We start from the raw sequence: 55055 nt of genomic DNA on the forward strand, positions 1-55055 counted from the left end.
GCCGGCATCTCCGATCGCGCGGGTCACAGCAGCGCGGCTGGCCTCATCGAGCGTTACGCCGGACAGCGCGGGCAGCGCGGTGCCGCTCATGGGCACCACCAAGGTGCCCTGCGCACTGGCCTGCGTTGCGAAGCGGAAGGGGCGCGGCTCGCTGTTCGGCACGGTGCTCGGCGGCACGGCGGTCCCGACCACGGCTTGCGCGGCAAGCGGCGCGGAAGCGAAGGCGGCCAATGAAAGGGCAAGAGAAGCGACGACTGGACGCACGAGTGGATGTCTCCTCTGAAGGCAGGATCGGATCTTTGCGCCCGAAGGCGTGTCCTTGGAGCCAGACTAGGCCGGAAAATGATCCTGTCCAGACAGCAGACGCATTGCACGGCCGCGCCACGCGGCTATGGTCCCGCCATCCTGAGGCGCCGCCGTGGCACGGCCGGCCGCCCGCCCTGCTCCTGGAGTTCCGCATGGCTCTGATTTTCCCAAAGCGCTCCCTCTCCTTCTTCTCTGGCGTCTGCAGCGCGGCGCTCGTCCTGTCGCTGAGCACTGCGACCCCGGCCTGGGCGCAGAGCAGTCCCGCAGCCGCCGCAGTGAAACCCGCGCCGCTGACCGACCTCGTCCGGCAAGTCGACATTCCCTATGAGATGTTCACGCTGAAGAATGGCCTGCGCGTGATCGTCCATACAGATCGGAAAGCGCCGGTGGTCGGCGTCACCGTCTATTATCGCGTGGGCTCCAAGAACGAGCCCGAAGGCAAGACCGGCTTTGCCCATCTCTTCGAACATCTGATGTTCGGGGGATCGGAGAATGTGCCGACGCCCGACGAAACGCTGATGGGCGCGGGCGCGAGCGGGCTGAACGGCTCCACCTGGTTCGACCGCACCAATTATGTCGAGACGATGCCGACCGGCGCGCTCGACCTCGCCCTGTTCGCCGAGGCGGACCGCATGGGCCATCTGCTGGGCGCGGTCACGCAGGCCAAGCTCGACGCGCAGCGCGCCGTGGTCCAGAACGAGAAGCGCCAAGGCGACAACCAGCCTTATGGCCTCGTCGAATATGCCCAGCTCGCCGCCCTGCTGCCGAAGGGGCATCCTTATGCCCACTCCACCATCGGCTCGATGGCAGATCTGGACAGTGCCAGCCTGGAAGACGTGAAGACCTGGTTCCGGGACAATTACGGACCGAACAACGCGATTCTCGTGCTCGCTGGCGATATCGACCTGCAGACGGCGCGGGAGAAGGCGGAGAAATATTTCGGCGCCATTCCCGCCGGTCCGGTCGTGAAGCCGGTCGTCTCCCCGGTGCCGACCCTGCCGGCGCGCATCGATCAGGTCATGAAGGACCGCGTCGCGACCACCCGGCTCCACCGCATGTGGGTGACGCCGGGGCGCAACGACAAGGATTCCTCGCTGCTCGCAGTGGGCGCGGCCGTGCTCGGCGGGCTCTCCAGCTCGCGGCTCGACAACGAGCTGGTGCGCAAGGAACAGGTCGCGGTCGGCGTGACGGCAAGCCTGCAGCAATTCGAGCAGATCGGCTTCGTCGAAGTGACGGCTGACGTGAAGCCGGGCGTCGACCCCGGGCTGGTCTCACGCCGGCTGGACGAGATCATCGCCGATTATGTGAAGACGGGCCCGTCTGCCGATGAAGTGACGCGCGTCGCGACCCGGCAGGTTTCAGCGGAAATCGCAGCGCTGGAAGTGGTGGGCGGCTTTGGGGGCAAGGCGACGACCCTTGCCGAAGGGCTGCTCTACGCGGGGGATCCGGGCCAGTACAAGAAGGACCTCGCCGCCATCGCCTCCGCCACGCCCAAGGGCGTGACCGCGGCGATGCAGCGCTGGCTGACGCGCCCGGTCTACGCGCTCAAGGTCGAACCTGGCGAGCGCGAGGACTATGAGGAGGCCGCCGTGAGCGCGCCGGGCGACGCGGCTGCGCAGGAAGCGGCGCCTGCCGCCGCGCCGAAGCTGGCACTGCCGGACGTGAAATCGAGCCCGGCGCTCGATTTCCCTGATGTCGAGACCGCGACGCTCGCCAATGGCATCAAAGTCCACCTCGCCCGCCGCGCGACGGTGCCTGCCGTGCGGATCGCCGTCAGCTTCGACGCCGGCATCGCGAGCGACCGCAAGGACCGGCTGGGCCTGAGCGCGCTGATGCTGAGCCTGCTCGACGAAGGCACGACCACACGCTCGACGATCCAGATCGCCGAGGAGCAGGAACGGCTGGGCGCCAGCATCTCGACCGGCCAGAGCATGGACCGCACGTCCGTCTCGCTCTTCGCGCTCAAGGCCAATCTCGCGCCCTCGCTTGACCTGCTGGACGACGTGGTGCGCAATCCCGCCTTCGCTCCGGGTGAGGTCGAACGCCTGCGCGCGACTCAGCTTGCCGGCATCGCCGCGGAAAAGACGCAACCCCAGGGACTGGCGAGCCGCGCCATCTTCCCGCTGCTTTATGGCAACCAGCATCCCTATGGCAGCTCGGCCAGCGGCCGTGGTGACGAAGCCAGCGTGAAGGCCATCACTCGCGAGGACCTCCTGCGCTATCACAGCTCCTGGATGGTACCCAGCAAGGCCGAGATCTTCGTGGCGGGCGACATCACCATGGCGGAGATCAAGCCTCTGCTTGATGCCCGGTTCGGGCACTGGCCGCAGAACCGCATGGCCTCGCCCACCAAGGACTTCGCCGTGACGATTCCGGACCCCAAGCCCGGCGTCTATCTGATCGACCGGCCGCAATCGCCCCAGTCGATGATCCTGGGCGGCGTGGTCACGACCGCGAAGGGCAGCGACGACCTGCTGGCCTTCAGCACGGCCAATGTCATCCTGGGCGATGATTTCCTGTCGCGGCTCAATACCGACATCCGCGAAGTGAAGGGCTGGTCCTACGGCGTGCGCGCCTATCTCACGCCGCGCGTGGAGCGCAGCCCCTATATCGTCGCGGCGCCGGTACAGGCGGACAAGACGGGGCCTGCCATCGCCGCCATGCGGGACGATATCGCGCAGTTCGTGGGCTCCAAGGGCGTGACGCCGCAGGAGTTCCGCCGCGTCATCAGCGGGGAGATCGCCAAGCTGCCGGCGCGCTTCGAGACCACGGGCGCGGTGCTTGGCCAGATGCAGGCGGACGCGCTGTTCGGCCGGCCGTTCACTTATGTGGAGACGCTGGGCCAGCGTTATGCCGCGCTGACGCCGGATGAGCTGGACAAGGCAGCCCGCACCCTGATCGATCCCGCCCGGCTGAGCTGGGTCGTGGTCGGTGACAAGGCGAAGATCAGGGACCAGCTCGATGCGCTCGGCATGCCCGTGACGGAGATTGACTCGGACTCGCCGGCCGCTCAATAGCCCGGCCATGCTATGAAGGAGACAGCCATGACCAAGGTCGACGGCGCCTATGACTGCATCACGAAGACGCCGATGGGCGAGCAGCCCAGTGTTTTCACGATCGTGACGGACGGGGCCAGGTTCAACGGCACGAACGCCGGGCCGCTCGGTTCGCTCGACGTGAAGGACGGCAAGGTGGACGGCAATCGCCTGAGCTGGACGATGGAAATGACCATGCCCATGCCGATGACGCTGAAATGCGAGGCGGTGGTGAACGAGGGCACGATCACCGGCACCATCGACGCCGGCGCCTTCGGCACGCTCACCATGTCTGGCACGCGGCGCGGCTGAACCGGAACGGGGGCCTCCTGCCCCCCTTCTGCACGGCGCAGGATGCCCGATGGCAATCATCGGGCAGTCGGGAACGGACATGCGGAATGAACGGCATTATGTCGTTGGCGCCATCACGGCGTTCCTGAACCGCACCGGCAGCGGTCAGGACTGGGACGACTTCACCGCATCGCCGCTTCGCGATGTCGAGCTGGACCGCATTCGGCAATGCGCCGGCGCCATCGACCTGCCGCTCGATGCCGAGGGCGAAGCGGCCTTGCGAGCCCTGCTCCAGCAAGCCGACCTCGTCAGCGTCTATGATGGTCCGGTTCCGTGGCGCCTGTCGGTCGGGGCTTTCGCGGGCTCTTGCTGGGCGCCATCCTTTGGTGGTTCCACCATCTTCCCGGCGCGGGGCTCTTTCACGATCTCCATCTGCTGGTGGTTCCGGCGGCACTGGGTGCTTTCCTCGTGGCCTTGCGCAACAGCCGGATGAAGGTCGGGGCGCATGACCCGCGGATCGTCGCCCAGAACAGGCGCGGGCGGGTCTGACGGGCCCGGGCACTGCGGGCGCAACGGCCGGCCTTGCTGACGGCGCCCCACGACACCTGCACGACGCCCTGCTTCGCGCCTCAGAGCATCCCTCGCCTCCTCGGGGCGGAAGCGGGCACGAAAAAGGGCGGTCGCAGTGACGACCGCCCTTTCCATGTGATCGATGTCTGCTTCAGTCGACCGTGACGGTGACCGCGCGGCGATTCTGGGCCCAGCTGGCTTCGTCCGATCCCAGCGCCACCGGGCGCTCCTTGCCATAGCTGATGGTCGTAATGCGGCCGGCGTCGATGCCCAGGGCCGCCAGATAATTCTTGGCGGCATTGGCGCGACGCTCGCCCAGAGCGAGGTTATATTCGCGCGTACCGCGCTCGTCGCAATGGCCTTCCACCGTGATGCGCTTATTGGGATAACGCATCAGCCATTCGGCCTGGCTGCGCAGCACGGCGCGATCTTCGTCATCGATGTCGCTCTTGTCGGTATCGAAGAGGATAGTGTCCGACGTGACGCTCGCGATGAAATCCGCCTGGCTGCCAGCGACGGGGCCGGACGGCGGCGGCGGCGGGGTCGGCGTGGTCGGAGCCGTATCGGCCGGCGGCGGCGGGATTTCCTCGGGTGCTTTCTTCGAGCAGGCCGACAGTGCCAGCGCGGCACTGGAAACAAGTAGCATCACAGATGTCGTACGCATGGGTCTTCTCCTATTGTCCTCGCTCAAAGGGTAACCGTTCATCGCATGCTCGGGGCGTTTTGCCGACAAGTCAACCATCAAACGTCATGAATTCGTTCAAAAATCTCATTGCAGCAGCGGACCCCAGGCCGGGTCGGAGCCATCCACCGGCGTCTGGATCTGCCGCAGGTTCACGCCGGTCAGGTCCACTTGCCAGATCGACGAGCGGCCACCACGCCCCTGGCTGGTCCGGAAGAACTGCAGCACCCGGCCGTTGGGGGACCAGGTCGGCGCCTCGTCCTGCCAGCCATTGGTCAACAGGCGCTCGTTGCCGCCGCCCGGGCTCATCACGCCGATGCGGAAATTGCCCGCGATCTTGGTGAAGGCAATCAGGTCGCCGCGCGGGCTCCACTCGGGCGTGGCATAGCGCCCGCCGCCGAAGCTGATACGGCGCTGGTCCGAACCATCGGCATTCATCACATAGATCTGCTGCCCGCCCGAACGATCGCTCTCGAATACGATGCGCGCGCCGTCCGGCGAGAAGGAGCCGCCGACATTGATGCCCGGCGTGTTGGTCAGCCGGACCGGCCGCCCGCCATTCACCCCGATCTTGTAGATGTCGGTATTGCCGCCGCTCGCCATAGAATAGAGCAGCGTGCGGCCATCCGGCGACCAGCGTGGGGCGAAAACTGCGTTGTTCGTTTCGAGGATGGCGCGCTGGCGGCCCTGATCCACATCGTAGATGTAGATGCGCACCGTCTTCCCGACATAGCTCACATAAGCGATCGACTTGTAGTCGGGCGACCAGCGCGGCGTGAGCGCGAGGCTCTGGCCATTGGTGATGAAGCGGTGGTTCGCGCCGTCGCTGTCCATGATCGCGAGACGCTTGACCCTGTTATCCTTGGGGCCGGTCTCCGCGATATAGGCGATGCGGCTGTCGAAGAAGGGGCTCTCGCCCGTGAGGCGGGAGTAGATGAGATCCGCGCAGCGGTGCGCGGCTCGGCGCCAGTCGCGCGGCGCGACGACATAGCCCTGCCGCGTCAGTTCGCTCTTGAGCGCGACGTCGAAAAGATAGCAGCCCACGGTGATTTGCGAGTCTCCGCCGGCCGACCGCACGAAACCCTGCACCAGCGCCTCCGCGTTCATGGCGGACCAACGCTCGAACTCGGGATTGGTGACAGCCGCAATCGAAGGGCGCGGCATGCCATCCGGCCCGAGCGGCGTGAACAGGCCGCTGTTGCGCAGGTCATTGGCAATGACTTCGGCGATTTTCTGCCCGAGCAGTTCGGTCGAACCGGCCGGCGTCTCGACATTCTGCTGCGCCGGCATGGGCGGAATCGCGATGCGCAGATCATTCTCGATCTGGCCGGTCACGTCCACGCTGAGCTGCGCGGCGGCAGGCGCAGTGACGAGAACGGTGGCGAAAAGACACATGGCGCCGCGCAGGCGCGGAAGAATGGACAAGGTCATTGGGACAGTCTCGCGTCAAATCTGAGGGGCTGGAGCCATTTCCATTGGTCGTAATATTCCGGCGGCAGGTTACGGAACGGCGAGGCGCGCGTCACGGCCTGGATGGCGCGTTCTGCATGCAGGTCCGCCTGGGCGCGATTGCTCGCGGTGATGCCTTGCTGGCCCACCACTTCGATCCGCCCGACGATCGCGCCGTTCCGGTCTAGATGGACGCTGAGCAGCGTCACGAGCCGATCGGCATCGGCACCGGAAGGCGGGCGCCAATGAGGCTTGATCTGCCGGTTGATCTCCGCATTGAGCGCGCGCGCTGCCACGGCGCCCATCGGCGCGGCCGATCCGCTGGTGGCGGGCGCATTCCGGGATGGCGGCGCGTCGCTCTCCAGCCCCTTGAGAAAATCGCTGCCAAGGCGGGAGGCGCGCTGGGGCCGGGGCTTTTCCTGCGGCTTGGCCTCCGTCTTCGCAGGCGCGGACTTCTCGGGCTCCTTCGGCGTGGCCTTGGGCGGTGTCGGCCGGGGCGTCTCGCGCGGCTTGGGCGGTGCGGGCTGTGTGGCGCGGGGCCGCTCCGGGGCGGCGGGCTGCGGCGGGGGCGCGAGGGGCGCCGGCGCGGCTTCCACGGGCTCCGGCGGCGCCGGGTCGGGCTCCGTCTCGCCCACCTCGGGCGCAACGGCGCTGGTCGCGGTTTCCGCCGCAGGCTCGGTGGTCCGGCTTTCGAGAGCTATGCTGTCCGCGAGCGAGACGTCGATCGTCGCGGGCGGCGGGGGCAGAGTCACGCTGGTCGTGAGCAGGCCGAGCGACAGCGCACCGAACAGCAGGACATGGCCTGCCGTCGACACCCCCAGTCCGAGACGTTCGCTCCGGTCCATCATGAACGGCCTATTGATCGCCAGATGAACGCGTGCTGGACGAATCCGATCCAGTTGTGCCAGCCGTCGTGACGAGCGACACGCGGTCCAACCCCGCCCGGTTCAGTTCGCCCATCACACGCATCACCGTGCCATAATCCAGTCCGGCATCAGCGCGCAGGAACAGCTGGTCGGTGGGCGAGAGCGTCTCGCGCAGAGCGGCCAGGCGCTGCGGCAGCGCCTGTTCCGGCACCGGCTCGTCGTTCAGGAACAGCGCGCCGTCCCGGTCGATGGACAGAACGCTCGGCCGCTGATCCTGATCGAGCGCGCGGGCGCGGGATTCGGGCAGGCGGATGGGAACGCCGGTGACCAGCAGGGGCGCTGTGACCATGAAGATGATGAGCAGCACCAGCATGACGTCCACCAGCGGCGTCACGTTGATCTCCGCCATGGGAGCCCGGCGCCCGCCGCCGCGCCGGCCGGGAGGAAGGCTCATCGCCATCAGGCTTCAAGCTCCCGGCTGAACGTGGTGTAGAGGCCGTCCGAAAAGCGCTGGAGCCGCGCCTCGAGCCGGTTCACGCCATGGCTGAGCCGGTTGTAGGCGATGACGGCCGGAATGGCCGCGAAGAGGCCGATCGCGGTCGCGAACAGCGCTTCCGCGATGCCCGGCGCCACTACGGCGAGGCTGGTGTTCTGCTCGCCCGCGATCGCTGTGAAGCTGCGCATGATGCCCCAGACGGTGCCGAAGAGGCCAACGAAGGGCGCCACGGAGCCGACGGTCGCCAGGATGTTCAGCCGGTCCGAAATCCGGTCGATAGTGCCGGCAAGGGCCGATCCCATCGCCGTCGCCAGCCGATCCCGCGTGCCTTCCGCCTGCATGCCCCGCAGGGCAGTGGAGCGCCGCCACTCCCCGATCGCGGCGGACAGCAACTGCGCGCTCGGCAGATCCTCCTTGCCCCGCTCCTTCACGAAGGCGTCCATGTCCTTGGCCTGCCAGAACGCGCGCTCATACTCCTCGCAGCCCTTGCGCAGGGTCTTCAGGCGGCCCGAGAAGCTGACGATGATGCTCCAGGTCCACACGCTCGCCGCCAGCAGGCCGAGCATGACGATCTTCACGACGATGTCCGCTTCCATGAACAGGGTGAGCGGCGACAGGGTGATCGGACCGGTCGAGGCCGGCGGCAGCGCAGCGGCAAGGAAAGGCGGCAGGGTCATGAGCGAATCAATCTCTCCGGGCTTGTCTGATGCTCTTGTCGAGCGGGGATAGCGGATGAGGCCGAGTGCAAGCGACCGGCCTGGAGGCACGAGTCGCTTGGGCAGCACAAGGTGAACCGCAGATGAATCTCATGCCGCGCGCAGGCGGTTGAACCGCTCTATCCAGTCGGCCGGCTGACGACGCGGGCGCCCCGTGGGATCGACGAAGGCCACGGTCACGTCCGCCTGTGCCAGCAAAACGTCGCCCCGCCACACGGTCTGGGCGATCACGCATCGCGCGCCGCCCACATCCTCGAGGCGACTGCGCACGAGCAGGTCATCGTCCAGCCGGGCGGGCGCACGATAGCGAAGGTCCGCACGCGATACGGCATAATGGCCCAGCCCCTGCTCCACGGCGGCGCGCTGGTCGATCCCCGCCACGCGCAGCATGTCCGAGCGCGCGCGCTCCATGTAGCGCAGGAAATTGGCATGGTAGACGACGCCCGACAGGTCGGTATCCTCATAATAGACGCGCAGCGGGAACAGGTGCTCCGCGCCCTCGAAAAAGCCCGAGGCGGGCAGAGGTTCCGGCTTGGTCGGCATGAAGCGACCATAAGGGAGCGGATTCGCCTGGGGAAGGGAAAATGCCCCCGCGCTCCGCTCGCGCCGGTCCTTTTCCGGGCGACCTTCCCGGCGCCCGCTCCAGCGGCACCTTCGGCGCTGGCACGCCCGCTTCCAAAAGACGCGCGATGGCACCGAAAAGGCCTTGATCTCGGGACCGGCGCGATGAAGGAATCATCGCGGGTCATGACGGGGTGGGGATCGCATGAAGACATATCTGGCCGGCTGGGGCGCCGTTCTTGCACCGCTGCTTCTCATCGGTTCGGTCATGCCGGTCGTGGCGAAAGCCCCCGTGGATCGCAGCAGGCTCGATGACCTGATTGCGCGCTCTGATGCCGCCGACCCCGATTCCGATCCGGAAGCTTACCGCGCGCTGGGCGCGGCGGCGCTTGCCGAAGCGAAGCGCCTCTACCCCGCCGGTCATCCCGAAGTCGCGGCACGGGAGCTCTCTGTAGCGCAGAGCATGGCGGCCCGCGGTGAAATGGCCGACGCGCTGGCGATGCTGGAGCGGATCATCCCCGTGCTGGCGGGCGCCGTCTCCGATTCGGCCTACCGGGCCTCCTGGCGCAACGCGCTGGGGACGCGGGGCTATATCCTGAACTTCCAGGGCGATCATGCCGGCGCCTTGGTCATCACCGAGCAGGTCGTCGCCGATTTCGCGGCCGATCCGGCGGCCGGACTGTCCAAGGACCGGGCGACAGCGCTCAGCAACCTTGCCGCCTCCTATCTCGAGCACGGTCGGCTGGAGGACGCGCTCGCCCGCAATGCCGAGGCCATCGACATCGCGCTGAAGCTGCCGCAAGTGCCGGTCGACGTCGGCATCTGGTATGGCAATCGCGTCGTCTACCTCTACACGGCCGGCCGCACCGAGGACGCGATCACCACGGCGCAGACGGCGATCGCCCGCCTCGGCCCGGCCATCGGCCCCGAGCATGCGATGATGGCCAATCTCCATGCCAATCTCGGCGCCATCATGCTGCGGGTGAACCGGCCCCGCGACGCCATGCCCATGATCCGGCGCGCTTACGAGCTGCTCGAGAAGGCCGCCGGCGCGCCGACGCAGACCAGCGCGACGATGCGCGTGCAGTTCGCGCAGGCCCTCGTCCGGGCGGGGCAGTTCGAGGATGCCGTCGCCTTCCTGGAGGTGGCGACGCCGATCATCGACGTGCAACTGGGCAACCAGAGCGACCGGGCCCTCAATGCGCGCGACACGCTGCTCGTGGCGCTGATCGGCGTGGGCGATGGCGCGCAAGCGCAGGCGCTGGCGCAGCAGCTGGTGGCGGTGCGGGACGAGCGGTTGCCGGCGGGACATCGCGACCGGGCCAATGCCCGGGACAATCTGACGAAGGCGGCGTTCGCCAATGCCGACTGGCCCACCGCCGCGCGCGCGGCGGAGGAAGCGGTGAGCCTTCGCGCGGCAATGCTCCCGGCCAGCCATCCCGACCTGTTGCTCGCCCGGGCCATGATGCTGCGCGTGCAGGACCGTGCCAACACGCGCGATGTCGCCGCGCTGCTCGCGGAGGCGCGGAGCCTGTTCGAAGCGCTGGTGCTCAATGCCAATCTGCTGCGCGGCTCGGCGCAGGCAGAGCGGCAGCGTCCCGCTTATGGGTGGCTGGCCGAGCTGTTCGCGCGGCGCGGCGCGGTCGAGGAGGCTTTCCAGGCGCAGCAATGGGCAGCGCGCACTGCGCTCGACGACGTGCTGGCCATCGCCGCGCTGGAGCGTGCTACCGCGACCGGCCCGGACCTCGCCGCGCTGATCGGTGAGCGGCGCCAGCTCCTCGCGGCACGGCAGGGGCTGGAAGCCCAGCTGGACGCCAATCTCGGCAAGCCGGACGCGACATTCGATCTGGCGGGCCTCTCGACGGCGCTGGAAGCGAACCTTGCCGAGATCGCGCGGCTCGATGCATCGCTGGACGCTGAAGAGCGGGCGCGCCTGTTCTTCCGCCCTTCCACGCTGGCGGAGGTCCGGGCCGCAAGCGATCCGCGCACCCTCACGCTCATGATCACCGCGCTGGACCAGAGGCATCTGGTGACGGCCATCGATGGCCGCAGGGTGCGGCAATATGAAATCGACGCCGCCGCCCCCATAGACGCGCTGGTCGCGCGGCTGCGCTCGGCGCTCGACATGGGCGAGGCGTCGCCATTCGACAGGGACGCGGCGGCGCATCTCCATGCGCTGCTCTTCCCGCGCGACATCGCCGCGATGATGCGGCCCGCCCGGCGGCTCGCGATCATCGCCAATGGCGCGCTGGGCGCTCTCCCCCTCGGCCTCCTCGTACCGGACATCCGGTCGCGCGACTATCTGGCGGACCGCCATGTGATCAGCCGCCTCGTCCGCGCGCCCCGCACCAGCCAGTCGACGCAGGAGGCGGCGATATCGGGCGCGGCGCTGATCGCGCTCGGTGGCGTGGAAGGGCGGCAGGCCGGCGCGCGAATGGCCATGCGCTCGGCCGGGACAGCGCAAGCGATCAATGCCCTGGCCGATCTGCCCGAGGCCCGCCGGGAGCTCGCCGCGCTGGCGCAAGCGCTTGGCGCGCAAGCGCCACAGATCTTCACCGGGGCGGCGGCGACCAAGGCGCGGCTGCGCGCTCTGGATGTCCCGCCCGACGCCATCCTCGCCTTCGCGACGCATGGCCTCGTGGCCGGCGACCTGGACGGGCTGGCCGAGCCTGCCTTGCTGCTGACGCCGGAAGGCGAGGACGACGGACTGCTCAAGCCCAGCGAGATCGGCCGGCTTGACCTGCCGGCCGCGCTCGTCATCCTCTCGGCTTGTAACACCGCCGGCGCGGCTTCGGGCGATCGGCCGCAGCTGTCCGGCCTCGTGCAGGGCTTCTTCCTGGCCGGGGCCCGGCGCGTGATGGCGAGCCACTGGCTGGTGCGCGACGACATGGCCCGCCGGCTCTCGGTCGGCACGGTCCGCGCCATCCGCGAGGGCATGGACCCGGCGACCGCGCTCGGCAGGGCCATCCGCACGGTCCGCACCGGCAAGGACGGCGAAGCCGCAGTGGACCATCCGGCACTCTGGGCGCCGTTCGAACTTTTCTCTGGTTGAGGGCTCCGCGCGCGCGGAGCGGATGGTTCGGAAAGCCGGCAACCGGGGACAGGCCGGTCGCCGAGAGGCCTACTTCTTCTTGCCGAAGTCGATCGTCACCACGTTCGAGCCCTCATCGCCATCGATCGCGGGCTCGTCATTCTCCGCCGCGTCATGGGGATCGGGCTCGTCGCCGCTGTCCTGCACCTGGAACTCCAGGCTGAAGTTCACCGCAGGGTCCACGAAGAAACGCAGCGCGGCAAAGGGGATCACCAGATGCGCCGGCACCTGATTGAAGGTCAAGCTCACCTCGAACGTGTCCGCCCCGACCTTCAGGTCCCAGAACTTGTGCTGGAGCACGATGGTCATCTCGTCGGGAAAGCGCTCGACCAGCCGCTGCGGAATGCTGACGCCGGGTGCCTGCGTCTTGAATGTGATGTAGAAATGATGGTTGCCGGGCAGCGCCCCGGTCCGCTCGATATCCTTGAGCACGCGCCCCGGTATGGCGCGAAGGGCTTCCTGGACGATCTCGTCATAGGGAATCAAGCTGTCAGGCGTCTCGTCCGTCATGGCCACAGTCCTAGCGCAGAGGACGGGGTGGTCAAGCGGGGAGCGGCGCCGGGCGTTCATGTCGCGGCGCTCCGGCCATGGGAGAAGCACGTTGCGCCCCCGCGCGAGCGCGCTATAGGCCGCAGCCATGCGCACGGCAGAAGTCAGCAGGAAGACCGCGGAAACGTCCATCGACGTGCGGGTCAATCTCGACGGGACGGGCAACTACGCCATCTCGACCGGTATCGGTTTCCTCGATCACATGCTCGAGCAGCTTTCGCGCCACTCGCTGATCGATCTGGACGTGAAGACGGTCGGCGACCTGCATGTCGACCAGCATCACACCACGGAAGATACCGGCATTGCGGTCGGCGAGGCGATTGCCAAGGCGCTGGGCGACAAGCGCGGCATCCGCCGTTATGGCGAAGCGCATTCGCCCATGGACGAGACGTTGACGCGCGTCGCGCTGGACATCAGCGGCCGGCCCTGGCTGGTCTGGAAAGTGCAGATCGGCATGCAGCGCCTCGGCGAATGGGATACCGAGCTGATCGAGCACTGGTTCCAGAGCTTCACCCAGAGCGCCGGCATCACGCTTCATGTCGAGACGCTGTACGGCTCCAACAACCATCACATCGTCGAAAGCTGCTTCAAGGGGCTGGCACGGGCGCTGCGCAGCGCGGTGGAGATCGACCCGCGCAAGAGCGATGCGATCCCCTCCACTAAGGGCGTGCTGTAGGGCGCCATGACCGTCGCCCTCATCGATTATGGCGCCGGCAACCTGCACTCGGTGCACAATGCCCTGAGGGCGGCCGGCGCGCATGGCGTGGTCATCACGGCCGATGCCGAGGTCGTTCGCCGCGCGGATCGTGTCGTGCTGCCGGGTGTCGGCGCGTTTCGCGCCTGCATCGAGCCGCTGCGGGCCATACCGGGCATGATCGACGCCATGCGGGAAGCAGTGTTCGATGGCGGACGGCCGTTCCTGGGCATCTGCGTGGGCATGCAATTGCTCGCCGATGCGGGCGAGGAATTCGGCCGTCACGCCGGTCTCGGCTGGATTCCCGGAACGGTGCGGCTGATCGAGCCGACAGTCCCCGGCATCAAGGTGCCGCATATGGGCTGGAACGATGTGACGCCGGCGGCGGCGCATCCCTTGCTCGTTCCCGGCGAGGCCTATTTCCTGCACAGCTATCATTTCGCGGTGGCTGATCCTGCGCATGTCATGGCCGTCACGGACCATGGCGGGGCGCTGGTGGCGGCCGTCGGCCGGGACAATATCCTCGGCGTGCAGTTTCATCCCGAGAAGAGCCAGGCTTACGGTCTCGCGACGCTCGCACGCTTTCTGGAGTGGAAGCCATGAGCGCTGCCGGCGGCGTCCCGCCCTTCATCGTCTTTCCCGCAATCGACCTCAAGGGCGGGCAGGTCGTGCGACTGGCGGAAGGCGACATGGACCGCGCCACTGTCTATGGCGATGATCCGGCCCATCAGGCGCGGCTGTTCGCCGAGCAGGGCTCCGATTTCCTCCACGTGGTGGATCTCGATGGCTCCTTTGCCGGCCGTGCCGTCAATGGCGCGGCGATCGCTTCGATTGTCGCGGCCTTTCCCGGGCATGTCCAGCTTGGCGGCGGCATCCGGGACGCGCAGGCGGTCCAGGGCTGGTTCGAGGTCGGCGTGTCGCGCGTGGTCATCGGCACGGCAGCGCTCAAGAACCCCCAATTCGTGAAGGACATGGCGGCCGCTTATCCGGGCGGCATCGTGGTCGCCGTGGATGCGCGCGACGGCATGATCGCCACGGACGGCTGGGCCGAAAAGTCGGACATGCCGGTCGTCGATCTGGCGCGCCGGTTCGAGGATGCCGGTGTGGCATCGCTGCTCTTCACGGACGTGGGACGCGACGGGCTGCTCAAGGGCGTCAATATCGAGGCGACCGTCGATCTTGCCCGGGCGGTGGACATTCCGGTCATCGCCAGCGGCGGCGTGGCCGGCATTTCGGACATCCGCATCCTCAGCCTCCATGCGGGAGACGGGATCGAAGGCGTCGTGACCGGGCGCGCGCTTTATGACGGCCGGCTCGACCTGCGGACGGCGATCGAAGTGGCCTGCGCGGTATGACCGTCCGCACTCGGATCATTCCCTGCCTCGACGTTGCCAACGGCCGGGTGGTGAAGGGCGTCAATTTCGTCGACCTGCGGGACGCCGGCGATCCGGTGGAGCAAGCGCGAGTCTACGACGCGGCCGGCGCAGACGAACTGTGCTTCCTCGATATCACGGCCAGTCACGAGGATCGTGGCACGCTGCTCGATATCGTCGCGCGGACGGCCGAAGTCTGCTTCATGCCGCTCACTGTCGGCGGGGGCGTGCGCTCCGCGGCCGATGCGCGCGCCCTGCTGCTTGCCGGTGCGGACAAGGTAGCGGTGAACAGCGCCGCCGTCGCGCGCCCGGAGCTCGTGGGCGAGATCGCCGACAGGTTCGGCAGCCAGTGCGTCGTGGCCTCGGTCGATGCGCGGCGCAGCGGCCCGGGACGATGGGAGATCTTCACCCATGGCGGCCGCCGCGCGACAGGCATCGACGCGATTGCCCATGCGCTGCGCCTGGCAGCGCTGGGAGCAGGCGAGCTGCTCGTCACCTCCATGGACAGCGATGGGACGCGGCAAGGCTATGACATTGAGCTGATCCGCACGATCGCCGATGCTGCACCGGTGCCGGTGGTGGCGAGCGGCGGCGTGGGCACCTTGGATCATCTGGTCGAGGGCGTGAAATCGGGCCATGCGAGCGCGGTTCTGGCGGCATCCATCTTTCACTTCGGGCAGCATAGCGTTAAAGAGGCACGGTTCGCGCTTGCGGCCGCCGGGGTTCCCGTCCGCAGTGCATGAGTGCCTGAGGGTCGCATTCCTTATCGTGACGAACGCCGGCTCGAGCCGGGCGCGATGACAGTGATTGTCCTTGTGGGGGGACGGATATGAAGCTTGGCATGGGCTTGCGCATGCTGCTGGCGGCTGTGCTTATCGGCGGAGCGATGCTCGGCATCGCTGCGATCTTCTATGCGCCCCCAAATGACGCGGCACCAGGTTCCCGAACGCCTGACTGGGCGCTCCTCGCTGCGGCAGGAGCGGCTTTCCTCATCGGCAGGCTGGTCATCCGGAGCGGTCCGAGGCCCCGCCCGAAGCAGCGCCGCTGAACACCGCCGAGCCAGCGACAGGCGGCAGCATCCACTCGCCTGCGTCGCACCGGAAACCCCATTCCCAAACGCTGGTCCCGTCGCGCACGCCGCGCAAAATCCATTGACGGCGGACGCCGCAGCGGCAAGGACGTCGCCCCATGGAGACATTGGCTCGCCTCGAGAAACGGATTCAGGACAGGCGCGGCGCCGACCCCGCGACTTCTTATGTCGCGAAGCTCTTCCGGGCCGGCCGGCCCAAGATCGCGCAGAAGCTGGGGGAGGAAGCGGTCGAGACCGTGATCGCCGCTCTCGGGAGCGATCCGGATGCGCTGACCGGCGAGGCTGCGGACCTGATGTTCCATCTCATCGTCCTGCTGTCCGATTGCGGCGTCAGCCTGGCGGATGTCTGCGCCGAGCTGGACCGGCGGGAAGGCGTCTCCGGCATCGTCGAGAAATCGTCCCGCCCGAAGGAGTAGAGCCGTGCCCATCGATCCCACGCTGCCCTATGACGAGGGAAATATCTTCGCGCGGATCCTGCGGGGGGAAATCCCGAACAAGACGGTCTACGAGGATGAGCATGTCCTCGCCTTCCACGACATATCGCCCAAGGCGCCGACCCATGTCCTGGTCATCCCCAAGGGCGCCTATGTAAGCTGGGATGATTTTTCCAGCCGCGCCAGCGATGCGGAAATCGGCGCTTATGTCCGCGCCATCGGGCTGATCGCGCGCGAGGCGGGGCTGGTCGAGCCGGGCTATCGGCTGCTCGCCAATGTCGGCGAGGACGGCGGGCAGGAAGTGCCCCACCTCCATGTTCACATCTTCGGCGGAAAGCCGCTGGGGCCGATGCTGGCCCGCTGACCCTCGGCCGGACGCATCGGCGGGTTTCGCGCCACCGCGCCGGACTGCTTCGCACTTGCACCCAATGATTTAGTCTCTAGTCTGCCTCCCCATTCAGGGGGACAGCGGCACATCGACCGCTGCACATCGAAAGAGACAAGCGCATGATTTTTGGCCGCATCAAGCCGCTGGACGCCATTCTCGCTACTGCCGAAAAGAAATCGCTGCACCGCTCGCTGGGGGCTTTCCAGCTCACCATGCTGGGCATTGGCGCGGTCATCGGCACCGGCATTTTCGTTCTGACCGCCGAGGCCGCCCAGAAGGCGGGCCCGGGCATGATGATCAGCTTCATCATCGCCGGCTTCGTCTGCGCCGTCGCGGCGCTCTGCTATGCGGAAATGGCCTCGATGGTGCCGGTGTCCGGCTCGGCCTACACTTACAGCTATGCCGTCATGGGCGAGATCATCGCATGGATGGTCGGCTGGGCACTCATCCTCGAATATGCCGTGGCGGCGGGCGCCGTGTCGGTCGGCTGGTCCGGCTATGTCATCGGCCTGATCGAGCACGCCTTTTCCATAGACATACCTGACCTGCTGGTGCTGGGCCCGTTCGATGGCGGCCTCATCAACCTGCCGGCGATGCTCATCGCGGGACTGGTGACTTGGCTGCTGGTCATCGGCACCAAGGAAAGCGCGACCGTCAATGCCGTTCTCGTCGCCATCAAGGTGACGGCGCTCACCTTGTTCATCATCCTGGCGATCCCGGTCATGAACAGCGAGCAGTTCTCGCCATTCGCGCCGACCGGCTTCCTGGGCATCTCGATGGCGGCGGCATCGATCTTCTTCGCTTATGTGGGCTTCGACGCGGTGTCGACGGCGGCTGAGGAGACGAGGAACCCGCAGCGCAACATGCCCATCGGCCTGATCGGCAGCCTTCTCTTCTGCACCGTCTTCTACCTGCTGGTGGCGGCGGGCGTCATCGGTGCGCCGGGCCTCTCGAGCCAGCCGGTGCGTGACGCGGCGGGCCTCGTGCTCGAGCCCGGCAGCCGCGAACTCGCCACGCAGTGCGCGGCGCGCGCAGCGGAAGGCTTCAAGGACGTGGTCTGCTCCAAGGAAGCGCTGGCCTTCACGCTGCGCGAGATCGGCTGGCCGCAAATCGGCAACCTGCTCGGCCTCGCCGCCGGGCTCGCCCTGCCCTCCGTCATCCTCATGATGATGTTCGGCCAGACCCGCATCTTCTTCGTCATGAGCCGCGACGGGCTGCTGCCCCCGGCCTTCTCGAAGATCCATCCGCGCTTCAACACGCCGCACGTCATCACGATCATCACCGGCGTCTTCGTGGCGCTGTTCGCGGCCTTCTTCCCGGTCGGCCAGCTCGCCAACATCTCCAACTCCGGCACGCTGTTCGCCTTCGCCGCCGTGTCCATCGCAGTCCTTGCTCTGCGCCGGACGGACCCCACGCGCCACCGGCCGTTCCGTACGCCCGCCGTCTATCTCACGGCGCCGATCGCGATTGCCGGCTGTGCCTATCTGTTCGTCAGCCTCGATCACAAGAGCATCATTCTCTTCCTGATCTGGGCAGCCATCGGCCTGGCCGTCTATTTCGGCTACAGCCGCAAGCGCAGCCATGTCGGCCTTGGCCATGTCGAAGTGCATGAGGACGATCCGGACGCGCCGCCGCAGCCGGTGCCGCCCGTCAACTGATCCGCTCGCGAACGGGACAAAGGAAAAGGGCCGCCCGGGATCACCGAGCGGCCCTTTCCTGTTTCATCCGTGGGGCAGTGAGCGCCCCGGCGCGTTCTCAGGCGCTACCCCAGACTTCCTCGGCCACTTCGACCACCAGCTCCATCTTCGCCTTCTGCTGCTCGACCTCGATGTCGTTGCCGTGCACCGTCGAGGCGAAACCGCACTGGGGCGACAGAGCGAGCTGATCGAGCGGCGCGAACTTCGCGGCCTCCTCGATGCGCCGCTTGATGTCGTCCTTGGTCTCCAGCTCGCCGAGCTTGGTGGTAACGAGGCCCAGCACCACGATCTTGCCCTTGGGGAGAAAGCGCAGCGGCGCGAAATCGCCTGAACGGGCGTCATCATATTCGAGCAGGAAGCTGTCGATCGCCAGCTCGTTGAACATGATCTCGGCGACCGGCTCATAGCCGCCCTCGGCCGCCCAGCTCGAGCGGAAATTGCCCCGGCACAGATGCACGGCAGTGAACATGTCGTCCGGCGCCGTCGCGATCGCATCGTTGATCATCTTGGCATAATGGCGCGGCAGATCATCGGGATCGAGGCCCCGCTTGCGGGCATTCTCGCGCTGCGTGTCGTCGCACAGATAAGCGAGGTTGGTGTCATCGAGCTGCAGATAGCGGCAGCCGGCATCGGCGAGATCGGCGACTTCCTCCTGATAGGCGGCCGCGACGTCAGCGAAGAACTCGGTCATGTCGGGATAGGCCGCCTCGCTGATCCCTTCGCGCCCGGCGCGGAAATGGAGCATCGTGGGGGAGGGAATCGTGACCTTCGGCGTCTCGCGCGTGACGCTCGCCAGGAACTCGTAGTCCGCGCGCTGGATCGGCTTTGCATGGCCGATCTTACCGGTCACCACCATCTTGGGCGGGGCGAAATGCACATCCTTGCCGATGGCATTGTGGAACGCCACTTCCATGCCGCCCTGCTCCTCGATGCCGGCGAGTTGGAGCAGGAAATCGGTGTGAAAGAACTTGCGGCGATACTCGCCGTCCGTGATGGCCTTGAGGCCGACGCCTTCCTGAAAGGCGACCACGCCACGGATCGCTTCGTCCTCGACCGCGCGCAGCGCCGCCGCGTCGATCTTACCCTGGGCGAAGTCGTCCCGGGCGTCGAGCAACGCCTTGGGGCGCAGGAAGCTGCCGACATGATCGGCGCGAAACGGTGGTTTAGACGGCATGATCTTCTCCTTCGGGTGCGGCGCGGGGGCGACCCGTCCGCTCAATCTGGCAGAAACAGCATATAAAGCATTCTTTATATATAGGAAGCTTTATGTCGCGAAAGGCCGCCAATTCCATTCGTTCGCAGAACACGGCCCGGAGGGCGCGAGCCGCCAACCTGCACCCCGCAGGAATGCGCGCGTTGTCTCTGGCGATGAAAATCCGGCTCCGGTCGGCCTCGAGCCGTCTGGAATTCAGGCGCCCAGAAGATGCAGGGCGATCTCGCGATGGTGCGGCCTGCGGCGATGTTCCATGAGGTAGATGCCCTGCCATGTGCCGAGCGCCAGCGCGCCGCCGATCAGCGGGATCGAGAGCGTGACACCCGTCACCATGGTCCGGATGTGCGCGGGCATGTCGTCCGGCCCCTCATCGTCATGAGCGTAGGGATGATCTTCCGGCGCGGCCCGGTCCAGCCAGTCGAGCAGGTCGCGGCGGACGGCCGGCGCGGCATTCTCCTGGATGGTCAGCGAAGCGGAGGTATGGCGGCAGAGCAGCGTCAGCAGCCCTTCGCTCATGCCTTGCCCCGTCACCCATGAAGCGATCTCGTCCGTAATCTCGACCAGCGCCCGACCGGGCGTGCGCACGCGGATGATGCGGCTTGCCTGCCGCAGCTCAGCCATGCAGGGAACGGCGGCTCAGGCGCATCCCTCGACCCACTGGACCTGTTCCCAGTTGCCGAAACGGTAGCTCTGCACGGTCTTGCCGTTCGTCTCCACGATCAGGCCGCGCGGCGCGCCTGCCTCATGCACCACCAGATAATGACCTTCCGGCCCGGTATAGGGATGCGGCTGGACCACGGCGCGGCCGCCAAGCCGCCGCAGCGCCTCGGCCTCGCTCTGTCCGACGCGGAGGCCGCCCAGGGTCGGATGTGTAGGCGTCGCGACATCGATCCGCGTCACGACCGGCCCGTCGAGCATGAGGAACACGTCCGGCAAGGACGTGATGCGCGCATAGGAGCAGGTCGAGCCGGGCAGCGGCTCGTCGGTCCGGATCGCGACGCCCGCACTGCGCAGATCGGCCGCGCGCGCGCCGATGCGCACGGGGCCGAGCCGGTCGAAGGGATCGCGGTCCTCATCGGGCGCTGTCTCGGGCGCGTCTTCTTCGGGAACAATGACGGTGTCGACGTCATTGGCCGCGGCGAGATTGGCTTCATCCTCGCGCGTCGGCCCGCCGCAAGCGGCAAGGGCGGCGAGCATCAGCAGCGGCCAGGTGCGTGTCATCCACATTGGGCCCTGTGTAGCAGCTTCTGGTCGGCGAGTACCAGTGCGACCATGGCCTCGACCACCGGCACGCCGCGAATGCCGACGCAAGGGTCGTGCCGGCCCTTCGTCCTGATCTCGGTCGCCTCGCCCTCGCGCGTGACGGTCTCGACCGGGATCAGGATGGAACTGGTGGGCTTGAACGCTACCCGCACCCGGATCGGCTGGCCCGTGGCGATGCCTCCCGCGATTCCGCCGGCATGGTTGGCCAGGAAGATGGGCGTGTGGCCATTGCCGGGCCGCATGGGGTCGGCATTCTGCTCGCCGCGCAGGCGGGCGGCCGCGAAGCCATCGCCGATCTCCACGCCCTTGACCGCATTGATGCCCATGCAGGCTGCCGCCAGTTCGCTATCCAGTTTCGCATAGAGCGGCGCGCCCCAGCCAGCCGGCACGCCGGTCGCGACGCACTCGACCACCGCGCCGAGCGAGGAGCCGTCCTTGCGCGCCGCGTCCACCAGCGCTTCCCAGCGGGCGGCTGCCTTGGCATCCGGGCAGAAGAAGGGATTGTTGCCGATCTCGGTGGGATTGAAGTTCGCCGGATCGATCGCATCGCCGCCGATCTCGCTCACATAGCCGGTGATCTGCACCTGCGGGATGACCAGCCGCGCCACCGCGCCCGCCGCGACCCGGCTCGCCGTCTCGCGCGCGGAGGAGCGCCCGCCTCCGCGATAGTCCCGGAAGCCATATTTGGCATCATAGGCATAATCGGCATGGCCGGGCCGGTAAGCCTGCGCGACTTCGGAATAATCCTTCGAGCGCTGGTCGACATTCTCGATCATCAGGCTGATGGGCGTGCCCGTCGTTAGCCCCTCGAACACGCCCGAGAGGATCCGCACTTGGTCGGGCTCCTGCCGCTGCGTGGTGAAGCGGGAGGTGCCCGGCCGGCGCTTGTCCAGCCAGGGCTGGATGTCGCTTTCCGAAAGCGCGATGCCCGGCGGGCAGCCATCCACCACGGCGCCGATCGCCGGGCCGTGGCTCTCGCCCCATGTGGTGAAGCGGAAGCTCCGCCCGAAGGTGTTGAAGCTCATGCGCGCGTCAGCTGAGCGCGATGTCTGGCGCGTCCTCGGCTTTCATCCCGATGACATTATAGCCCGCGTCGACATGGTGGATCTCGCCAGTCACGCCCGAGGCCAGATCGGACAGCAGGTAGAGGCCGGCGCCGCCCACATCCTCGATGGTGACGTTGCGCCGCAGGGGCGAGTTCAGCTCGTTCCACTTCATGATGTAGCGGAAGTCGCCGATGCCGGATGCCGCAAGCGTCTTGATCGGCCCGGCGGAAACGGCATTCACCCGGATATTCTCCGGCCCCAGGTCCATCGCGAGATATTTGACGCTCGTCTCGAGCGCCGCCTTGGCAACGCCCATGACGTTGTAATGCGGGATGACCTTCTCGGCGCCGTAATAAGTCAGCGTCAGGATGGATCCGCCATTCGCCATCATCGGCACCGCGCGCTTGGTCACCGCGACGAAGCTGTAGGCCGAGACGTTCATGGTCAGGAGGAAATTCTCCAGGCTGGTGTCGACATATCGGCCGCGCAGCTCGTTCTTGTCCGAGAAGCCGATGGCGTGGACCAGGAAATCGATCGTCGGCCAGCGCTCGGCAAGCTGTGCGAAGCAGGTGTCGATCGACGCCATGTCCGAAACGTCACAGGAGAGGAGGAAATCGGATCCCAGCTCCTCCGCGAGCGGGCGCACGCGCCGCTCCAGCGCCTCGCCCAGATAGGAAAAGGCAAGCTCCGCCCCCTGGGCATGCAGCGCCTTCGCGATACCCCAGGCCAGCGACTTGTCGTTGGCGAGGCCCATGATGAGCCCCCGTTTGCCTGCCATCAGGCCTGTCATGCAGTCGGCTCCTCCGTCTCTTCCGCTGGCTCTTCTTCCTCGTCATCCTCGGGGAAATCGGCCAGCGCCGCATTGAGTTCGGCGCCAATTACCACGCCGAGCCCGATGATGAAGAAAAAAATGAGAGCCAGCATCGCGCCTGCCAGACCACCATAAGTGAGGCTGTAGCTGGAGATGCGGGAAAGGAAGAGAGGCAGGAGCAGCGACGTGCCATACCACCACAGGGCCGTGAAGGCAGCGCCGGGCCATTTCGGGAACGGGCCGGTACGATAGCGCCCCGGCGTCAGCGCGACGAACAGGAAATAGAGCGCCAGGAACAGGAAGGCGGTCGGCACCAGCCGGTAGGCCGTGATGAGGCCGAACGCCTTGTCCGCCACCGGGAAGAATTTCTCGATCACGGTTTCGACCGCAGCGAGCAGCACTTGCAGCGACAGCGCCACCAGCGCGCCCAGAACGCTGAGGATGATCAGGCCCATCGCACGCAGGCGATAATGCCAGAAGGGCTGCTTGGAGCGCGTGCCATATGCACGGCGCAAGATATCCCGGATCGTCTCGATGAGGCTGCCGACGGTCCACAGGCCGACCAGCGCGCCGATCCACAAGAGATTGCCCGTCCGCGCGCTCAGCACATCCGTGATGGCGGGGCGCAGCACGTCCGCCACATTGGGGGGAACGGTGAGCAGGAAGCCGTTCACCGTGGCGATCCCCGCCTGTGTCCGCCCCAGCAGCTGCGCGATGGCGGCGGCGAGGATGAAGAAGGGAAACACCGCGACGAGAGTCAGATAGGCAAGATTGCCCGCGTGAATGAACCCGTCCGTATAGACGCCCACCGCCACCCGCTTCAGGACCGTGATCGCGCGGGCGCCCACCCGGCTCCGCCGGATGCCGGCATGCAGGCGCGCACCGCGCTCGCGCAGCCGGCGGCGCCGGGCTTCCGGCGATTCGGGAGACAGCCCGAGCATGGATCAGATCTCCGGGCGGGATGATGTCATGCGTCCAGCCGATCCCTTACATCGCGAGCCCGGCGCCCACGGCGCGGGCCCGTGCTTTCGCAGGATTGCGCGCCGCTTTCAACGCCGCTGGCCCGGCAATCGGCCGATTACACGCCCAGATGGGCCCGTAGCGGCCGGCTGTCCGACCAGTCCTCGGCAAAGGCCTTCAGTGCCGGATCGTGCGCCGGGAGATCGATCAGCAGAGTCACGAGCTGGTCGCCGCGCCCGCCCTGCTTGTGCGTGAAGCCCTTGCCCTTGAGCCGCAGCGTCTGTCCCGAGCGCGCGCCGGCCGGCACGGCGAGCATGACAGGCCCGTCCACCGTCGGAACCTTCACCCGCGCGCCGTTCACGGCCTCGTTGAGGCTGATCGGCAGGTCGAGCCGGACGTTGTCGCCCTCCTTTTCGAAGAAGGGATGCGGCGCCACCTCGATAGTGACGATGGCATCGCCTGCGCCGGCCGGCCCCGGCTGGCCCTTGCCGGAGAGCTTCATCTGGGTGCCGCTCTCCACGCCGGCGGGCAGCTTGAGGTCGATCGTCTTGCCATCCGCGAGCGTGATGCGCTGCGGTGCAAGCGTCGCGGCGTCCACGAAGGGAACCGAGAGGCGATAGCTCATATTGGCGCCGCGCTGGGGCGGCGCGCTCCGTCCGCCGAAGCCGCCGAAGGGGCCACCGCTGCGGCGCCCGCCACCGCCGAACAGCCCTTCGAAAATGTCGCCAAAGTCGGCGCCGCCCGCCCCGAACTCGAATTCCGCGCCGGGGCCGCCGCCGCGCGAATAGGTCGAATAGCCCTGGCCGCCGCCATTGCCGAAGCCGAAAGGATGAGTGGGATTGCCGTCGGCATCGATCTCGCCACGGTCGAACTGCGCGCGCTTGTCCTTGTCGGACAGCAGATCATAAGCGCGCGTGACCTCGGCGAATTTCTCCGCGGCCTTGGGATTGTCCTGGTTCCGGTCGGGATGAAGCTCCTTCGCGAGCTTGCGATAGGCGGACTTGATCGCTTTCTCATCCGCGCTACGCGAGACACCCAGCAGGGAATATGGATCAGTCATTTCGTTCAATCACCCGTTCGCCCCGGCACGCATGCGCCACCTGCATTCATCTGGCAACTGCAGGGGCCCGCCGCAAGTGGGAGACGGGGCGGTACTAATGCTGAATCTAGCGGCGAGCGAGGGTTTCGCCGCTCTTCCCGGGAAAGCCATCGAACAATGCGTCGGCCAGCCGCGTGGCGATGGCCTGGTCCGTCCAGCGGGAATCGCCTTCGCGCGTGGCCATCTCGGCCCTGCCTTCCCAGAGCGCCTTACCGGTCGCGCGGTCGAGGACGCGGGCTTCCAGCCGGGTGGAGACGAGCGCCTTGCGCGGCTTGGTGAGATCGACCCCGACGGCCATGCCGACCATCGAGCCATAGTTCGAGACGCCCACTGCCATTTCGCCGCTCACCGGCTTGCGCTTCTGCTCCTCGGGAACGAGCACGTCGCGCACGATGCGGATCTCGGCGATCTGCCCGCCTTCGGGGCTGGCCTTCATCGTGTCGTAGCCGGCCTTCACGAGCTGGTCGATGACAGCGGCTTCGTAGACCGCGGGCTCACCGGCCCTGGCTTCCCCGCCCGTAGTCGCGCTGACCGCGATCGGGCCGTGACCCAGCGCATCGCCCGCATCCTCCGCGACGAAGCGCGCTGCGTCCACCTTGCCCTCGCGTTCGTCCTGCCCGCGAGCGAGGCGAGGCGAACGCCAGTCGTCGGCACCCGCGCGAGCGCGGCCCAGTCCGGGCGTGCCCCAGCCGGGCTGCGCGGAAGCCGGCATCGCACAAGCCAGAGCAGCGATCAGCAGCGGAAGCGAGAGAACAGGGCTGGTAGACATGGTTCCTCCTTGAAGCACCCCATGATGCCACCCGTGCGCAGGCGTAGCCGCCACGGCCTTGCGGGCAGGTGAACAACCCCGCGCCGTCGCTCGACAGTCCGCCCGGCCCGGCGTAGGAAGCGGCCATGACCAGTCCCGCCGACACCACCTCCACCGCGCCGACCACGCTCGCCGCCGATCCCTTCATGCTGTTCGACACATGGTTCGGGGAAGCGCAGGCCAGCGAACCGGGCGATGCGAATGCCATGACGCTGGCGACCGCCGATGCGCGCGGCCGCCCCTCGGCGCGCATGGTGCTGCTCAAGGATCATGGGCCGGACGGCTTCACCTTCTACACCAATCTGGAAAGTCGCAAGGCGGACGACCTGATCGCCAATCCCCACGCCGCCTTGCTGTTCCACTGGAAGTCATTGCGCCGCCAGATTCGCATCGAAGGGCCGGTCACCCGCGTCGACGACGCCACGGCCGACGCCTATTTCGCGAGCCGGCCCCGCGATTCGCAGATCGGCGCATGGGCATCGGACCAGTCCCGCCCGCTCGATGCGCGCAGCACCTTCGAGCAGCGCATCGCCGAGGCCGAAGCGCGCTTCGCGGGCGGCGCCGTGCCGCGCCCACCGCACTGGTCGGGCTTCCGGCTCGTGCCCGAGACAATGGAATTCTGGCTGGACCGCATGTTCCGGCTGCATGAGCGCAGCCGCTACGAAGCGGACGGCGCCGGGGGCTGGCGGGCTGGATATCTCTTTCCGTGACGGCCGAGCACCGCCTCGCTGCCAGAGGCGAGCTCAATCGCAAGGCGGCGATCGCCAGCGTCGGCGTCGCGCTCATTCTCGGCACGCTCAAAATCTATGCGGTGCTGCGCACGGGCTCGATCGCCATGCTCGGCTCGCTGGCGGATACCGGCCTTGATCTGATCGCCAGCGTCGTCACGCTCGTCGCGGTGCAGATCGCGGCCCGGCCCGCCGACGAGGATCATCGCTTCGGCCATGGCAAGGCGGAGGCGCTGGCCGCCTTGTTCCAGGTATCGCTCATCAGCGTCGCAGCGGTTGGCATCGTGGTGCGCTCCATCGAGCGGTTCGGAAGCGGCGGCACGCCGGTGGACATCGAATATGGCGTCGGCGTCTCGCTTATCGCCATCCTCCTCACCATCGCGCTCGTCGGCTATCAGGCACATATCATCCGCTCGACCGGCTCGATCGCCATCGCATCGGACAGTCTTCACTATCGCAGCGACCTCGCGCTCAATGGCTCCGTCATCCTGGCGCTGGTGCTGGAAAGCCTGCTGCAAGTCAGGGGTGCCGACGCCCTGTTCGGCGTGGCCATCGGCCTCTGGCTTGCCTGGAACGCGATGCGCACCGCCACGCGCGCCATCGATCAGCTGATGGACAAGGAATGGCCGGACGACAGGCGGGCGCGTTTCCTCGCCATCGCCACCGACCATCCCGAAGTGCGTGACGTGCATGATCTGCGCACCCGCACCAGCGGCTCGCGCGACTTCGCGCAGTTCCATGTGCGCGTGGATCCCGCCATGACCATCGCTCACGGGCACCGGCTGATGGATGCGCTCGAGGATCGCCTGCACCGCGATTTTCCCGACGTCGAAATGCTGATCCACCTCGACCCCGTGGAGTCCGTGAACGAGATGGAGCGCCCGACGCGCACAAAGGAGCCGCCCGAGCCATGACATCCCTTCCCTTCACGCAGGTCGATGCCTTCGCCGACGCGCCGTTCACCGGCAATCCCGCCGCCGTGATGCCGCTCGATCGCTGGCTCGACGACAGCGTGCTGCAAGCGATCGCGCAGGAGAACAATCTCGCCGAAACGGCGTTCACGGTGAAGCTGCCCGCGGACGCCGGGGCGGACTATGAGCTGCGCTGGTTCACGCCGTCCGTCGAGGTGGTTCTGTGCGGCCACGCGACGCTCGCCAGCGGCCATGTGCTGATGCCCGACGACGCCGAAGTGCTGCGCTTCCGCACCCGCCGCGCGGGTGATCTGGCGGTGCGACGGGACAGCGATGGCTATGCGCTCGATCTGCCCGCCTGGCCGACGCAAGCGGCGGAGCGGCCGGACATCGCAGCCCTGCTGGGGCCTGTCGCCCCGGTCGAGACGCGCTGGCGGGAAGGCGGCTACCTGCTGTTCCTCTACCCGGACGAAGACAGCATCCGCGCGCTGCGACCCGATTTTCCCGCTCTGGCCCGCCATGGCGATGTCCTCACCATCGCGACCGCGCCGGGCATCGCCACCGATGTCGTGAGCCGCGTGTTTGCGCCCGGTGCGGGCATCGACGAGGACCCGGTGACCGGCTCGGCCCACGCCCTGCTGACCGCTTATTGGGCGCCACGGTTGGGGCGAGATCGCTTCACTGCCTTTCAGGCGAGTGCCCGGGGTGGCCATATCGGCTGTTGCCTGTCCGGCGATCGTGCCATCCTCACCGGTCGCTGCCGCACCGTCATCGAAGGACGGTTCATCCTTTAATCGGCGGGCGCTCAGTCCGGGAAGCGCCGGACAAGCCGCGCGAGCGCATCGCGAAGCGCATCCATGTCTTCCTCGCGCGTGACGCCGAGCCGCACGATGGTCAGCCCCTGACCGGGCGAGACCAGCAGATACTGGCCGCGATTGCCTACCCCGGCCACGAGTCGTTGCGTGGCCTGGCCAGGGAACAGCGCGGCCTGCTCTCCGGCCCGATTGAGCCAGATATGGCCGCCATAAGCCGCGTTCGCGGGCGAGGGCGCGAGCATGAAGTCGAACCATCGGTCCGCGATGAGCTGGCGCCCGTCCAGATGCCCCCGATGCCGGATGAATTCGCCGATGCGTGCATAGTCGCGCGCGGTCATGTGCATCATCACCGAGCCGTCCAGCGTTCCGCTCTCGTCATATTCGGGCGAGAAGCCGGTGAGGCCCAAGGGCCCGGAGAAGCGCGCCGCGAGGAAGCGGGCCATCGCGTCCCGCCGCGCCCGCGGGTCGCGAGTCGCACCGGCGAGCTGGTCCGTCATGATGCCAGTCAGGATCATGCTGGTCGCGCTGCTGTAATTGAACGTCCGGCCATCCGGATCCACCAGCGGCTTGGCGGCGGCGAAGGCGGCCTGATCTGCTGCCCCCTCGCCGACCAGCATGTCGAGCGGGTCGGAATGCCGCGCGGGCGTCCACAGCTCGCGGTTCAGCAGGCCGGAGCGCATCTGCAGCAGCATCCGCAGCGTGATCGCGGCCCGGGGATCACCCGCTTGCCGCCAGGCGGGCACAGGCGCCGGATCGTCCAGCGCCAGCCTGCCATCCGATACCATGATGCCCGCGATCAGCCCGGTCACTGTCTTGGCAATGGACCAGGAGAGGAACCTGCTGTCCGGTCCGAAGCCCTCCGCATAGCGTTCCGCGATGACCTCCCCGTCGCGCATCACGATCAGCGCGCGCGTCTCGCCCACGGATTCGCCGGATGCGGCATCGAACAGCGGATCGATCGCCTCGCGCAGCGCCGCCGCCGAGACTCCGGGGCTGTCCGCGAGCACGGCATAGCGTCGTGCCGGCACGTCCTGTGAGGCACTGGCACCGGCAAGCAACAGGCTGGCGCCGAGAAGAGCGCTCCAGCGGCAAAGCATTTTGATCTTCATCGCCCGGCGCCCTATCACGCCTCGCGATGAAAGGGGACAACCGCATCGCGAATCGCGCCGCGCGCTATCTGGTCTGGGTGCCGGCCGCTCTGGTCGCCTTCTATGTCGCGATAAGCTGGTCGGGATGGCGGCATCAGGCGGCGCAGGCCGCCGGCCTTGGCGCGCGCATGACCTGCTCCTGCCGTTATGTGGAGGGACGGGGCCTCGAGAGCTGCCAGGAGGATCTTGCCGGCATGCCGTGGATGGCGCTGGTGCGCTATGGCGACGATCCGGCCGCGCGGCGTGTCACGGCTTCCATTCCGATGATGGCGGAACGCTCGGCCGTGCTGCGCGAGGGCTTCGGCTGCCTGCCGGACAAACCCTGACCGCACAAAGACCCGGGATCAGATCGATGGATGCCGCCTTCGTTCCGGTCAGTGGCGGCCGCGCATCATGCCGATCACATGGACGATCCCCACGATCACCAGTCCCGCCAGGAAACCGAATACCGCGGAGAGCAGCGCATTGATCGTCCAGAGGACCACGCTCGCATGGCTCACGGCCGCCGCCATGTCATGCACCGCATGCGGCAGGGCGGCGAGCGGCGTTCCTTCCAAGCCGTGCAGGATGATCCCGCCACCGACCCAGAGCATGGCCGCCATGCCAACCGTTTCCAGCGTCCCCAGGATTCCGGGCATCATCTTCACCAGGCCCCGGCCGAACCGCCGGACGACGGCAGGCTGGCGGCGGGCAAGGTGCAGGCCGATATCGTCCAGCTTCACGATCAGCGCGACGACACCGTAGACGCCGACCGTCACCACCAGACCCACGGCGGCAAGCACCAGCGCCTGCATGGCCAGCGGCTCTCCCGCCACCTCGGCGAGCGAAATGGCCATGATTTCGCCGGACAGGATGAGGTCGGTGCGAATCGCGCCGGACACCTTGGCCTGCTCGAGATGCGCCGGATCGCCCGTTTCCGGGGCTTCCTCGGTTCCGTGATGCCCGCCCAGCAGCTCGACGACCTTCTCCGCGCCCTCGAAGCAGAGGAACGCACCGCCGAGCATCAGCAGCGGCGTGATCGCGGCGGGCAGAAAAGCGCTGAGCAGCAGGGCGGCGGGCAGCAGCAGCAGCAGCTTGTTGCGCAGCGAACCCAGCGCGATCCGCCAGATCATCGGCAATTCGCGCTCGGGCGAGAAGCCGGTGACATAAGTGGGCGTCACGGCGGCATCGTCCACCACCACGCCTGCTGCCTTCATGCTGGTCTTGCCCGCTGCGGCGGAGACGTCGTCGAGTGAGGCAGCGGCCAGCCGGGCGATCGCGGCAACATCGTCAAGCAGGGCGGCAAGGCCGGAAGCCATGGGCAGAACATCCTTGTCTGGTCGATCCGGCAACTCTCCTGCCCCAGCGCGCGGAGCGTGGAAAGCGGGATCAATGCGCGTCCGGCAATGTCCAGTCGATTTTGCCGCGGCCGTGCGCTTCCAGGAACGCATTGGCCTGCGAGAAGTGGCGGCAACCGAAGAAGCCGTTATGTGCCGACAGCGGCGAAGGGTGCGGCGCGCGCAGCACGAGGTGACGGCCGCCGCGCGCCACGTCCTCCACGAAACCGGCCTTCTTCTGGGCATGAGCGCCCCAGAGCAGGAAAGCGACGGGCTGTTCCAGCGCCGCCACCCGCGCGATGACCGCGTCTGTGAAGCGCTCCCATCCACGCCCCGCATGCGCGCCCGCCCGACCCATCTCGACCGTGAGGACGCTGTTGAGCAGCAGCACGCCCTGCCGCGCCCAGTGGTCGAGATGACCATGGCCCGGCGGCGTGAAGCCGATGTCCGCGCGCAGTTCCTTGAAGATGTTGACGAGGCTCGGTGGCGGCCGGACCCCGGGACGGACGGAAAAGCACAGGCCATGCGCCTGCCCCGGACCATGATAGGGATCCTGCCCGAGGATGACGGCGCGCACCTTATCCAGCGGCGTCAGCGCGAGAGCATTGAACCAGTCCTGACCGCGCGGGAAGATCTGCGCGCCGGCCTGCTTGCGTTCCAGCAGGAAGCGCTTGAGGTCCGCCATGTAAGGCGCGGCGAATTCATTACCGAGCGCGGCGCGCCAGCTCTCATCGAGGGACGCAGGCACGGTGGGCGGATCGACAGGCGCGTTCATGCGCGATGCCTATCGCTGCCGCGCGCCGCTGCCAAGTGCGTGGCCGATCCGGCCATGACCGGTGCGCCGTGCGGGCGCCCTCAGCCGATCTGGTTCCAGGCGTCGGCGATGTCCCCGATGAAGCCGCGCGCCGCTTCCATCGGCACGGCGTCATTGGTCGTCGTGGCTTCCAGCACACGGCGGCGCACTTCGCGATAGACCACCGCGAGGTTCGTGGCGATCTCGCCGCCGCGCTCGAAATCGAGGCTGGTCTCCAGTGCGTGGAGAATGGCGAGGGCGCGGGTCTGGCGGTCGAGGCATTTGGCGCGATCGCCGGCCCTCAGTGCGAGAGCCGAGGTATCGAGCGCCAGGATCAGTTCGTCGAACAGCACCTTCACGAGCTGGTGGGGGCTCGCACCCTCCACGCGGCTGCCGGTATCCACGGCCGCATATTGCCGCAGCGCCCGCATCGGTTGCTGACTCATGAACATGATTGCTTTCCCCGTTTTCTGGATGATGAAAAGTCGTTGCGGCCTCTGGCGGATCAGTCGTTGCTGCTGTTCCAGGCCTTGATCTGCTGGTCGAGATAGCTCTGCGTGGCCTGCAGCTTCAGCAGCCGCGTCTGCATGTTGCCGTAGGTCTTGGTCAGCTGATCGGAATAAGTCCCGCGCTGCTCTTCGAGCTTGTCGAGATCCTTCTGCAGGCTTGCCTTGAGCTTGTCATAGGTGGTCGTGGAGCTGGTGAGCGGGCCATCCGGTCCATTCAGATAGTCCGTCACGTCCTTGAGCGCCCCGGCGATGCCGGGATTCGATGCGCTCGGCACCGTCGGGTTAAGCATCTGGGTGACGGCCGCCGGATCGGCCTGGATCGCGGCTTCGAGCTTGGCTGTGTCCAGCGACAGCGTGCCGTCGCGCTCGGTGCGCACGCCAAGATCGCTCAGGGTGCGATAGGGGCCGCTGTCCGCCAGCTGCGTGCCGACCATCGCTCCGAGACGGCGCGACATCTCGCGAACGCCGGGGTCGGCCGTCAACAGCCCGGTCGTCCCTGCGGTGATGGCGGTGGCGCTGTTCAGGGCGCGCTTCAGTTCATTGTAGGCCGACACATATTCCTGGACGAGATCGTTCATCGTCGCGCTCGGCTGATCGGTCGCGAGGGTGACGGTGGTCCCCGGGGCAGCCTTGTTGAGGTTGATCCGCACGAAGGGGATCGCGGTGGTGACTTCGTTGCTCTCGAACGCCATCTCGACATTGTCGAGGCGAATGTGGGCATTGCCCGCCGTCTGATTGCGCGTCATGCCGCCCGCTGCGCCATCCCAGGTGAAGCGCTGGAGGTCGGCATCCGCGTCCGCGCCGGCAGTGAGGGTGAAGGCCTTGCTCTCGCCCGTGGCGCCCTTGAGGACGAGGCGAGCGCCGTTCTGGTCGGTCATGACGGAGGCAGTGACGCCCGCGCCCGAGGCATTGATCGCGGTGGCAAGGTCGGCGAGCGTGTTGGCGCCGCTTGCCAGCGTGATGGTCTTGCTCTCGGACCCCACGGTCAGTGTCAGGCTGCCGGTCCCCGCGACGGCACTGGAGGCCGTGAGCGTCGATGACTGCAGTACCTGCGCCGTCGCCAGCTGAAGGACTTCGAGCTGGGCGGGCAGGCCGGCAGGCACGCCGCCCTGCATCAGGCCCACGGAAGCGACCGTTGGGTCGCTGGACGCGGGTTGTCCCCGATAGCCGCTCGTCTTGAGCAGCTCGGTCAACGCGGTGGAAAAGGTTCCAAGCGCGCTCTTGGCCGAAGCAAGCGCGGAAATCCGGGCATCATTCGTGCTGACGCGCTCGTTGACCACGCTCGCCCGGGGCCCGAAGGTCGCATTGGTCAGATCGGCGACGAGCTGAGCGGTGTTGATGCCGGAACCAATACCGAGCGTGCCTGCGATGTCGATTGCCATGAGCAGCGGTCCTTTCAAGCACCAGAACGGCTGCACGGCGACAAGCTTTAGAATATTTGCGGACAGGCCCCTGCGGCCCGCGGGCGCGGCTCAGTGCGCGGCGGCTTCCACCATGATGGGCGTGGCATGCGCCTGCGCCGCCCGGGCCTGGGCCGCCCGCTCAGCCACGGATTGGGCGACCTGCGCGACGAATGCGACAAGGGCCGGATCGGTCGGCGGCAAGGGCAGCATGATGACCGGGCTGGGCATCATCGCCAGGATCTGGCGCTCCGCCACGCTGGCGGTCTCGATACCCTTGCTGCCTGCGGGATCGATGCGGGCCAGCACGTCGGCAATGTCAGCCTGCAGCCGCGCATAATCTGCCGCCGCGGAGGACCGTCTGCTGACAGTCGGCGCATAACTGGCCTCGCTCTCGTTCTCTTCATGCGCTGACCGGGGAGGGACCGGAGCCGGGACGGCGGAGGAACCCCTTTCGGCGGTGCTGACGATCCGAGCCACGGGCCCCGTGCGGGGCAATAATTCGCTCATGACACATGCTTTCTGATGTGTCCCCGTCAACAAAGGACGGACGAGTTGCGCTAAGCCTTAATTCACGATGTTCCGACCGTCCGCATCGAAACGCATCGCGTCCGGCAGATCGATATGCGGGCGGTCCATTTCGCCGGCCATGCGGTTCTCGATGCGGAACACAAAGGCGAGCACCATGGCGACGGCCATGAACAGGCGCTCGTCGATCTGCTGGCCGGCGCGCGAGGTGAAGTAGATGGCGCGCGTCAGCTCGGGATATTGCAGCATGGGCCGGCCCTTTTCCGCCGCCAGCGCGCGCATGGCCGCCGCCATGTCGTCCACGCCGCGCGCCAGCACGACGGGCGCGGCATCGCGGCCGGGATGATAGCGCAGCGCCACCGCAAAATGGGTGGGATTGGTGAGAATCACCGATGCTTCCTCGACGGCCTTGCGCATCGATCCGTTGAGCACTTCATATTGCCGGCGCCGCAGCTGCCCTTTCACTTCCGGCGAACCCTCGGTTTCCTTGTGCTCGTCGCGGATCTCCTGCTTGGTCATGTTCAGGCGGCGGGTGCGCTGGAGGATCTGCGCGGGCACGTCGATGCCGGCAATGAGGAAGAGCGACGCCGCAAGGGCCAGCGCAACGAGCATGAAGATAGACCCCATCTCGCTGATCGCGCGTTCGATCCCGGCCTTGCTCAGGCCCTGGATCACGTCCATCCGCTCCCAAAGGAGATAGGCGCCGATCGAACCGATCAGCAGAATCTTGGCGAGCGACTTGACCAGTTCGATCAGTCCCTGAATGCCGAAGATGCGCTTGAGGCCATTGACCGGATTGAGCTTGTCCGGCTTGGGCTGGAAGGCCTGGGGCCGGAAACCGAGCGAGCCGAGCAGGGCCGGCGCGGCAATCGCGGCAATGAAGGTCGCCAGCAGCACGCCTGCCAGCGGCAGGGCGATGACGGCCAGGAGGTGCAGCGCGCGCTGCTCCGGCGCGAAGGACGAGACGTCCCCACTGTCGAAGCGCAGGCCATCCGCCAGCATCTGGCCCACCGCGCCGATCAGCGTCGGCCCGGTCGCCGCGAGCCAGGCGACGCCGGCCATCACCACCATGGCGGTGGAAAGCTCGCGGGACTGGAGGATGTCTCCCTTCTTGGCGGCGTCGGCAAGACGCTTGGGAGTCGGTTTCTCCGTCTTTTCGCCGCCGGGCGCCTCTCCTGCCATGGTTCAGCCTCCCGCCAGCACCCGGACGAGGTCGAGGCTGTCGCGCAGGGTCTGGACGATGGCTTCGCCCATCACCGGTGCGGCGATGGCGAGGAGCACGAGGCCGGCGAGCAGCGTTGCCGGCATGCCGACCGCGAAGAGGTTGAGCGAGGGCGCCGTGCGGGCCAGCATCGCCATGACGAGCTGCACCAGCACCAGCGTGAACGTGACCGGCAAGGCGATGACGGCGCCGGCCCGCGAACATCGTTCCGCCGAACCGCGCGATCGCCTCGAAGGCTCCGGCGGGCATGAGATGCCCGGGCGGCAGCGCCTGATAGCTCATCACGATGAAGCGAACGAGCAGCAGATGGCCGTCCATGGCGAGCAGCAGGAAAGTGGCGATGATGGAGAGGAACTGGCCGACGACCGGCGTCGCATTGCCGGACAGCGGATCGACCATGGTGGAAAAGCCCAGGCCCATGGCATTGGCGATCGACTCGCCCGCGATGAAGGCCGCCGAGTAGCCGATCTGGAGCGCAAAGCCGAGGCTGAGCCCGGCAACCACTTCCGCCGCGACGAACGCGATGCCCGTGACGCTGGCCAGCCCGTCGTCCGGCAGCGTGAACGGCACGCTGTTGAGCGCGGCGATGCCGATCGCGAGCGAGAGGATGATGCGCAGCTGCAGGGGCACTGCCGCCGCGCCGAAGATCGGCGCCGCGATGAAGGCGGCCCCCGGCCGGATCATGGCAAGCAGCCAGAGCCAGAGCTGCGCCTCGACGCCGGCGAAACCCGGTGCGATCATGAGAGCAGGTCCGGGATCCGCTCGAACACTTCGCGCGTGAAATCGACCACGAGCATCAGGATCGAGCCGCCGAACAGCACAAGCGTCGCTCCCACGATGATGAGCTTGGGCACGAAGGACAAGGTTGCCTCGTTGATCGAGGTCGCGGCCTGGATCATGCCGATGATGAGCCCGGCGAGCAGCGCGGGCAGCAGGATGGGCGCGGTGGCGAGCGCCGCCACCCACAATGCCTGCTGGGCGAGGCCAAGGAAGAAGTCACCATTTTCCACGGTTCACGCCTCCCCCGGTCCAGCCGCTGTCGTGTCGTGCGCGCGGCTCATGTGGCGAACGACGCGGCGAGGCTGCCCATGGTCAGGGCCCAGCCGTCGACCAGCACGAAGAGCAGCAGCTTGAACGGCATCGATATGATCGTCGGCGAGAGCATCATCATGCCGAGCGCCATCAGCGTCGATGAGACCACCAGATCGATGATGAGGAACGGCAGGAAGATCATGAAGCCGATCTGGAAGGCCGTCTTGAGCTCGCTGGTCACGAAGGCCGGCAGCAGGATGGAGAAGGGAATGTCGTCCGGCGAGCGAAAGGCCGGCGCATTGGCGAGGTTCTGGAACAGCGCGAGGTCGCTCTGGCGGGTCTGCTTGGCCATGAAGCCGTGGAGCACCCGGGCGGAGCGACTGATCGCTTCCTCCACGGTGATCTGCCCCTCGCCATAAGGCGTGTAGGCCGTGGCGGAGATCTGGTCGATCGCGGGCCGCATCACGAACATCGAGAGGAAGAGGGCAAGGCCGACCAGCACCTGGTTCGGCGGCGTCTGGGCAAGGCCGAGGGCCTGGCGCAGCAGCGAGAGCACGATGATGATGCGGGTGAAGCTGGTCATCATGAGCACGAGCGACGGCAGCACCGTCAGCAGGCTCATGAGGACGAGGATCTGAAGCGAGAGCGAGAGCGGGCGGCCCTCGCCCGAAACATCGTCGAGCGCGCGGGTCAGCGCGCCGGAAGCATCTGCCGCGGCGGGCGCGACGGCCCCGGTGGCCGGTGCCTGCGCGGCCTGCGCCAGCGCGGGATCGGCCATGAGCGCCGCGCCGGCGACAAACGCCAGCATGAGCAGGAAGAGCCGCAGCATCCTAGCCATGACGCATGTCGCTTTCCGCGACTTTCTCCACCTTGCCGCGCGAGACCGCGAGCAGCAGGCGCTTGCCTTCGAATTCCACCACCGCGAGCTTGCCAAGCGTGCCGAGCGGCATCACGTCGACGAGGCGCACCATGCGGTCGCGCTGGCCGGCGATCATGCCGGGCTGATATTTGCGCCACAGCCAGAGCGCGCCATAAGCCATGCCGCCGACCATCGGCAGCAGGATGAGCAGCTTGAGGAAGTACCAGCCGAGCGCGCTCATGCGCGGCGCTCGATGCCGGCGAGCCGTGCTTCCGCCGATGCGATCTCCACGATGCGCACGCCATAGCGCCCGTTCACCGTCACCACCTCGCCGCGCGCGACGAGCGTGCCGTTGACCATGATGTCGAGCAGCTCGTCAGCCTGCCGGTCGAGCTGGACCACGCTGCCTTCGCCCAGTTGCATGATTTCGGCGAGGCGCAGCTGGGTGGAGCCGACCTCGACCGACATGCGAACGGGAATGTCCGCCAGCAGTCGCATGTTGCCGCCGAATCCGCCGTCGGCCCGGGTATCAGCATCCAGTCTGGGTGCTTCGGTCATGTCGCTCATTTCGTGTCCTCAGGTCAGTTTTTCGATCATGAAGGCTGCGCAGCCGTCCTGTTCGCCGATCGTGCCCTGCGCAAAGATGCGGTCACCGATCAGCAGCGGCAGGTTCCGCGCAATATGGATGGGAATGACGTCGCCCGGCTTGAGGGCGACCAGTTCCGAGATCTTGAGATTGGGCCGCGCCAGCACCGTCCGTGCGGAAAAGCGCACGTCCTCGAGCCGGCGCGAAAGCTGGCGCTGCCAGAGCGGGTCCGCCACGCGCAGCTCCTCGGGGACCTTGCTGCCACCGGGCAGTTCGAGGCCGGCGAAGCCATCCTTCGGGTAGACGATCTCGATCAGGCCCGGCGTGCGATCGCCGATATCGACTTCGAAGGACTGGACCAGCACTGGCGTCTCGCCGGCCATGAGCTCGGCATGCGCCACATTGGTCTCGCGCCCCACCAGCATGGCCTCGACGGGCACGATCTCGGACCAGCACTGCACCAGCGCCGCCATGATCTGTTCGGCGAGGCGCGCGGAGAGGCGGACCTCGGTGGGCGTGAATTCACGGCGCTCGCCGGTGAGCCGCTTGCCATGGCCGCCATAGAAGCGGTCGACCAGCAGCGAGATCAGTTCCGCATCGATCCGCAGCGTGACCGGCCCCTTGATCGGCGGCAGCCGATAGATGGACAGATTCACGAAGGCAGGGACGCAGGCGTCCCACATCATGAACATGGTGTCGTCGAGGGGTTTGGCGCTGACCAGAGGCCGGCCGCCGCTGAATGGCTCCACGATCCCGCGCAGCCGTCTCGCAAGGCGGTCGCCCAGCTTCTCCAGCCCGCCGATCGCGGCGGAGGGCACCGGGCCCTGCCGCCCGAAGGCATAAGGTTGCACGTCGTTCATTCGTTCTAGTCCCCATCCGACCCCGGTCGGACACGGATGCTACTGAATAACGAAATTGGTAAAATAAACGTTATCCACCCCGCCGTAGCCGGTCTTCGCCTTGAGCGTTCCGTTGATGATTTCGAGCAGTTTCTGCTGCAGCGCTTCCTTCCCCTGGGGGGTCGAAAGGTCGATCTCGTTCTGCTGTGCCATCATCATGAGGATGGCCGAGCGGATCGCGAGTTCATGGCTCTGGACCGCCTGGATGACCCGATTGTCATAATAAGTCGAGACGGCAATGGAGATCTGCGCGAAGGCATCGCTCTCCGCCAGGTTCGACGTGAAGGGGGCCGGAATCTGGAAGTAAGTGGGTTGATAAGCGGCGGGATTCTGCGGCCGCGGTAAGTCGACACCCTTGCCTTCCGGAAGGGCTGCCGCCCCGGCTTCCTTCGCCTTGGCAAGCCCCTGGTTCGCGATCTCCTCCGGGTTCTCGCCCTTGAGCACGAGCTGCGGCTTGTTCGGGTCCTCGTGAGGCCCCGTCTCCTTGTGCATCGATCCGGCGACGAAAAAGCCCGCCGCCGCGCCGCCCCCGCCCAGCAGCGCCACGGCCCCGAGCAGGATGATCATCTTTTTCTTGCCGCCGCCTTTTTTTCCGGCGCCCTTCTTGTCCGCTGCATCACTCATCGATCTGCTCCCTAGGCAAAGCGCACACGGCCATCGGCTGCCCGCCCGGAGGGCAGGCGCGAGGACGCGTCGCTTCGCTGATTCGGTTCATCCCGGGCGATTCGGCTGACCCAATCGCCCTGCTGTCCGTGGCCGGCCCGGCCGCGCGCATCGCCTTCGCCATGCTGCTGCCCGGATTGTCCGGCAAAATTCGTCCCCTCGCGCGGCTGTCCGGACCTGTCGTCCCGTGCGGCCGTGTCCTGCTGCGTCGCGGCCTTCTCGACCGTGATGGTGCCAAGGCTGATCGAGGCGAGGCGGGCATCCCCCTGCAGCGCCGGCCGTCCTTCGGCCAGGCGTCGGGCGGCTTCATCCGTCTCGGCCAGCAGGCGCACATTGGTCTCCGCGCCATCGCGCCAGAGATCGATCTCCAGCCGCCCCAGATGCGGCGGGCTGAGCGTGAACCGGCTATGCCCCGTGCCGGCGGCGAGATCGGTGATTTCCCGCGCCATGCGGTCGATCCACTGGCCGGAAACGCCCATGTCGATCACTTGCTCGCCGAGCGCCGCACCGGCGCTTTCCGCCGGGGCAGGTCCCGCCACGACACGAACGGGCGTCGCCATGAGCTCGGATTGCAGGACCGGCGGCAGCCCCTCGACGATCGCGCGAACGGGCGCGCTCATCGAGGGCGCTTCACCAATGTTCGGACGGGCCGGGGACGATCCTTTTTCCGACGATGCATGGAAGGAGGCCGGGCGCTCGGAAGAAGAGGCAGTCGCGGTTGAGGATGGCGCCGGGGCCACCGGCACCTGATCGGCCATGCCCGACTTCGCCTCGCTCGCTTTCACGGTCCCGGAGGACCCATCGGGCTTGAGTGCGGGCCGGACGGCGGCCGGGTTGGGCATCTCCACAACCGGGGCGGACTTGCCGTCCTGCTCGCTCACCGCCTGCGCCGCGATGCCTACGGGCCGTTCGCCGGTCGGCGGCGATGCCGGGCGCTGGGCCGGCGAGGTCATCTCCGGGGTTGCTGCCTCGGATGCCGTTGCGGGTCGGGAAACCGCGATGTCTCTTCCAGCAGAATGTGAGGGCGCAACTGCGGGCGCTTCGGTGCCGACCTCGCTGATCGGAGCAGATCGGGATAGCTGGCCTTCTGCCTGCTCGGCAACACCTGCCATGGCGACCGCGGCCCCGCGCACCGGACCCGTTGCCGATGGGGTCGCATCGACGCTGGTCCGCGCGGGCGGGGGGGCACCGGCGCTCTCATTGGTCGACGCCGGCGCCGGGAGATAGGCCACTTCCAGCAGAGCAGGGTCGAGCCGGTCCGGCGTCGTCACCATCGCCGGCTGGTCAGCCTCGCGCGCGGTGTCGGGCGTGCCTTCATCCACCGGCACGATCTCCGCCGGCGCGTCGCTCTCGGGTGTCTCGCGCACGGCAAGGGCAAGCGCCTCCGCCTCGGCCATCTTTTCCGCCCGGGAGGATCGAACTGCCATCTGTTTCGCGAGGGAGAGATGAACCGGGACAGCCGGGACCATATCATCCGGCTGAGACTTCACCCCGTCCGGCCCTTCGGCCTCGGTCGTCGCCTGCCACGCTGGAGGGCGTCCGCCATCCAGCACCGGCATGTCCTCGCTATCCGACGAGATCGCCGCGGGAAGATTGCTCATTGCCGGCGTCGGAGCGAGGGACGGCGCCAGGTCCGCGCTGTTGTCCACCACGAGGCGCGGGCGGCCGGCCCCGGTCTGCCCATCCGCTTCGGCGACATGGCGGACCAGCGCGGCAAAGGCGCCGCCCGTGGCAACGCCTTGCGGCTGTGCCTGCCCTGCCTTGCCACCGGCCATCTGCGGCGATTCCTCGGCCATGCCCTTGCCGGTGATGCGGCCCATCAGCCCCGCCAGATTGATCATCATTCGGTCCCCCTGTCCTGAATCCGGCGATAGCTTGGCAGCGCCGCCAGACGGGCCTCACGCTGCGCTTCCCGCGCCGCATGGGCTTTGTCCTTCAATCGTTCGGCAATCTCGCGGTCCCGACCGGCCACGACGCGCTCGGCATCGCGCTGGTCGATCCGGCGGTTCGCATCGTAGAGCGCACCGTCGAGTTGCCGCCCCGCGCGCTCGAGCCGCGTGGCCAGTTCCCGCTTCGAGCCAAGAAGCGCGCCAGTTGTCGCGCCTTCGTTGCCGATCAGTTCATCCCGCACCAGCGCGATGCGGCGCGCATTCTCCGAGATCTGGCTGGCTTCGTCGCGCGCGCTCATCACGGCAGCCACTGCCTGGCTATGTTGGGCATGCCGCACGCGCAGCAGCCGCTTGCGGGATGCGATGAGCCGGCTCACCGGCCGAACTCCGCCACGAGGGCGTCGGCGCTCGCGGTCAGGCCGATCGTGGATTTGCTGTTCTGGCGCAGGAAGTCGAGCAGTTGCTGGCGCCGCTGCACGGCTTCGTCGATCGTCGCGTCGTTGCCCGGCCGGTAGGCGCCCATCAGGATGAGATCGCGATTTTCCTCATAGGCTGCCCAGAGCCGGCGGTAATTGGCCGCGGCGGCAAGGTGCTGCTCGTCCACGATGTCCGCCATCACGCGGCTGAGCGAGCGCCCGACGTCGATGGCCGGGAAAATGCTCTGCTCGGACAGCTGGCGGGAGAGGACGATATGCCCATCCACGATAGCGCGCGCGGTGTCCACGATGGGGTCGTCATTGTCGTCGCCATCGGCCAGCACGGTGTAGATCGCCGTGATCGCGCCACCCGAGCGGCTGTCCACGCCGGCCCGTTCCACGAGGCGCGGAATGAAGGCCAGCGCAGAGGGAGGATAGCCTTTCATGGCCGGCGGTTCGCCAAGGGAAAGCCCGATCTCCCGCTGGGCATGGGCGCAGCGGGTGAGACTGTCGATCAGCAGCAGCACATTCTTGCCGCGAGCCCGGAAATATTCGGCGATGGCCGTCGCGCGGGCGGCCGCGCGCAGACGCAGCACGGGCGGATGATCCGCCGGGACGGCAACGACCACGCTCTTGCCCATGAGCGCGCCGCCGATCTTGGTCTCGAGGAAGTCGCTCACTTCGCGGCCGCGCTCGCCGATCAGGCCCACGACGATGATGTCCGCCTCGGCACCCCCGATCATCTGGCCCATCAGCACGGACTTGCCGACGCCGGAGCCCGCCATGATGGCGATGCGCTGGCCGCGCCCTGCGGTAAGCAAAGCATTGACCGCGCGCACGCCGAGATCGAACTGCTCGGTCACGCGACCCCGATCCAGCACATTGCCGCGCACGCCGTTCAGGGGCCATTGTCCGTTCGCGAGAATCGGCCCCTTGCGATCGAGCGGCTGCCCCATGGCATCCACCACCCGGCCGATCAGCCCCTCGCCGACCTGCACCATGTTCGCCGCGCTGTCGGGTTCCACGCGCGCGCCGTTTTCCAGCGGCGCATCCTGATCCAGCGGCACCAGCACGGCGCGGCTGCCGCGAAAGCCGACCACCTCGGCGCGGATCGCATGACCGTCGGCGGCCCGGATGCGGGCCCCGGCGCCGATCGGTCGATTGAAGCCGGTCGCTTCCAGCATGCCGGCATCATGGCCGACCAGCCGGCCGACATGGCGGGGCGCCTTGTTGGTGACCTGCATATGGTCGAGCAGCTTCACGGCCTGATCGAAGCGGGCCTGCCTCATAGCCGCCCCTCCATGTCGTCCATGAGCGCGCGGAGCCTGTCGAGGCGCACGTCGGGCCCGTCCTCGACCCAGCCGTCGGCAGTCGCGAGCCGGACCGATCCGCGCGGCAGGGCCGGATTGGCCGCAAGCGCGACGCCGGTCTGCTCCATGTCCAGCAGCGGCAAGTCCTCGGGATTGACTTCCAGCACGGCGCGCGCGTCGTCGCCATCGATGCAGGCGGCGACCGCCTCGCAGCGGGCCTGCAGCACGTCCGCATCGACCGGCACTTCCCCGACGATCTGGGCGACGAGGCGAATCACGGCGTGCGAGAGCATTGTCGCCAGCGCGCCTTCGCCGCTACCGGCCAGCAGCCGCAAGGCCGAGGCCAGCTCGGCACGCGCGGCATTGTCCTGTTCCAGCGCCTCGCGCGTGAGCCGCTCCCCTTCCTGGAAGCCCTGGAGGAAGCCTTCCCGCGACGCTTCCTCGATCGGGTCGACCGGATCGAGCGTTGCGGGCGCGTGCGTGGTCTGGGCGGGATGCGTGACGTTCCAGGCGCGGCTCGTCTGATCCTCGGAATAGAGGGAACGGAAACCCTCCCCGTTGCCGGCCAGGCTGCCGAAGGCACCCCAGCCCGCGATCGGTGCCGCGTCGCCAATGCTGTTGCTGGACCAGATCCTAGACATAGTCGTCGCCCCGGCCGCCAAGCATTACCGTGCCTTCGTCCGCCATGCGGCGCGCTTCGGCGATGATTGCCTTCTGGGCTTCCAGCACTTCGGCAAGGCGCATCGGCCCGCGTTCCTCCATCTCGTCCTGGATGGACTGGGCGGCGCGCTGCGACATGCAGCCGAGGATCTTCGTGCGCAGTGCTTCGCTCGCGCCCTTGAGCGCGATGACCAGCAGGCTGTTGTCCACCGAGCGCATGACCGTGCCCAGATCCTTGTCGGAGAGCTCGATGAGGTTCTCGAAGATGAACATCTCATCCTCGATCGACTGTGCCACCACCTTGTCCCGCTTGGTCAGCGCCTTGATGATCCGCTGCTCATGATCCTTGCGGACATTGTTCATGATCGCCGCGGCCTCGCTGGTGCCGCCGCGCTTCGTCGTCGACGCACCGCCCCGGGCGTGGCCCGGACGGGTGGAAAGCAGTTCCTCGAGATCGTCGAGCGCCTCGGCGCTTACCGGCCCGAGCGTCGCCACGCGATAGACCACGTCATCCTGCACTTCGGGTGGCAGGAGCTGGAGCACGGCGGCGGCCGCCACGGGATCGAGATGCGCGAGCACGATCGCCATGATCTGCGGATGCTCCGTCTCGATGATCGCCGCGATCTCGGCCGGCTCCATCCATTTGAGCATGGCGAGCTTGGTCGATTGCGTCGGCGGCGTGATGCGCGCCAGCATGTTGTCGGCCCGCTCGGGGCCAAGCGCCTTGTGCATGGCGCCGCGAATGTGCTGGCTGGCGCCATAGCCGATGGTGGTGCGGCCCTTGGCCTTGCGCACGAACTGGTCGAGCGCGGCGTTCACTTCGCCCACTTCCACGTCGGCCACGTCATACATGGCATAGCCGAGCTGGCGCACTTCTTCCGGCTCCAGCCGCGAGAGGATCTGCGCCGCCTCGTCCTCGTCGAAGAGCATGAGCAGGACGGCGGCGGCGGCGCTGCCGGTGAGCCTGGCGTTCTCGGCCTCAACCTCGCTCTCAGCCATCGGCCTTGGCTCCATCCTTGAGCAGATCGCGCACGACCAGCGCGGCGCGGTCGGGATCCTGCTTCACGAAATTGCGGATGAGGGCGGCCCGGTCCGTATAGTCATGGGTCGAGCTGATCATGTCGAGCGTGACCGGCTGTTCCGGGTCATGCGCGGCCACCCGGCCCAGTTCGGCCTGGATTTCAGTGCCCAGCTGCTGGGTGCGCTGTTCCTCGACGACCTGCTGCTCCACCTTGGCGGCGGACCAGCGCTTGAGGAGCGGGCGACCGATGCCGAGCAGCAGCACCAGCGTCACCAGCAGCGCCGAGAGGTTGCGGGCCAGCAGTGGAACCCAGCTCGCTTCGTACCAGGGCACGTCTGCCGCCGCTTCCTCGGACTGGACGAACTTGCGGGAGGAAAGCGCCACGACGTCGCCACGGGTCTGGTCGAAGCCGATGGCGCCTTTCACCAGCGCTTCGAGCGCGGCGATCTCCTGCGCCGTGCGGGCCTTCCCGTCCGGCCCGTCGTCCAGCGCGACCGCGATGGAGAGGCGCTGCACGGTGCCGATCGCATCGCGCGTGACGGAGACTTCGCGGCCAAGTTCGAAATTGCGATTGAACGTCTCGGCCGTCTTGAATGGCGGCATGCCGGGTGCGGCGGGCGTCTGCGCCGTCGCCTGGTCGAGCGTCGGCGGCGGCGCGCCGGGATCGGCCGGATTGACGGGCGCATTGGGCTGCAGCGCGCCGGGAATGCCGCCGGCGGCACCGCCATTGCCTTGCGCGTCGCTGTTCCAGCTCCCCGTCTCGCTGCGCAGCCGCGCCTCATTCTGGGGATAGGTCTCGCGCGTCGCCTGCCGCTCGGCGAAATTCACTTCGGCATGGACTTCCGTCGAGAATTTGCCGGCGCCGACGATGGGCGTGAGCAAAGCGGTCACTGCCTGGCGATAGCGATCCTCGATCTTGGCCTGAAGCTCGATCTGCCGGTCCGTCTGCGCCCCGTCACCGGTCGACTGGCTCAGCAGCCGGCCGTTCTGGTCGACGACGGACACGGCCTGCGGCGCCATGTCCGGCACCGAGGAAGCCACGAGGTGGACGATCGCCTCGACCTGCCCTTCGGAAAGCGAACGCCCGCTGGCGATCTGGAGCATCACCGACGCCGTGGGCCGCGAGCGCTCGCGCAGGAAGATGCTCGGCGGCTCGACGGCGAGGTGCACGCGCGCCTTGAGCACGGAGTCGATCGCCTCGATCGTGCGGGCAAGGTCCATCTCCCGCGCGCTGCGCAGCTTCTCGCCCTCGACGGCGCGGCTGGCGCCCATGGGCATGGAGTCGATCAGCGTGTCGCCATCCGGTGCGCTGCGCGGCAGGCCTTCGCCGGCAAGCTTCATCTTGGCTGCGAAATAATCGTCCTCGGAGACGGTGATGGCGCCCGTGGACTTGTCGAAGCCATAAGCGATGCCGCCCTTGCTGAGCACGTCGGCGACGGCGGCTTTCTCCGTGTCCGGCAGGCCGCGAAAGAGATCGCGCTGCGGCGGCTCGCGCAGCGCCAGCCAGGCGAGGCCGGCCAGTGCGGTGACGCCGAGCAGCCCGGCGAGCGGCAAGGCGCGCTGCACGGCGGGCTGGCGCATGAAGCCGGTCAGCTGCAGACGGAGGGCCTCCATGCCTGGCCCGGCCCGGCCTGATATTGCGGGGAGCGCCGGCTGGATGGCGGGGGCGGTGATGATGTTCGCGTCGCTCATCTGGGCTTATACCGGCATGCTCATGATGTCCTTGTAGGCGGACAGCAGTTTGTTGCGGACTTGCAGGGTGGTCTCGAAGCCGACCGATGCCTGCTGCTTGGCAAGCATCACGGCCGCGATGTCGGTGGTCTCGCCCCGTTCGAAAGCCGCAGCGGCTTCGCTCGACTGGGACTGGAGATTGCTGACCTCATGGACGGCGCTGCGCAGCGCGTCACTGAAGCTGGCCTTGCCGGGCGCGCCGGCTGTCTCGCCGGCTGCCGGGGCGGCACCGCTCGCGACGTCCCGGATGGCATTGTTGCGCTGGAGGATGGACTGGCGCAGCGCCAGCACATTGTCGACGGAGAGTCCTGCCATGATTGCGTTCTCCTGCCTCAGACGGCCATGGCCAGGTCACGCATCTCGGCGAGCCGATAGCGCAGCGTGCGTTCGGAAATGCCGAGCATGCGCGCGGCATGGGCCCGATGCCCGCCGGTGTCCCGCAGGGCGGCGCGGATGGCATCCATGGCCGATGCGCGCGCTACGTCGTGCAGGCGCGCCGGCGTGGCGGGCCGGGCGGCGGCGCGCGACGGGAAAGGCGCAGGCGCTGCGGCGGGGCTCGGCGTGAGGCCGAGATCGCCAAGGTCGATGCGGTTTCCCTCGCGCAGCACGATGGCGCGCTGGAGGACATTGCCCAGCTCGCGGGCATTGCCGGGCCAGTCATGGGCGGCGAGCTGCTCGATCGCCCGGGGCGTGGGCCAGGCGAAGTCGCTGGCCGCGGCGCTTCCCGTCCGCTGGGTCTGGTGACGCAGCAGGAACGCGGCCGAAATCGCAATGATGTCGCCCGGCCGCGCGCTCAGCGGGCTGAGCTGCAGCGGCATCACGTTGAGCCGCCAGTAAAGGTCTGAGCGGAAGCGTCCGGCATCCGCCTCGACAGCGAGGTCGCGGTTGCAGGCGGCGATGACGCGCACGTCCACCGGCACCGGATGCGTGGCGCCGACGGGGAGGACTTCGCCTTCCTGCAGGGCCCGCAGCAGCTTGGCCTGCAGCGCGAGCGGCAGTTCGGCGATCTCGTCCAGGAACAGCGTGCCGCCATTGGCCGCGAGGAAAAGCCCCTCCGAGGAAGCGCCTGCGCCGGTGAAGCTGCCCTTCTTGTGGCCGAAGAGCATGGCTTCCATCATCGTTTCGGGCAGCGCGGCGCAATTGACGGCGATGAAGTCCTTGTCCGCGCGCGGCGAATGATCGTGGAGGAAGCGCGCGATGCCTTCCTTGCCGGTGCCCGTCTCGCCCTGCACCAGCACCGTGGCATCGCTGGCGGCGATGCGGGCGGCGAGGCGCATCAACATGGCGCTGGCGTCATCGCCCACGGCGGGCATGCGCGCCGGGCGCAGCAACTCGGCAATGAGCGCGAAGGCCATCGTCCTGTCCTGCGGACCGAAGGCGATGCGGGCAGGGAAGCCGCCTGCCGCCGGCATGAGGCGCGGTTCGCCCTCGCGCCACTCGATCAGGATGTCCCGGCAGGTCGCATGAGCAATTTCCTCTGCCAGCAGGATGCGCCGCGTGGTCTTGCCGCGTGGCGTCTCGGCCGCGACCGGCCTTGTGGTGAAGCAGGCAGTATCAAGCCACGCCCCGAGATCCGGCAAAAGCCGGTGGACGCGCTGGCTCATGTCGACAGGCAACATGCATCAGTCCCCAGTTCTTTTGGCCCCGCTCCCCCGAGCCGGACCCTTTCGATGCATCAGCTTTGACGGGAAAATGCTTATCATTCGGTTAAGCACGGCGAGTCATTGCCGGATGCGGCAAGATCCTGCCGCGTCGGCCAGTTGCAGGGAAACTTTGTGCGGCGGCCGCCATGACGCTTTTCCGCCCCGCTGGCTCACCTGCATGAAGACTCCCGCGCGTAGGGAGGGGCCCACAGACCGCCGCGGTCCGCTGCCGCCAGAAAATTTTCCTGCGCCCTTAAAGCTCCTCGTCCCCTCGTCGTTATGGGGATTGTGGCCGCCACCGCCCGAGGGCAGCGACCCATTTGAAAGCGGGAAAGGAACTCTCGAATGACTGTTATCGCGTCCAACATCTCTGCCATCCGCGCCCAGAACGCCGGCAACAGCGCCAATGCCGGCCTGTCCCAGGCGATGGAGCGCCTTTCGACCGGCAAGCGCATCAACACCGCGAAGGACGACGCCGCCGGCCTCGCCATCGCCACCAAGATGACCTCCGAAATTCGCGGCCTCACTGCCGCCCGCCGCAACGCCAATGACGGCCTCTCCATGGCGCAGACCGCCGAAGGCGCGCTGAGCGACATCTCCAACATGCTCGTCCGCATGAAGGAACTGGCGGTGCAGTCCGCCAACGGCACGAACGACGCTGCCGCGCGCGGCAACCTGGACGCCGAAGTTCAGGCGCTCAAGACGCAGATCACCAATGTCGCGGCGCAGAAGTACAATGGCGTCGACCTGTTCAACACGGCGGCTGCTGATGCCACGAAGATCCAGGTCGGCACGGGCTCGACGGACACGGTCTCGATCGACTCCTCGGTTGTGAAGACGGCGCTGACCACCGTTACGGGCGCCGCCCTCGACATCAAGACCGACGCTGCCTCGATCACGGCCGCTATGACGGCGCTCGACACGGCGATCACTGCCGTCGCAACCGGCCGCGCCAATCTCGGTGCGACGCAGAGCCGCCTCGAATCGGCTTCGAGCAACCTGACCTCGACCATCACGAACCTGACGGATGCCCGTTCGCGGATCGAGGATGCCGATTTCTCCGAGGAATCGACCGCGCTCGCCAAGAACCAGATCCTGAGCCAGGCCTCGACGGCGATGCTGGCCCAGGCCAACCAGAGCCAGCAGGGCGTGCTGAGCCTGCTCCGCTAAGCGGCAACAAGCTTCGGTCGGCGTCGGTTCTGGTCCACCGCCGCCGTTCGTCGGCCCCCGGCACCTAACAGTCCCCATCGTGCCGGGGGCCAAGACTTTCGAGAGGACCAGACTCGAAAACCCTCGCTCCCCCGGGCGGGGGTTTTCATCGTCCAGACCGCCGACAGAGGCACGGCGCCTGCTCGCGCCCAGGCCCATAAACGCCTTGGCCCCGCTCTCCGGGAGGGAGAACGGGGCCGGCGGGGACCGATTCTGAAGAGCCCTGGGGGGAGAAGCGGCTCTTCTTTCACCAGCGCCGGGGGAGTAGCGCTGATGAGGACTTTATAGGGTCAGATTGTCACGAGAGTTTGTCGGCGACAGTCCAAATTGTATCAGATTGTCGCAAGCGCCCGGCTCCTGTGAAGGATGCGCAGGCTCGCATTGCCGGGGCCTTCCTGCGGTGCCTGAATCGACTGCAATGGCCCGGAGGGGACAGCCTCGCGGCCCCACGGCTCACCCCGCCTGCAGGGAGGCGCCCAAAAGCGCCGGAAGACGCTGGTCGTCCGCAGCGCCTGTGCGCTGGGAGCTGACCTCCGCACATTCATCCCCGACCTCGTTTTTCCTCTGTCCTACAGACCCTTCGCCATGGCAGCCCTGCCGGACGCCACTTCCCGTCGACAAGCGACGGGCGCAGCGCAGGAGGGCTCTCTCTCAATGGAAGAATTTTCATCGTCCGTCGGGCCGCACAGCTTGCCGGGACAGGCTCTGGCGTCTGCCACATCAGAAGGTCCCAGAAGCGGAAGATGACACCGACGTGTCGTCATCTTTGTAAACTTCCAGACCGCCGCGCCCTGTTGGAGGGGCATGGCAACGCCCCCCAGGGCATCGCGCCGCCCGTCGCGCTATCCCATCCTCATGGAAATCGCTCTTCGCCACGGCTCCGCGAATCAGCCTGTCCGGCCCTGGCGGCGCGCCCAGGCGTGCTTCGGACCGGCCTCAGCCCGATCGATCCGCACCGTGCAGATCGCAGCGCAGGCCGCCAAGCCTGCGCCTGTTCGGGTGTCAGCCCTCGAGCTGCTTCTGCAGGGCCCGGATGTCGGCATCCATTTCGGGATTGTCGAGCCGCATCGCCTCGATCGTGCGCACGGCATGGATCACCGTGCTGTGATCGCGCCCGCCAAACACCCGGCCGATCTCCGGCAGCGAGCGCAGGGTGAGCTTCTTGGCGAGATACATGGCGACCTGCCGGGGCCGGGCGACCGCCCGTGCGCGCCGATGCGAGCGCATCTCGGATGCGTCGATGCGATAATGCGCCGCGCAGACTTTCTGGATCTCGTCGATGGTGATGCGCCGGTTGCTGGCCCGCAGCGCTTCGGCGAGCATGGTCTGCGCCAGCTCGACGGTGATCGCCTTGTCGACCAGCTGCGCATAAGCGACGAGCTTGTTGAATGCGCCTTCCAGCTCGCGGATACTGGTGCGGATGGAGCGGGCGAGCAGCGCGATCACATCGTCCGGAACCGTGATCGGCGCGACCGCATCGCGCCGTGCCGCGAGGATCTTCAGCCGCAGGTCAAGGCTGGCCGGCTGGATATCGGCCACCAGGCCCCCGGCGAAGCGGGAGAGAATCCGGGGGTCGACGGCGCCGAGCTGCTGCGGGGGCCGGTCGGCGGCAATGGCGATGCGCGCCCCCGAATCGATGAGATCGTTGAGCGTGTGGAGGAATTCCTCCTGCGTCGGCCCCTTGCCCGCGATGAACTGAATGTCGTCGACCAGCAGCATGCGCGCCGCGCGCAGCCGCGCCTTGAACGAAAAGGTGTCGTTGGCGCGGATCGCCGCCACGAACTCGTTCATGAAGCGCTCGGCCGACATGTAGAGGATCGCGCCTTGGGGCGCGGCGCGTCCCTCTTCGCTCAGCGCGGCGCCATAGGCGCCCGCGATCGCGTGCAGCAAATGAGTCTTGCCGAAGCCCGTGGGGCCATGGATGAACAGCGGATTGAAGTGCGGCTTGCCGGGCTCGGCCATCGCTTTCGCGGCCGAACAGGCGAGCATGTTGCTCTCGTCCGTCATGAAGCTCGCAAAATCGTGCCGCGGCTCGAAATGAGCGGTCCGCGTCGTCGCGGCGGCGCTCTGCACGGCAGTGCTCGTGGCCGCCTGCTTGGTGCGGACGGGGAGCACCACGCGCTCGGCGGCTTCACGCGCCCGGACGATGCGAATGTCCCGCACGACCGGCTGCGTCGTGCGCCAGGCAAGGCCCAGATGAGACGCGAAGTTGCTCGAAACGTAGCTGGCGGAAAACTCCGTCGGCGCTTCCAGGTCGAGCGTCCCCGAGAGGGTGCAGAAAGCGCCCAGACGCAGGGGCTTGATCCACTGGTCGAACTGGCGGACACCGATGGCCCGTCTCAGTCCGGCACGCACATCCGACCAGCCTTGCTCCAGATGCTCGCGCGCGGGAGGCATATCGTGCGTTCCGCCTGCGTCCATCCCCTCCATTACCCCTTCATATCGTTGCTGGCCTACATTCTGCCCCATGTCCGTGACCGCCCCTTAAAGCTCGTTCTCGCCTCGATCGTCTCCCATGCGATGGGCACAGGAATGCCGCCACGGGAATTGCCCTTCCCGCGCGCGAGGCCCAATCTCGATCGCTGTGACAGGAGCCGCGAGTCGGGCCCTGCCGGAGGAAGGGTTCTGACAGTCCCCCCGGGCCCGATCAAGGGCAGCACATGTCAAAAATCTGAAATAAAACGCTTGACCAAGGATTCCTCAGGCATACGCGAGATGCCCATGCAATCCTTTGATTTTACGACATTTTTTCAATTCGTCGCAGAGCGGTCAGGGGGCATGTCAGGCGCGAATCGCGGTGAATCCTGCATTCCCTGTTTTGGCGGCCGAACAACGCCTGCGACGCATCGCAAGCACCGGGTCACGCCGTCGTGCCGCCCCCTCCCGGCGGCCGTGCCGCGCATCGCCGTCAGGGCTGCCTCGAGGCCGAATCGACTGCGTCCGAGTCGAATTCCCAGCCGCCGCCCAGTGCCTTGTGAAGCGCGATCGCCGCTTCCGTGGCTTCCGCCTGCGCAGCGGCTTGCGCCCGCTCCGCCGTGACCAGAGCGAGCTCGGCGCGGGCCTGCGTCAGCCGGTCGTCTTCCCCGACCGCGACGCGCCGCATGGCCAGCGCATGGGCCGCGCGCTCGCGCGCCGCGGCCGATCGCGCTGCGGTGAGCGCGACGAGGCTACGATCGAACCGGTTGATCGCCGCTTCGCTGTCCGCCAGCGCGCCGATCACCGCGGCATCGTAGCGCGCCGCGGCCGCCTGCGCGCGCGCATCGGCGGCCCGCACCATTGCGCGGGCGCGGCCGCCATTGAAGATCGGCCAGAGCAGGCTCGGCCCCGCCTGCAGCCGCGTGCTTCCCTCATCGGCAAGGTCCGCGACGCTCCGCGCCTGCTGGCCGAGGGCAAGGCCGAGCGACAGGCGCGGGAACAGGTCGGCTTTGGCAACGCCGATGTCCGCCGTCGCCGCCGCCAGCTCGCGTTCCGCCGACAGGATATCCGGGCGACGACGCAGCAGTTCGGACGGCAGGCCGGCGGCAATCGCCCCGGGCGGCGCCGGAATGGCCCCGGGCGCTTCCAGCCGGTCGAGCAACTCGGCGGGCGGCTTGCCGGCGAGCACGGCCACGCGCAGCGCCGCCGCGCGCACGGCCGCCTGCGCACCTGCCAGCGATGCGCGCGCTGCATCCGCTTCGCCCTGAATGCGATTGGCATCGATGGCGCCTGCCTCGCCATGGGCCGCGCGCAGGGCGATCAGGTCGGCAAGCGCAGTGCGCGCCGCCAGGGTCTCCCGCGCCGTTGCGAGGTCCGACTGGGCGAGGCGCAGGTCGACATAGGCCCGCGCCAGCTCCGCCACCAGTTGCAGCCGTGTGCCTTCCACGGAGAGCGCGGCGGCCTGCGCGCGCGCCTGCGCCGCCTGGTTCTCGCGCGCCTGCCGCCCCCACAGATCAATTTCCCAGCTCGCATCGAAACCGAGGTCGAACAGGCCGAAGTCGCGCGCGAAGCCGGGGATCTGGCCGACCGGCATCTGGCCGTTCTCGCTTAGCACCACTTGATTGGCGCTCGCGCTGCCATTGACTTGCGGCAGGCGGCCACCACGCACCGCATCGCGATTGGCGCGCGCCTCTGCCAGCCGTGCCTGCGCCACGCGCAGATCGGGATTGTCGGCCAGCATCTCCTCGATCAGCGCATCGAGCATCGGATCGTGCAGGTCCCGCCACCATGCCGCGGCCGTGACAGGGCCCGCGCCGGCCCGCGCCGGCCCATTGGTCGGCAATGCGCGGCGCCGGCGCGCGATAATCGGGCCCCATGACGCAGCCAGCCAGCATCAGCGGCAGGAGCAGAGTTAGGGAGACGGTGCGGGCATGCATGGACATCACTCCATTCGGGCGCGGAACAGCCAGACGGCCGCGCCGAGCGTGACGCAGGCGATCAGCGCCATCGGCCAGGTCTGGGAAAAGACGACGGACGCGGGCATGGCCTTGAGGAACAGGCCCTGCACGATGATGAGGAAGTAGCGGATCGGGTCCGCATAAGTGACGATCTGCAGCCAATCCGGCATGTTGTCGATGGGCGCTGCATAGCCGGAGAGCAGCATCAGCGGCACGGTCACCACGAACGAGCCGAGAAAGGCCTGCTGCTGGGTCATCGAGGCCGAGGAGACCAGCAGGCCCATGCCGATGAGCGCGAGCTGGTAAACCGCCATGGAAAGAATGAAGAGCAGGAAGGAGCCGCTGAACGGCACGCCGAAGCCGAACCGCGCGACCAGCAGGAACAGGATGCCGTTGAACAGCCCGACCAGCATCGGCGGCACCATCATGCCGATGAGGATCTCGTGCGCGCGCAGCGGCGAGACCATGAGCTGGTCGAACGTCCCCAGTTCGCGTTCGCGCGCCACGGCCTGGGAGGTGATGGCGATGCCGGCGATGGAAACGATGATCGCCACCAGCGAAGGCAGAGTGAACCACATGAAATCGAGGCTGGGATTGTACCAGTGCGTGACGTCGCTGCCCCCACCCCGGGCGGCCATGCGTGGGGACAGCTCCGCGCCATAGTCGGCGACGATGCGGCTCACATAGCCCCCGAGGATCTGCGCGGCATTGGATCGTCGCCCGTCAAGCACGAGGCCGACCGTCGCGCTCTCCCCACGGGCGAGCTTCTGGTCGAAATCGCTTTCGATGACGAGGGCGGCCAGCACCTTCTGGTCGTCGATCGCCGCTTCCATCGCCTGGAAGGACGGCAGCACGATCACGTCCCGGAACTGGGGGCTGGCGGCGATGCGCTGGACAAGCTCCTGCGCATGGGCACCGTTGGACCTGTCGACAAGGCCGATGTCGACATTCTTGACGTCGAGGGTCGTGGCGAAAGTGAAGATCAGGAGCTGGATGAGCGGCGGCAGGATCAGCACCATGCGCGACTTGGGATCGCGCAGCAGCGCCCAGATCTCCTTGACCGTCATGGCCTTCAGCCGGGTAAGGCGGCCGCTCATGCGTCGAGACTCCGCCGCGTCGCCCGGAAGCAGAGCAGGAAGAAGAGGACGCCGAAGCCCAGCATGATGGCGATGTTGGGCAGGATGATCGACCAGACGTCGCCGGCCATGAACACCGTCTGCAGCGAGGGGATCAGGTAGCGCGCCGGCACCGCATAAGTGAGCGCCTGGATGGGCCAGGGCATGGAAGCGATCTCGAAGATGAAGCCGGAGAGCAGGAAGGTCGGCAGGAAGGATGAGAAGAGCGCCATCTGGCTTGCTACGAACTGGTTCTTCGTCGTGGCCGAGATGAACAGACCAAGGCCCAGCGCCGGCAGCAGGAACGCCGCGGCAATGGCCATCAACGCGACAATCGAGCCCCGGAACGGCAGGCCGAAGAAGGCGACGGCGATCAGCGTGCACAGCGCCATGGAGCCAAGGCCGAGCAGGAAATAGGGCAGCACCTTGGACGCGACGAATTCTGCCATCCGCATCGGCGTCGCCATCAGCGCTTCCATCGTGCCACGCTCCCACTCGCGTGCGACGACGAGCGCGGTGAGCAGCGTGCCGATCATCGTCATCACCACGGCGATGGCACCGGGCACCAGGAAGAAGCGGCTGTGCAGGCCGGGATTGAACCACACACGCTGCGAGACATCGATGGGCGGTCCGGCGCCGCGCATGCCCGCCATGTCCATTTCGCTCGCCATCCAGTTCATCCGCACGCCATCGGCATAATTGGCGATGAAGGTCGCCTGGTTGGGCTGGGTGCCGTCGGTGACGATCTGGATCGGATGCGGGGCCCCTTTCGCCATGCTTGCGCCGAAGTC

57 protein-coding genes and 1 pseudogene (2 of these 58 cut by a window edge) are annotated in these 55055 nt (G+C 67.4%); 16 read left to right on the forward strand and 42 right to left on the reverse strand.

All coding sequences use genetic code 11. From position 1 onward, the window contains the following. Positions 1-264, reverse strand: partial view of a leucyl aminopeptidase gene (locus HNP60_RS01025; RefSeq protein WP_184149122.1) — the start only. 1326 nt of this gene lie to the left of the window's left edge; the window shows 264 of its 1590 coding nt (coding positions 1-264); its start codon is at positions 262-264; the stop codon falls past the left edge of the window. A 194-nt stretch (positions 265-458) separates the two neighbouring features. Here HNP60_RS01025 and HNP60_RS01030 point away from each other — a divergent pair, with 194 nt between their 5' ends. From HNP60_RS01030 to HNP60_RS01040, 3 genes are read left to right on the forward strand one after another with little or no spacing between them, the layout of a single operon-like run. Beyond that, on the forward strand, positions 459-3323 hold the full coding sequence (locus HNP60_RS01030; protein ID WP_184149125.1) for a M16 family metallopeptidase: 2865 nt from the start codon (positions 459-461) through the stop codon (positions 3321-3323). A 27-nt stretch (positions 3324-3350) separates the two neighbouring features. Then, entirely contained in the window at positions 3351-3653 is a 303-nt protein-coding gene (locus HNP60_RS01035) for a hypothetical protein (RefSeq protein ID WP_184149128.1), read from the forward strand. Positions 3654-3702: 49 nt separating this feature from the next. Beyond that, entirely contained in the window at positions 3703-4125 is a 423-nt protein-coding gene (locus HNP60_RS01040) for a hypothetical protein (protein ID WP_184149131.1), read from the forward strand. A 228-nt stretch (positions 4126-4353) separates the two neighbouring features. Here the strand turns inward: HNP60_RS01040 and pal are convergent, their stop codons facing one another. From pal to ybgC, 6 genes are all read right to left on the reverse strand, one after another. Continuing rightward, entirely contained in the window at positions 4354-4866 is a 513-nt protein-coding gene (pal, locus tag HNP60_RS01045; protein WP_184051544.1) for a peptidoglycan-associated lipoprotein Pal, read from the reverse strand. Between the two features lie 105 nt (positions 4867-4971). Next, entirely contained in the window at positions 4972-6315 is a 1344-nt protein-coding gene (tolB, locus tag HNP60_RS01050) for a Tol-Pal system beta propeller repeat protein TolB (RefSeq protein WP_184149134.1), read from the reverse strand. Beyond that, positions 6312-7181, reverse strand: coding sequence for a TonB C-terminal domain-containing protein (locus HNP60_RS01055; RefSeq protein ID WP_338056680.1), 870 nt, complete (start codon positions 7179-7181; stop codon positions 6312-6314). Before HNP60_RS01055 ends, tolB begins: the two co-directional genes overlap by 4 nt. 7 nt (positions 7182-7188) lie before the next feature. Continuing rightward, positions 7189-7659, reverse strand: coding sequence for an ExbD/TolR family protein (locus tag HNP60_RS01060; RefSeq protein ID WP_184051540.1), 471 nt, complete (start codon positions 7657-7659; stop codon positions 7189-7191). Beyond that, the gene (tolQ, locus tag HNP60_RS01065) at positions 7659-8372 is read right to left on the reverse strand and encodes a protein TolQ (protein ID WP_014074577.1); all 714 of its coding nucleotides are present in this window, start codon (positions 8370-8372) and stop codon (positions 7659-7661) included. The genes HNP60_RS01060 and tolQ overlap by 1 nt, the downstream gene beginning before the upstream one ends. Before the next feature lie 129 nt (positions 8373-8501). Next, the gene (ybgC, locus tag HNP60_RS01070; RefSeq protein WP_260394592.1) at positions 8502-8954 is read right to left on the reverse strand and encodes a tol-pal system-associated acyl-CoA thioesterase; all 453 of its coding nucleotides are present in this window, start codon (positions 8952-8954) and stop codon (positions 8502-8504) included. 223 nt (positions 8955-9177) lie between these two features. Between ybgC and HNP60_RS01075 the strand changes: the two genes are divergently transcribed. Continuing rightward, entirely contained in the window at positions 9178-12024 is a 2847-nt protein-coding gene (locus tag HNP60_RS01075; protein WP_184149137.1) for a CHAT domain-containing tetratricopeptide repeat protein, read from the forward strand. Between the two features lie 69 nt (positions 12025-12093). Here HNP60_RS01075 and HNP60_RS01080 read toward each other — a convergent pair whose 3' ends face one another. After that, the gene (locus HNP60_RS01080) at positions 12094-12573 is read right to left on the reverse strand and encodes an SspB family protein (protein ID WP_041391669.1); all 480 of its coding nucleotides are present in this window, start codon (positions 12571-12573) and stop codon (positions 12094-12096) included. 127 nt (positions 12574-12700) lie between these two features. Here HNP60_RS01080 and hisB point away from each other — a divergent pair, with 127 nt between their 5' ends. The 7 genes from hisB (at position 12701) to HNP60_RS01115 (ending at position 18249) form a co-directional block, all read left to right on the forward strand. Further along, positions 12701-13288 (forward strand): imidazoleglycerol-phosphate dehydratase HisB, encoded by a 588-nt coding sequence (gene hisB, locus HNP60_RS01085; protein WP_184149139.1) that lies wholly within the window; start codon positions 12701-12703, stop codon positions 13286-13288. A gap of 6 nt (positions 13289-13294) precedes the next feature. Next, entirely contained in the window at positions 13295-13909 is a 615-nt protein-coding gene (gene hisH, locus HNP60_RS01090) for an imidazole glycerol phosphate synthase subunit HisH (RefSeq protein ID WP_184051532.1), read from the forward strand. Continuing rightward, positions 13906-14661, forward strand: coding sequence for a 1-(5-phosphoribosyl)-5-[(5-phosphoribosylamino)methylideneamino]imidazole-4-carboxamide isomerase (gene hisA, locus HNP60_RS01095; RefSeq protein ID WP_184149142.1), 756 nt, complete (start codon positions 13906-13908; stop codon positions 14659-14661). The genes hisH and hisA overlap by 4 nt, the downstream gene beginning before the upstream one ends. After that, the gene (hisF, locus tag HNP60_RS01100) at positions 14658-15422 is read left to right on the forward strand and encodes an imidazole glycerol phosphate synthase subunit HisF (RefSeq protein ID WP_184149145.1); all 765 of its coding nucleotides are present in this window, start codon (positions 14658-14660) and stop codon (positions 15420-15422) included. The genes hisA and hisF overlap by 4 nt, the downstream gene beginning before the upstream one ends. 445 nt (positions 15423-15867) lie before the next feature. Beyond that, on the forward strand, positions 15868-16185 hold the full coding sequence (locus HNP60_RS01105; RefSeq protein WP_184051527.1) for a phosphoribosyl-ATP diphosphatase: 318 nt from the start codon (positions 15868-15870) through the stop codon (positions 16183-16185). A 4-nt stretch (positions 16186-16189) separates the two neighbouring features. Then, positions 16190-16567: an HIT domain-containing protein gene (locus HNP60_RS01110; RefSeq protein ID WP_184051524.1), complete on the forward strand. Its 378-nt coding sequence runs from the start codon at positions 16190-16192 to the stop codon at positions 16565-16567. Positions 16568-16710: 143 nt separating this feature from the next. After that, complete coding sequence (locus HNP60_RS01115; RefSeq protein ID WP_184149148.1) at positions 16711-18249, forward strand: amino acid permease; 1539 nt, start codon at positions 16711-16713, stop codon at positions 18247-18249. Between the two features lie 97 nt (positions 18250-18346). On the opposite strand, the gene HNP60_RS01120 is transcribed toward HNP60_RS01115, so the two are convergent. From HNP60_RS01120 to HNP60_RS01155, 8 genes are all read right to left on the reverse strand, one after another. Continuing rightward, complete coding sequence (locus HNP60_RS01120) at positions 18347-19462, reverse strand: 5-methyltetrahydropteroyltriglutamate--homocysteine S-methyltransferase (RefSeq protein WP_184149151.1); 1116 nt, start codon at positions 19460-19462, stop codon at positions 18347-18349. A 234-nt stretch (positions 19463-19696) separates the two neighbouring features. Then, positions 19697-20122, reverse strand: coding sequence for a secondary thiamine-phosphate synthase enzyme YjbQ (locus HNP60_RS01125; protein WP_420825214.1), 426 nt, complete (start codon positions 20120-20122; stop codon positions 19697-19699). Positions 20123-20137: 15 nt separating this feature from the next. Continuing rightward, on the reverse strand, positions 20138-20722 hold the full coding sequence (locus tag HNP60_RS01130) for a hypothetical protein (RefSeq protein ID WP_184149154.1): 585 nt from the start codon (positions 20720-20722) through the stop codon (positions 20138-20140). Then, positions 20719-21789: a chorismate synthase gene (aroC, locus tag HNP60_RS01135; protein ID WP_184051516.1), complete on the reverse strand. Its 1071-nt coding sequence runs from the start codon at positions 21787-21789 to the stop codon at positions 20719-20721. The genes HNP60_RS01130 and aroC overlap by 4 nt, the downstream gene beginning before the upstream one ends. Positions 21790-21796: 7 nt before the next feature. Further along, positions 21797-22600, reverse strand: a complete 804-nt coding sequence (fabI, locus tag HNP60_RS01140; RefSeq protein ID WP_184051514.1) for an enoyl-ACP reductase FabI — start codon at positions 22598-22600, stop codon at positions 21797-21799. Continuing rightward, positions 22597-23562: a YihY/virulence factor BrkB family protein gene (locus HNP60_RS01145; RefSeq protein ID WP_184149157.1), complete on the reverse strand. Its 966-nt coding sequence runs from the start codon at positions 23560-23562 to the stop codon at positions 22597-22599. Before HNP60_RS01145 ends, fabI begins: the two co-directional genes overlap by 4 nt. Before the next feature lie 137 nt (positions 23563-23699). Then, entirely contained in the window at positions 23700-24641 is a 942-nt protein-coding gene (locus HNP60_RS01150) for a DnaJ C-terminal domain-containing protein (protein WP_184149159.1), read from the reverse strand. A gap of 106 nt (positions 24642-24747) precedes the next feature. Continuing rightward, entirely contained in the window at positions 24748-25449 is a 702-nt protein-coding gene (locus tag HNP60_RS01155; protein ID WP_184149162.1) for a DUF4136 domain-containing protein, read from the reverse strand. A 125-nt stretch (positions 25450-25574) separates the two neighbouring features. Between HNP60_RS01155 and pdxH the strand changes: the two genes are divergently transcribed. From pdxH to HNP60_RS01170, 3 genes are read left to right on the forward strand one after another with little or no spacing between them, the layout of a single operon-like run. Beyond that, positions 25575-26198 carry a pyridoxamine 5'-phosphate oxidase gene (gene pdxH / locus HNP60_RS01160; RefSeq protein ID WP_184149164.1) on the forward strand — a complete coding sequence of 208 codons (624 nt, stop codon included), beginning with the start codon at positions 25575-25577 and terminating at the stop codon, positions 26196-26198. Continuing rightward, positions 26195-27130: a cation diffusion facilitator family transporter gene (locus HNP60_RS01165; protein WP_184149167.1), complete on the forward strand. Its 936-nt coding sequence runs from the start codon at positions 26195-26197 to the stop codon at positions 27128-27130. Before pdxH ends, HNP60_RS01165 begins: the two co-directional genes overlap by 4 nt. Further along, positions 27127-27921, forward strand: coding sequence for a PhzF family phenazine biosynthesis protein (locus HNP60_RS01170; protein WP_184149170.1), 795 nt, complete (start codon positions 27127-27129; stop codon positions 27919-27921). Before HNP60_RS01165 ends, HNP60_RS01170 begins: the two co-directional genes overlap by 4 nt. A gap of 11 nt (positions 27922-27932) precedes the next feature. Here HNP60_RS01170 and HNP60_RS01175 read toward each other — a convergent pair whose 3' ends face one another. Then, complete coding sequence (locus HNP60_RS01175; RefSeq protein ID WP_260394594.1) at positions 27933-29051, reverse strand: serine hydrolase domain-containing protein; 1119 nt, start codon at positions 29049-29051, stop codon at positions 27933-27935. A gap of 26 nt (positions 29052-29077) precedes the next feature. On the opposite strand from HNP60_RS01175, the gene HNP60_RS01180 reads away from it, so the two are divergent. Continuing rightward, positions 29078-29416 (forward strand): hypothetical protein, encoded by a 339-nt coding sequence (locus HNP60_RS01180; RefSeq protein WP_184149173.1) that lies wholly within the window; start codon positions 29078-29080, stop codon positions 29414-29416. A 48-nt stretch (positions 29417-29464) separates the two neighbouring features. Here the strand turns inward: HNP60_RS01180 and HNP60_RS01185 are convergent, their stop codons facing one another. The 21 genes and pseudogenes from HNP60_RS01185 to HNP60_RS01285 form a co-directional block, all read right to left on the reverse strand. Beyond that, positions 29465-30388, reverse strand: a complete 924-nt coding sequence (locus HNP60_RS01185; protein WP_184149176.1) for a DUF808 domain-containing protein — start codon at positions 30386-30388, stop codon at positions 29465-29467. A gap of 70 nt (positions 30389-30458) precedes the next feature. Then, positions 30459-31181, reverse strand: coding sequence for a uracil-DNA glycosylase (ung, locus tag HNP60_RS01190; protein ID WP_184149179.1), 723 nt, complete (start codon positions 31179-31181; stop codon positions 30459-30461). 80 nt (positions 31182-31261) lie between these two features. Continuing rightward, positions 31262-31651 (reverse strand): flagellar export chaperone FliS, encoded by a 390-nt coding sequence (fliS, locus tag HNP60_RS01195; RefSeq protein ID WP_014074604.1) that lies wholly within the window; start codon positions 31649-31651, stop codon positions 31262-31264. Between the two features lie 53 nt (positions 31652-31704). Continuing rightward, positions 31705-33090, reverse strand: a complete 1386-nt coding sequence (fliD, locus tag HNP60_RS01200; protein ID WP_184149181.1) for a flagellar filament capping protein FliD — start codon at positions 33088-33090, stop codon at positions 31705-31707. 90 nt (positions 33091-33180) lie between these two features. After that, positions 33181-33618, reverse strand: a complete 438-nt coding sequence (locus HNP60_RS01205; RefSeq protein WP_184149185.1) for a hypothetical protein — start codon at positions 33616-33618, stop codon at positions 33181-33183. Between the two features lie 57 nt (positions 33619-33675). Continuing rightward, on the reverse strand, positions 33676-34818 hold the full coding sequence (locus HNP60_RS01210; RefSeq protein WP_014074607.1) for an EscU/YscU/HrcU family type III secretion system export apparatus switch protein: 1143 nt from the start codon (positions 34816-34818) through the stop codon (positions 33676-33678). 3 nt (positions 34819-34821) lie between these two features. Beyond that, a pseudogene (gene fliR / locus HNP60_RS01215) lies at positions 34822-35599 on the reverse strand (flagellar biosynthetic protein FliR). Beyond that, positions 35596-35868, reverse strand: a complete 273-nt coding sequence (gene fliQ, locus HNP60_RS01220) for a flagellar biosynthesis protein FliQ (protein WP_014074609.1) — start codon at positions 35866-35868, stop codon at positions 35596-35598. Before fliQ ends, fliR begins: the two are co-directional and overlap by 4 nt. Before the next feature lie 47 nt (positions 35869-35915). Beyond that, positions 35916-36719, reverse strand: a complete 804-nt coding sequence (gene fliP, locus HNP60_RS01225) for a flagellar type III secretion system pore protein FliP (RefSeq protein WP_420825236.1) — start codon at positions 36717-36719, stop codon at positions 35916-35918. A 1-nt stretch (position 36720) separates the two neighbouring features. Then, positions 36721-36990: a flagellar biosynthetic protein FliO gene (locus tag HNP60_RS01230; RefSeq protein ID WP_014074611.1), complete on the reverse strand. Its 270-nt coding sequence runs from the start codon at positions 36988-36990 to the stop codon at positions 36721-36723. After that, positions 36987-37316, reverse strand: a complete 330-nt coding sequence (gene fliN / locus HNP60_RS01235) for a flagellar motor switch protein FliN (RefSeq protein WP_014074612.1) — start codon at positions 37314-37316, stop codon at positions 36987-36989. The genes HNP60_RS01230 and fliN overlap by 4 nt, the downstream gene beginning before the upstream one ends. A 9-nt stretch (positions 37317-37325) precedes the next feature. Then, the gene (locus tag HNP60_RS01240) at positions 37326-38195 is read right to left on the reverse strand and encodes a flagellar motor switch protein FliM (protein WP_184149199.1); all 870 of its coding nucleotides are present in this window, start codon (positions 38193-38195) and stop codon (positions 37326-37328) included. A gap of 39 nt (positions 38196-38234) precedes the next feature. Then, positions 38235-38858 (reverse strand): flagellar basal body-associated FliL family protein, encoded by a 624-nt coding sequence (locus HNP60_RS01245; RefSeq protein WP_184051488.1) that lies wholly within the window; start codon positions 38856-38858, stop codon positions 38235-38237. A gap of 11 nt (positions 38859-38869) precedes the next feature. After that, the gene (locus HNP60_RS01250) at positions 38870-40741 is read right to left on the reverse strand and encodes a flagellar hook-length control protein FliK (protein ID WP_184149202.1); all 1872 of its coding nucleotides are present in this window, start codon (positions 40739-40741) and stop codon (positions 38870-38872) included. Next, positions 40738-41163, reverse strand: coding sequence for a hypothetical protein (locus HNP60_RS01255; protein WP_184149205.1), 426 nt, complete (start codon positions 41161-41163; stop codon positions 40738-40740). The genes HNP60_RS01250 and HNP60_RS01255 overlap by 4 nt, the downstream gene beginning before the upstream one ends. Continuing rightward, complete coding sequence (locus tag HNP60_RS01260; protein ID WP_184149208.1) at positions 41160-42491, reverse strand: FliI/YscN family ATPase; 1332 nt, start codon at positions 42489-42491, stop codon at positions 41160-41162. Before HNP60_RS01260 ends, HNP60_RS01255 begins: the two co-directional genes overlap by 4 nt. Continuing rightward, positions 42488-43153, reverse strand: a complete 666-nt coding sequence (locus tag HNP60_RS01265; RefSeq protein ID WP_184149211.1) for a FliH/SctL family protein — start codon at positions 43151-43153, stop codon at positions 42488-42490. Before HNP60_RS01265 ends, HNP60_RS01260 begins: the two co-directional genes overlap by 4 nt. Next, positions 43146-44171: a flagellar motor switch protein FliG gene (gene fliG / locus HNP60_RS01270; protein WP_014074619.1), complete on the reverse strand. Its 1026-nt coding sequence runs from the start codon at positions 44169-44171 to the stop codon at positions 43146-43148. The genes HNP60_RS01265 and fliG overlap by 8 nt, the downstream gene beginning before the upstream one ends. Continuing rightward, the gene (fliF, locus tag HNP60_RS01275; RefSeq protein WP_014074620.1) at positions 44164-45885 is read right to left on the reverse strand and encodes a flagellar basal-body MS-ring/collar protein FliF; all 1722 of its coding nucleotides are present in this window, start codon (positions 45883-45885) and stop codon (positions 44164-44166) included. The genes fliG and fliF overlap by 8 nt, the downstream gene beginning before the upstream one ends. A gap of 6 nt (positions 45886-45891) precedes the next feature. Next, on the reverse strand, positions 45892-46239 hold the full coding sequence (gene fliE, locus HNP60_RS01280) for a flagellar hook-basal body complex protein FliE (RefSeq protein ID WP_184149214.1): 348 nt from the start codon (positions 46237-46239) through the stop codon (positions 45892-45894). Between the two features lie 17 nt (positions 46240-46256). Next, positions 46257-47543, reverse strand: a complete 1287-nt coding sequence (locus HNP60_RS01285) for a sigma-54 interaction domain-containing protein (protein ID WP_184149217.1) — start codon at positions 47541-47543, stop codon at positions 46257-46259. A 369-nt stretch (positions 47544-47912) separates the two neighbouring features. Here HNP60_RS01285 and HNP60_RS01290 point away from each other — a divergent pair, with 369 nt between their 5' ends. Beyond that, complete coding sequence (locus HNP60_RS01290; protein ID WP_184149220.1) at positions 47913-48737, forward strand: flagellin N-terminal helical domain-containing protein; 825 nt, start codon at positions 47913-47915, stop codon at positions 48735-48737. Positions 48738-49778: 1041 nt separating this feature from the next. Here HNP60_RS01290 and dnaA read toward each other — a convergent pair. From dnaA to HNP60_RS01310, 4 genes are all read right to left on the reverse strand, one after another. Beyond that, on the reverse strand, positions 49779-51173 hold the full coding sequence (gene dnaA / locus HNP60_RS01295; RefSeq protein ID WP_260394596.1) for a chromosomal replication initiator protein DnaA: 1395 nt from the start codon (positions 51171-51173) through the stop codon (positions 49779-49781). Positions 51174-51684: 511 nt separating this feature from the next. Beyond that, complete coding sequence (locus HNP60_RS01300) at positions 51685-53034, reverse strand: efflux transporter outer membrane subunit (RefSeq protein WP_184149226.1); 1350 nt, start codon at positions 53032-53034, stop codon at positions 51685-51687. 99 nt (positions 53035-53133) lie between these two features. Then, positions 53134-54246, reverse strand: a complete 1113-nt coding sequence (locus HNP60_RS01305; RefSeq protein WP_184149229.1) for an ABC transporter permease — start codon at positions 54244-54246, stop codon at positions 53134-53136. Then, on the reverse strand, positions 54243-55055 hold the 3' portion of the coding sequence (locus HNP60_RS01310) for an ABC transporter permease (protein ID WP_221414656.1). The gene runs 366 nt beyond the window's last position; only the last 813 of its 1179 coding nucleotides appear in the window; its start codon lies beyond the right edge, outside the window — the gene reads right to left on this strand; the stop codon is at positions 54243-54245. The genes HNP60_RS01305 and HNP60_RS01310 overlap by 4 nt, the downstream gene beginning before the upstream one ends.

The organism is Sphingobium lignivorans, assembly GCF_014203955.1.
GTDB lineage: Bacteria > Pseudomonadota > Alphaproteobacteria > Sphingomonadales > Sphingomonadaceae > Sphingobium > Sphingobium lignivorans.

Excerpts from the sequence above, each read along its gene's own strand:
- HNP60_RS01030 (WP_184149125.1), top strand. The coding sequence starts at position 459 with ATGGCTCTGATTTTCCCAAAGCGCTCCCTCTCCTTCTTCTCTGGCGTC.
- HNP60_RS01035 (WP_184149128.1), top strand. The coding sequence starts at position 3,351 with ATGACCAAGGTCGACGGCGCCTATGACTGCATCACGAAGACGCCGATG.
- HNP60_RS01040 (WP_184149131.1), top strand. The coding sequence starts at position 3,703 with ATGGCAATCATCGGGCAGTCGGGAACGGACATGCGGAATGAACGGCAT.
- pal (WP_184051544.1), bottom strand. The coding sequence starts at position 4,866 with ATGCGTACGACATCTGTGATGCTACTTGTTTCCAGTGCCGCGCTGGCA.
- tolB (WP_184149134.1), bottom strand. The coding sequence starts at position 6,315 with ATGACCTTGTCCATTCTTCCGCGCCTGCGCGGCGCCATGTGTCTTTTC.
- HNP60_RS01055 (WP_338056680.1), bottom strand. The coding sequence starts at position 7,181 with ATGATGGACCGGAGCGAACGTCTCGGACTGGGGGTGTCGACGGCAGGC.
- HNP60_RS01060 (WP_184051540.1), bottom strand. The coding sequence starts at position 7,659 with ATGGCGATGAGCCTTCCTCCCGGCCGGCGCGGCGGCGGGCGCCGGGCT.
- tolQ (WP_014074577.1), bottom strand. The coding sequence starts at position 8,372 with ATGACCCTGCCGCCTTTCCTTGCCGCTGCGCTGCCGCCGGCCTCGACC.
- ybgC (WP_260394592.1), bottom strand. The coding sequence starts at position 8,954 with ATGCCGACCAAGCCGGAACCTCTGCCCGCCTCGGGCTTTTTCGAGGGC.
- HNP60_RS01075 (WP_184149137.1), top strand. The coding sequence starts at position 9,178 with ATGAAGACATATCTGGCCGGCTGGGGCGCCGTTCTTGCACCGCTGCTT.
- HNP60_RS01080 (WP_041391669.1), bottom strand. The coding sequence starts at position 12,573 with ATGACGGACGAGACGCCTGACAGCTTGATTCCCTATGACGAGATCGTC.
- hisB (WP_184149139.1), top strand. The coding sequence starts at position 12,701 with ATGCGCACGGCAGAAGTCAGCAGGAAGACCGCGGAAACGTCCATCGAC.
- hisH (WP_184051532.1), top strand. The coding sequence starts at position 13,295 with ATGACCGTCGCCCTCATCGATTATGGCGCCGGCAACCTGCACTCGGTG.
- hisA (WP_184149142.1), top strand. The coding sequence starts at position 13,906 with ATGAGCGCTGCCGGCGGCGTCCCGCCCTTCATCGTCTTTCCCGCAATC.
- hisF (WP_184149145.1), top strand. The coding sequence starts at position 14,658 with ATGACCGTCCGCACTCGGATCATTCCCTGCCTCGACGTTGCCAACGGC.
- HNP60_RS01105 (WP_184051527.1), top strand. The coding sequence starts at position 15,868 with ATGGAGACATTGGCTCGCCTCGAGAAACGGATTCAGGACAGGCGCGGC.
- HNP60_RS01115 (WP_184149148.1), top strand. The coding sequence starts at position 16,711 with ATGATTTTTGGCCGCATCAAGCCGCTGGACGCCATTCTCGCTACTGCC.
- HNP60_RS01120 (WP_184149151.1), bottom strand. The coding sequence starts at position 19,462 with ATGCCGTCTAAACCACCGTTTCGCGCCGATCATGTCGGCAGCTTCCTG.
- HNP60_RS01125 (WP_420825214.1), bottom strand. The coding sequence starts at position 20,122 with ATGGCTGAGCTGCGGCAGGCAAGCCGCATCATCCGCGTGCGCACGCCC.
- HNP60_RS01130 (WP_184149154.1), bottom strand. The coding sequence starts at position 20,722 with ATGACACGCACCTGGCCGCTGCTGATGCTCGCCGCCCTTGCCGCTTGC.
- aroC (WP_184051516.1), bottom strand. The coding sequence starts at position 21,789 with ATGAGCTTCAACACCTTCGGGCGGAGCTTCCGCTTCACCACATGGGGC.
- fabI (WP_184051514.1), bottom strand. The coding sequence starts at position 22,600 with ATGACAGGCCTGATGGCAGGCAAACGGGGGCTCATCATGGGCCTCGCC.
- HNP60_RS01145 (WP_184149157.1), bottom strand. The coding sequence starts at position 23,562 with ATGCTCGGGCTGTCTCCCGAATCGCCGGAAGCCCGGCGCCGCCGGCTG.
- HNP60_RS01150 (WP_184149159.1), bottom strand. The coding sequence starts at position 24,641 with ATGACTGATCCATATTCCCTGCTGGGTGTCTCGCGTAGCGCGGATGAG.
- HNP60_RS01155 (WP_184149162.1), bottom strand. The coding sequence starts at position 25,449 with ATGTCTACCAGCCCTGTTCTCTCGCTTCCGCTGCTGATCGCTGCTCTG.
- pdxH (WP_184149164.1), top strand. The coding sequence starts at position 25,575 with ATGACCAGTCCCGCCGACACCACCTCCACCGCGCCGACCACGCTCGCC.
- HNP60_RS01170 (WP_184149170.1), top strand. The coding sequence starts at position 27,127 with ATGACATCCCTTCCCTTCACGCAGGTCGATGCCTTCGCCGACGCGCCG.
- HNP60_RS01175 (WP_260394594.1), bottom strand. The coding sequence starts at position 29,051 with ATGAAGATCAAAATGCTTTGCCGCTGGAGCGCTCTTCTCGGCGCCAGC.
- HNP60_RS01180 (WP_184149173.1), top strand. The coding sequence starts at position 29,078 with ATGAAAGGGGACAACCGCATCGCGAATCGCGCCGCGCGCTATCTGGTC.
- HNP60_RS01185 (WP_184149176.1), bottom strand. The coding sequence starts at position 30,388 with ATGGCTTCCGGCCTTGCCGCCCTGCTTGACGATGTTGCCGCGATCGCC.
- ung (WP_184149179.1), bottom strand. The coding sequence starts at position 31,181 with ATGAACGCGCCTGTCGATCCGCCCACCGTGCCTGCGTCCCTCGATGAG.
- fliS (WP_014074604.1), bottom strand. The coding sequence starts at position 31,651 with ATGTTCATGAGTCAGCAACCGATGCGGGCGCTGCGGCAATATGCGGCC.
- fliD (WP_184149181.1), bottom strand. The coding sequence starts at position 33,090 with ATGGCAATCGACATCGCAGGCACGCTCGGTATTGGTTCCGGCATCAAC.
- HNP60_RS01205 (WP_184149185.1), bottom strand. The coding sequence starts at position 33,618 with ATGAGCGAATTATTGCCCCGCACGGGGCCCGTGGCTCGGATCGTCAGC.
- HNP60_RS01210 (WP_014074607.1), bottom strand. The coding sequence starts at position 34,818 with ATGGCAGGAGAGGCGCCCGGCGGCGAAAAGACGGAGAAACCGACTCCC.
- fliP (WP_420825236.1), bottom strand. The coding sequence starts at position 36,719 with ATGCTGCGGCTCTTCCTGCTCATGCTGGCGTTTGTCGCCGGCGCGGCG.
- HNP60_RS01230 (WP_014074611.1), bottom strand. The coding sequence starts at position 36,990 with ATGAGCGCGCTCGGCTGGTACTTCCTCAAGCTGCTCATCCTGCTGCCG.
- fliN (WP_014074612.1), bottom strand. The coding sequence starts at position 37,316 with ATGAGCGACATGACCGAAGCACCCAGACTGGATGCTGATACCCGGGCC.
- HNP60_RS01240 (WP_184149199.1), bottom strand. The coding sequence starts at position 38,195 with ATGAACGACGTGCAACCTTATGCCTTCGGGCGGCAGGGCCCGGTGCCC.
- HNP60_RS01245 (WP_184051488.1), bottom strand. The coding sequence starts at position 38,858 with ATGAGTGATGCAGCGGACAAGAAGGGCGCCGGAAAAAAAGGCGGCGGC.
- HNP60_RS01250 (WP_184149202.1), bottom strand. The coding sequence starts at position 40,741 with ATGATGATCAATCTGGCGGGGCTGATGGGCCGCATCACCGGCAAGGGC.
- HNP60_RS01260 (WP_184149208.1), bottom strand. The coding sequence starts at position 42,491 with ATGAGGCAGGCCCGCTTCGATCAGGCCGTGAAGCTGCTCGACCATATG.
- HNP60_RS01265 (WP_184149211.1), bottom strand. The coding sequence starts at position 43,153 with ATGTCTAGGATCTGGTCCAGCAACAGCATTGGCGACGCGGCACCGATC.
- fliG (WP_014074619.1), bottom strand. The coding sequence starts at position 44,171 with ATGGCTGAGAGCGAGGTTGAGGCCGAGAACGCCAGGCTCACCGGCAGC.
- fliF (WP_014074620.1), bottom strand. The coding sequence starts at position 45,885 with ATGAGCGACGCGAACATCATCACCGCCCCCGCCATCCAGCCGGCGCTC.
- fliE (WP_184149214.1), bottom strand. The coding sequence starts at position 46,239 with ATGGCAGGACTCTCCGTCGACAATGTGCTGGCGCTGCGCCAGTCCATC.
- HNP60_RS01285 (WP_184149217.1), bottom strand. The coding sequence starts at position 47,543 with ATGTTGCCTGTCGACATGAGCCAGCGCGTCCACCGGCTTTTGCCGGAT.
- HNP60_RS01290 (WP_184149220.1), top strand. The coding sequence starts at position 47,913 with ATGACTGTTATCGCGTCCAACATCTCTGCCATCCGCGCCCAGAACGCC.
- dnaA (WP_260394596.1), bottom strand. The coding sequence starts at position 51,173 with ATGCCTCCCGCGCGCGAGCATCTGGAGCAAGGCTGGTCGGATGTGCGT.
- HNP60_RS01305 (WP_184149229.1), bottom strand. The coding sequence starts at position 54,246 with ATGAGCGGCCGCCTTACCCGGCTGAAGGCCATGACGGTCAAGGAGATC.